General features: G+C 33.3%; 55 protein-coding genes and 2 tRNA genes (2 of these 57 cut by a window edge). 31 read left to right on the top strand and 26 right to left on the bottom strand.

Annotated elements, in window-relative coordinates; all coding sequences use genetic code 11:
• Positions 1-224, top strand: partial view of an NUDIX hydrolase gene (locus ACO05K_RS11505; RefSeq protein WP_421944574.1) — the 3' end only. Its footprint begins 466 nt before the window's first position; 224 of the gene's 690 nt are visible here — the last part of the coding sequence; the start codon falls outside the window, past its left edge; the stop codon is at positions 222-224.
• 160 nt (positions 225-384) lie between these two features.
• Here the strand turns inward: ACO05K_RS11505 and ACO05K_RS11500 are convergent, their stop codons facing one another.
• Positions 385-1245, bottom strand: coding sequence for a BadF/BadG/BcrA/BcrD ATPase family protein (locus ACO05K_RS11500; RefSeq protein WP_421944573.1), 861 nt, complete (start codon positions 1243-1245; stop codon positions 385-387).
• Between the two features lie 220 nt (positions 1246-1465).
• Between ACO05K_RS11500 and ACO05K_RS11495 the strand changes: the two genes are divergently transcribed.
• From ACO05K_RS11495 to ACO05K_RS11480, 4 genes are read left to right on the top strand one after another with little or no spacing between them, the layout of a single operon-like run.
• The gene (locus ACO05K_RS11495) at positions 1466-2491 is read left to right on the top strand and encodes a threonine aldolase family protein (RefSeq protein ID WP_421944572.1); all 1026 of its coding nucleotides are present in this window, start codon (positions 1466-1468) and stop codon (positions 2489-2491) included.
• Between the two features lie 28 nt (positions 2492-2519).
• Positions 2520-4034 (top strand): acetyl-CoA carboxylase biotin carboxylase subunit, encoded by a 1515-nt coding sequence (gene accC / locus ACO05K_RS11490; protein WP_421944571.1) that lies wholly within the window; start codon positions 2520-2522, stop codon positions 4032-4034.
• Positions 4035-4043: 9 nt separating this feature from the next.
• Entirely contained in the window at positions 4044-4631 is a 588-nt protein-coding gene (locus tag ACO05K_RS11485; RefSeq protein WP_421944570.1) for a riboflavin synthase, read from the top strand.
• 9 nt (positions 4632-4640) lie between these two features.
• Complete coding sequence (locus ACO05K_RS11480) at positions 4641-5102, top strand: DUF4268 domain-containing protein (protein ID WP_421944569.1); 462 nt, start codon at positions 4641-4643, stop codon at positions 5100-5102.
• On the opposite strand, the gene ACO05K_RS11475 is transcribed toward ACO05K_RS11480, so the two are convergent.
• The gene (locus ACO05K_RS11475; RefSeq protein WP_421944568.1) at positions 5103-6257 is read right to left on the bottom strand and encodes a tetratricopeptide repeat protein; all 1155 of its coding nucleotides are present in this window, start codon (positions 6255-6257) and stop codon (positions 5103-5105) included. It lies immediately after the preceding gene.
• 123 nt (positions 6258-6380) lie between these two features.
• Between ACO05K_RS11475 and ACO05K_RS11470 the strand changes: the two genes are divergently transcribed.
• From ACO05K_RS11470 to ACO05K_RS11460, 3 genes are all read left to right on the top strand, one after another.
• A complete protein-coding gene (locus tag ACO05K_RS11470) occupies positions 6381-6677 on the top strand; it encodes a hypothetical protein (RefSeq protein WP_421944567.1) in 297 nt (98 codons plus the stop codon).
• A 26-nt stretch (positions 6678-6703) separates the two neighbouring features.
• Positions 6704-7294: a porin family protein gene (locus tag ACO05K_RS11465; RefSeq protein WP_421944566.1), complete on the top strand. Its 591-nt coding sequence runs from the start codon at positions 6704-6706 to the stop codon at positions 7292-7294.
• Positions 7295-7370: 76 nt separating this feature from the next.
• Positions 7371-7646 (top strand): hypothetical protein, encoded by a 276-nt coding sequence (locus ACO05K_RS11460; RefSeq protein ID WP_421944565.1) that lies wholly within the window; start codon positions 7371-7373, stop codon positions 7644-7646.
• A 29-nt stretch (positions 7647-7675) separates the two neighbouring features.
• On the opposite strand, the gene ACO05K_RS11455 is transcribed toward ACO05K_RS11460, so the two are convergent.
• The 6 genes from ACO05K_RS11455 to ACO05K_RS11430 all read right to left on the bottom strand — a co-directional run bounded on the left by ACO05K_RS11455 (position 7676) and on the right by ACO05K_RS11430 (position 12748).
• Complete coding sequence (locus ACO05K_RS11455) at positions 7676-8623, bottom strand: YihY/virulence factor BrkB family protein (RefSeq protein ID WP_421944564.1); 948 nt, start codon at positions 8621-8623, stop codon at positions 7676-7678.
• Between the two features lie 70 nt (positions 8624-8693).
• Complete coding sequence (locus tag ACO05K_RS11450; protein WP_421944563.1) at positions 8694-9092, bottom strand: META domain-containing protein; 399 nt, start codon at positions 9090-9092, stop codon at positions 8694-8696.
• Positions 9093-9142: 50 nt separating this feature from the next.
• Positions 9143-9673, bottom strand: a complete 531-nt coding sequence (locus tag ACO05K_RS11445) for a GNAT family N-acetyltransferase (RefSeq protein ID WP_421944562.1) — start codon at positions 9671-9673, stop codon at positions 9143-9145.
• A gap of 47 nt (positions 9674-9720) precedes the next feature.
• Positions 9721-11550 (bottom strand): peroxiredoxin family protein, encoded by a 1830-nt coding sequence (locus tag ACO05K_RS11440; protein ID WP_421944561.1) that lies wholly within the window; start codon positions 11548-11550, stop codon positions 9721-9723.
• Positions 11551-11643: 93 nt separating this feature from the next.
• Positions 11644-12162, bottom strand: a complete 519-nt coding sequence (locus tag ACO05K_RS11435) for a DUF4199 domain-containing protein (RefSeq protein ID WP_421944560.1) — start codon at positions 12160-12162, stop codon at positions 11644-11646.
• A gap of 109 nt (positions 12163-12271) precedes the next feature.
• Positions 12272-12748 (bottom strand): response regulator transcription factor, encoded by a 477-nt coding sequence (locus ACO05K_RS11430; protein ID WP_421944559.1) that lies wholly within the window; start codon positions 12746-12748, stop codon positions 12272-12274.
• A gap of 155 nt (positions 12749-12903) precedes the next feature.
• On the opposite strand from ACO05K_RS11430, the gene ACO05K_RS11425 reads away from it, so the two are divergent.
• Positions 12904-13680, top strand: coding sequence for a hypothetical protein (locus tag ACO05K_RS11425; RefSeq protein WP_421944558.1), 777 nt, complete (start codon positions 12904-12906; stop codon positions 13678-13680).
• A gap of 36 nt (positions 13681-13716) precedes the next feature.
• Here ACO05K_RS11425 and ACO05K_RS11420 read toward each other — a convergent pair whose 3' ends face one another.
• Both ACO05K_RS11420 and ACO05K_RS11415 read right to left on the bottom strand, forming a co-directional pair.
• Positions 13717-14127: a DUF1801 domain-containing protein gene (locus ACO05K_RS11420; RefSeq protein WP_421944557.1), complete on the bottom strand. Its 411-nt coding sequence runs from the start codon at positions 14125-14127 to the stop codon at positions 13717-13719.
• Between the two features lie 178 nt (positions 14128-14305).
• A complete protein-coding gene (locus ACO05K_RS11415) occupies positions 14306-14656 on the bottom strand; it encodes a hypothetical protein (protein WP_421944556.1) in 351 nt (116 codons plus the stop codon).
• 227 nt (positions 14657-14883) lie between these two features.
• On the opposite strand from ACO05K_RS11415, the gene ACO05K_RS11410 reads away from it, so the two are divergent.
• Complete coding sequence (locus tag ACO05K_RS11410) at positions 14884-15237, top strand: single-stranded DNA-binding protein (protein ID WP_421944555.1); 354 nt, start codon at positions 14884-14886, stop codon at positions 15235-15237.
• A gap of 93 nt (positions 15238-15330) precedes the next feature.
• Here ACO05K_RS11410 and ACO05K_RS11405 read toward each other — a convergent pair whose 3' ends face one another.
• Both ACO05K_RS11405 and ACO05K_RS11400 read right to left on the bottom strand, forming a co-directional pair.
• Positions 15331-17382 (bottom strand): TonB-dependent receptor, encoded by a 2052-nt coding sequence (locus tag ACO05K_RS11405; RefSeq protein WP_421944554.1) that lies wholly within the window; start codon positions 17380-17382, stop codon positions 15331-15333.
• A gap of 86 nt (positions 17383-17468) precedes the next feature.
• Positions 17469-18800 (bottom strand): PQQ-dependent sugar dehydrogenase, encoded by a 1332-nt coding sequence (locus tag ACO05K_RS11400; RefSeq protein ID WP_421944553.1) that lies wholly within the window; start codon positions 18798-18800, stop codon positions 17469-17471.
• A gap of 240 nt (positions 18801-19040) precedes the next feature.
• On the opposite strand from ACO05K_RS11400, the gene ACO05K_RS11395 reads away from it, so the two are divergent.
• Positions 19041-21260, top strand: a complete 2220-nt coding sequence (locus ACO05K_RS11395) for an NADP-dependent isocitrate dehydrogenase (protein WP_421944552.1) — start codon at positions 19041-19043, stop codon at positions 21258-21260.
• A gap of 437 nt (positions 21261-21697) precedes the next feature.
• Positions 21698-22105: a hypothetical protein gene (locus ACO05K_RS11390; protein ID WP_421944551.1), complete on the top strand. Its 408-nt coding sequence runs from the start codon at positions 21698-21700 to the stop codon at positions 22103-22105.
• A gap of 54 nt (positions 22106-22159) precedes the next feature.
• Here ACO05K_RS11390 and ACO05K_RS11385 read toward each other — a convergent pair whose 3' ends face one another.
• On the bottom strand, positions 22160-23998 hold the full coding sequence (locus ACO05K_RS11385) for a DNA polymerase III subunit gamma/tau (protein WP_421944550.1): 1839 nt from the start codon (positions 23996-23998) through the stop codon (positions 22160-22162).
• A 125-nt stretch (positions 23999-24123) separates the two neighbouring features.
• Positions 24124-24996, bottom strand: coding sequence for an AraC family transcriptional regulator (locus tag ACO05K_RS11380; RefSeq protein WP_421944549.1), 873 nt, complete (start codon positions 24994-24996; stop codon positions 24124-24126).
• A gap of 173 nt (positions 24997-25169) precedes the next feature.
• Here ACO05K_RS11380 and ACO05K_RS11375 point away from each other — a divergent pair, with 173 nt between their 5' ends.
• The 5 genes from ACO05K_RS11375 (at position 25170) to ACO05K_RS11355 (ending at position 28597) form a co-directional block, all read left to right on the top strand.
• Positions 25170-25766, top strand: a complete 597-nt coding sequence (locus ACO05K_RS11375; RefSeq protein WP_421944548.1) for a hypothetical protein — start codon at positions 25170-25172, stop codon at positions 25764-25766.
• A gap of 470 nt (positions 25767-26236) precedes the next feature.
• Positions 26237-26593 carry a 30S ribosomal protein S6 gene (gene rpsF, locus ACO05K_RS11370; protein ID WP_421944547.1) on the top strand — a complete coding sequence of 119 codons (357 nt, stop codon included), beginning with the start codon at positions 26237-26239 and terminating at the stop codon, positions 26591-26593.
• Positions 26593-26856: a 30S ribosomal protein S18 gene (rpsR, locus tag ACO05K_RS11365; RefSeq protein WP_056093004.1), complete on the top strand. Its 264-nt coding sequence runs from the start codon at positions 26593-26595 to the stop codon at positions 26854-26856. The genes rpsF and rpsR overlap by 1 nt, the downstream gene beginning before the upstream one ends.
• An 11-nt stretch (positions 26857-26867) precedes the next feature.
• Complete coding sequence (gene rplI / locus ACO05K_RS11360) at positions 26868-27311, top strand: 50S ribosomal protein L9 (RefSeq protein WP_421944546.1); 444 nt, start codon at positions 26868-26870, stop codon at positions 27309-27311.
• A 215-nt stretch (positions 27312-27526) separates the two neighbouring features.
• Positions 27527-28597 (top strand): hypothetical protein, encoded by a 1071-nt coding sequence (locus ACO05K_RS11355; RefSeq protein ID WP_421944545.1) that lies wholly within the window; start codon positions 27527-27529, stop codon positions 28595-28597.
• A 29-nt stretch (positions 28598-28626) separates the two neighbouring features.
• Here ACO05K_RS11355 and ACO05K_RS11350 read toward each other — a convergent pair whose 3' ends face one another.
• Positions 28627-29331, bottom strand: coding sequence for an SDR family oxidoreductase (locus ACO05K_RS11350; protein WP_421944544.1), 705 nt, complete (start codon positions 29329-29331; stop codon positions 28627-28629).
• A 127-nt stretch (positions 29332-29458) separates the two neighbouring features.
• On the opposite strand from ACO05K_RS11350, the gene mtgA reads away from it, so the two are divergent.
• From mtgA to ACO05K_RS11335, 3 genes are all read left to right on the top strand, one after another.
• Positions 29459-30187 carry a monofunctional biosynthetic peptidoglycan transglycosylase gene (gene mtgA, locus ACO05K_RS11345; protein WP_421944543.1) on the top strand — a complete coding sequence of 243 codons (729 nt, stop codon included), beginning with the start codon at positions 29459-29461 and terminating at the stop codon, positions 30185-30187.
• Positions 30188-30282: 95 nt separating this feature from the next.
• Entirely contained in the window at positions 30283-31347 is a 1065-nt protein-coding gene (locus tag ACO05K_RS11340; protein ID WP_421944542.1) for an acyltransferase family protein, read from the top strand.
• 166 nt (positions 31348-31513) lie between these two features.
• The gene (locus ACO05K_RS11335; RefSeq protein WP_421944541.1) at positions 31514-32674 is read left to right on the top strand and encodes an acyltransferase family protein; all 1161 of its coding nucleotides are present in this window, start codon (positions 31514-31516) and stop codon (positions 32672-32674) included.
• A gap of 28 nt (positions 32675-32702) precedes the next feature.
• Here ACO05K_RS11335 and ACO05K_RS11330 read toward each other — a convergent pair whose 3' ends face one another.
• The 4 genes from ACO05K_RS11330 to ACO05K_RS11315 all read right to left on the bottom strand — a co-directional run bounded on the left by ACO05K_RS11330 (position 32703) and on the right by ACO05K_RS11315 (position 40933).
• Positions 32703-36473 carry a glycosyltransferase family 2 protein gene (locus tag ACO05K_RS11330; protein WP_421944540.1) on the bottom strand — a complete coding sequence of 1257 codons (3771 nt, stop codon included), beginning with the start codon at positions 36471-36473 and terminating at the stop codon, positions 32703-32705.
• The gene (locus ACO05K_RS11325) at positions 36463-37776 is read right to left on the bottom strand and encodes a glycoside hydrolase family 2 TIM barrel-domain containing protein (RefSeq protein ID WP_421944539.1); all 1314 of its coding nucleotides are present in this window, start codon (positions 37774-37776) and stop codon (positions 36463-36465) included. Before ACO05K_RS11325 ends, ACO05K_RS11330 begins: the two co-directional genes overlap by 11 nt.
• A 130-nt stretch (positions 37777-37906) precedes the next feature.
• Positions 37907-40324, bottom strand: coding sequence for an AsmA-like C-terminal region-containing protein (locus ACO05K_RS11320; RefSeq protein WP_421944538.1), 2418 nt, complete (start codon positions 40322-40324; stop codon positions 37907-37909).
• A gap of 129 nt (positions 40325-40453) precedes the next feature.
• Entirely contained in the window at positions 40454-40933 is a 480-nt protein-coding gene (locus ACO05K_RS11315) for an ABC transporter ATPase (protein WP_421944537.1), read from the bottom strand.
• Positions 40934-40984: 51 nt separating this feature from the next.
• Here ACO05K_RS11315 and ACO05K_RS11310 point away from each other — a divergent pair, with 51 nt between their 5' ends.
• Positions 40985-41479, top strand: coding sequence for a hypothetical protein (locus tag ACO05K_RS11310; RefSeq protein WP_421944536.1), 495 nt, complete (start codon positions 40985-40987; stop codon positions 41477-41479).
• Here ACO05K_RS11310 and ACO05K_RS11305 read toward each other — a convergent pair.
• Positions 41474-42262, bottom strand: a complete 789-nt coding sequence (locus ACO05K_RS11305; RefSeq protein ID WP_421944535.1) for a (Fe-S)-binding protein — start codon at positions 42260-42262, stop codon at positions 41474-41476. The genes ACO05K_RS11310 and ACO05K_RS11305 overlap by 6 nt on opposite strands.
• A gap of 86 nt (positions 42263-42348) precedes the next feature.
• Entirely contained in the window at positions 42349-43644 is a 1296-nt protein-coding gene (locus ACO05K_RS11300; RefSeq protein WP_421944534.1) for a 4Fe-4S dicluster domain-containing protein, read from the bottom strand.
• 219 nt (positions 43645-43863) lie between these two features.
• Between ACO05K_RS11300 and ACO05K_RS11295 the strand changes: the two genes are divergently transcribed.
• The 3 genes from ACO05K_RS11295 (at position 43864) to ACO05K_RS11285 (ending at position 45510) form a co-directional block, all read left to right on the top strand.
• A tRNA-Phe gene (locus tag ACO05K_RS11295) sits at positions 43864-43936 on the top strand.
• Between the two features lie 120 nt (positions 43937-44056).
• A tRNA-Phe gene (locus tag ACO05K_RS11290) sits at positions 44057-44129 on the top strand.
• A 133-nt stretch (positions 44130-44262) separates the two neighbouring features.
• Positions 44263-45510 (top strand): hypothetical protein, encoded by a 1248-nt coding sequence (locus tag ACO05K_RS11285; RefSeq protein ID WP_421944533.1) that lies wholly within the window; start codon positions 44263-44265, stop codon positions 45508-45510.
• A gap of 44 nt (positions 45511-45554) precedes the next feature.
• On the opposite strand, the gene ACO05K_RS11280 is transcribed toward ACO05K_RS11285, so the two are convergent.
• Positions 45555-45980, bottom strand: a complete 426-nt coding sequence (locus ACO05K_RS11280) for an SRPBCC family protein (RefSeq protein WP_421944532.1) — start codon at positions 45978-45980, stop codon at positions 45555-45557.
• 725 nt (positions 45981-46705) lie between these two features.
• Between ACO05K_RS11280 and ACO05K_RS11275 the strand changes: the two genes are divergently transcribed.
• Positions 46706-48304 (top strand): S41 family peptidase, encoded by a 1599-nt coding sequence (locus tag ACO05K_RS11275; RefSeq protein ID WP_421944531.1) that lies wholly within the window; start codon positions 46706-46708, stop codon positions 48302-48304.
• Positions 48305-48339: 35 nt separating this feature from the next.
• On the opposite strand, the gene ACO05K_RS11270 is transcribed toward ACO05K_RS11275, so the two are convergent.
• The 3 genes from ACO05K_RS11270 to ACO05K_RS11260 all read right to left on the bottom strand — a co-directional run bounded on the left by ACO05K_RS11270 (position 48340) and on the right by ACO05K_RS11260 (position 50118).
• Positions 48340-48939: a hypothetical protein gene (locus ACO05K_RS11270; protein WP_421944530.1), complete on the bottom strand. Its 600-nt coding sequence runs from the start codon at positions 48937-48939 to the stop codon at positions 48340-48342.
• A 62-nt stretch (positions 48940-49001) separates the two neighbouring features.
• Complete coding sequence (locus ACO05K_RS11265; RefSeq protein WP_421944529.1) at positions 49002-49382, bottom strand: hypothetical protein; 381 nt, start codon at positions 49380-49382, stop codon at positions 49002-49004.
• A gap of 94 nt (positions 49383-49476) precedes the next feature.
• The gene (locus tag ACO05K_RS11260) at positions 49477-50118 is read right to left on the bottom strand and encodes a DUF47 domain-containing protein (RefSeq protein ID WP_421944528.1); all 642 of its coding nucleotides are present in this window, start codon (positions 50116-50118) and stop codon (positions 49477-49479) included.
• Positions 50119-50205: 87 nt separating this feature from the next.
• Here ACO05K_RS11260 and ACO05K_RS11255 point away from each other — a divergent pair, with 87 nt between their 5' ends.
• A complete protein-coding gene (locus tag ACO05K_RS11255) occupies positions 50206-50688 on the top strand; it encodes a GNAT family N-acetyltransferase (protein ID WP_421944527.1) in 483 nt (160 codons plus the stop codon).
• 27 nt (positions 50689-50715) lie between these two features.
• On the opposite strand, the gene ACO05K_RS11250 is transcribed toward ACO05K_RS11255, so the two are convergent.
• Positions 50716-51567 (bottom strand): DUF5694 domain-containing protein, encoded by an 852-nt coding sequence (locus ACO05K_RS11250; protein ID WP_421944526.1) that lies wholly within the window; start codon positions 51565-51567, stop codon positions 50716-50718.
• 204 nt (positions 51568-51771) lie between these two features.
• Between ACO05K_RS11250 and ACO05K_RS11245 the strand changes: the two genes are divergently transcribed.
• The 5 genes from ACO05K_RS11245 to ACO05K_RS11225 form a co-directional block, all read left to right on the top strand.
• A complete protein-coding gene (locus ACO05K_RS11245) occupies positions 51772-52779 on the top strand; it encodes a sensor histidine kinase (protein WP_421944525.1) in 1008 nt (335 codons plus the stop codon).
• 2 nt (positions 52780-52781) lie between these two features.
• The gene (locus ACO05K_RS11240; protein WP_421944524.1) at positions 52782-53495 is read left to right on the top strand and encodes a LytR/AlgR family response regulator transcription factor; all 714 of its coding nucleotides are present in this window, start codon (positions 52782-52784) and stop codon (positions 53493-53495) included.
• A 51-nt stretch (positions 53496-53546) separates the two neighbouring features.
• Positions 53547-54014 (top strand): hypothetical protein, encoded by a 468-nt coding sequence (locus ACO05K_RS11235; protein WP_421944523.1) that lies wholly within the window; start codon positions 53547-53549, stop codon positions 54012-54014.
• A 73-nt stretch (positions 54015-54087) separates the two neighbouring features.
• A complete protein-coding gene (locus tag ACO05K_RS11230) occupies positions 54088-55020 on the top strand; it encodes a glycerophosphodiester phosphodiesterase family protein (RefSeq protein ID WP_421944522.1) in 933 nt (310 codons plus the stop codon).
• Between the two features lie 48 nt (positions 55021-55068).
• Positions 55069-57671: the 5' portion of a DEAD/DEAH box helicase gene (locus ACO05K_RS11225; protein WP_421944521.1), read on the top strand. 784 nt of this gene lie beyond the right edge of the window; only the first 2603 of its 3387 coding nucleotides appear in the window; it begins with the start codon at positions 55069-55071; the stop codon falls past the right edge of the window.

The raw sequence follows: 57671 nt of genomic DNA, 5'->3' as shown, positions 1-57671 counted from the left end.
AATTATTGCCGGAGAAATTTACACTAACTCAATTACAACATGTTTACGAATTGGTTTTGGGTAAAAAACTCGATAAGCGAAACTTCAGAAAGAAAATTGTAAGCTTTGGCGTTTTAAAAGAATTAGACGAAAAACAAAAAGGCGTTTCTTACAGAGCTGCAACTTTATACCGATTTGATAAACGTAAATACGCTAAACTTTTTGGTAAGGAAATTTCTTTTTAAGCTGATAGCTAGAAGTAGAAAGTAGAAAGGCATTGAGCCGATAGACTACTAATAAAAAAGGTTCAGTTTGAAATTTCAAACTGAACCTTTTTTGTTTTGATAGAACTTAAGCTTTGTAATCTAAACCTTAAACTCTAAACTTTATACTTTTCACTTTGAATTATCCTTTTGGAGCTAACTCTAAATGATAGTGAACTAAATCATCTATAGGTGAGCGGATAATTTTACCAACGCCCATTTCGTAACGGTCGGCAACAATACTTAAAATATCGCGGAAACTGTAACCTACAGAACCTACACAGTTTAATTTGTGGTCTTTGTAATTAGGGTAGTGAATAACCAAAGCTTCGAAAAATGCTGTAAATGCGTAATCAATAGTTTTATAAGTGTAATCTTCGTAACTATCTTTAAAATCATATAAAAATTTACTAAAACTTGCGCAAAAACGATTTGGCAAAGGTTTGTTGTAAATATTATCAAAAATATCTTCGTTAGTTAAAGCATAATTATCATAAAAAGCTTCTCTCAAACCTTTCGGCATGTAACCTTTCATGTAATCGCTCAAAATTCTTTTACCAATGTAAGAACCACTTCCTTCATCGCCTAAGAAATAACCTAAAGAATCGATGTTTAAAGTAATGTCGTTACCATCATAAAGACAAGAGTTTGTACCTGTGCCTAAAATTGCTGCAAAACCTGGCTCGTTTCCTAGTAATGCTCTGCATGAGGCAAGTAAATCATGTCCAACAAATATTTCGGCATTTGTAAAAACCTGGCTCATTGCATCTGCAACAATTTTTTTGTTGCCAGGTGTTGAACAACCGGCTCCGTAATAATATACCGCAGTTAACTTTTCTCTTTCTAAGTGGTCCGGAAGAGTTTCGTTTAATGATTTTACAATATATTCTCCTTTTGAAAAATACGGGTTGTAACCTTCGGTATTAAAGTAAATTTTTCTGCCGGCCTCGTTAATCAAGCACCAATTTGTTTTGGTTGACCCACCGTCTGCAATTACTATCATTTTATTTATTTTTGGTTTTAGCACGATAAAAGTATAAAAACTCTTATATTTTGTATCTTTTTTTTTAATAATTTTTTAACAATTTGTTGTTGTCGAAAATTAAGTGTGTAAAAAATACACTATAGAAGTCGTTTAATCGCATTAAAACCTTAAAATTATACCCGAAAAGGCATTGGTCTTTTTTAAAAGCGTCAGAAATATTTTACAAATTTTTAGCAGGATGATTAGCAAAATTATTGATTTTAGAAGTGATACCGTAACCAAACCTACGGCCGGAATGTTAGATGCCATGATGCAGGCAAAAGTTGGTGATGACGTTTTTGGAGAAGACGAAACGGTACATCATCTGGAAACCAAACTCGTCGCAATGTTTAACATGGAGGCCGGATTGTTCTGTCCATCGGGGACAATGACCAACCAAATCGCAATTAAATGTTTTACCCAACCAATGGATGAAGTAATTTGCGACCAAACGGCGCATGTTTACCGTTACGAAATTGGCGGCATTGCATTTCATTCGGCTGCGTCTGTAAGGTTATTACATGGCGAAAGGGGAATTTTAACACCAGAACTAATCGAAAGTGAAATAAACGAGGATAATATTCATTACCCCAATTCTTCCTTAGTTGTTTTAGAAAACACTGTAAATAAAGGGGGTGGAAAATGCTATAAACTTTCTCAAATTGCACCAATACATCATTTGTGCAATATAAAAGGCCTAAAACTGCATCTTGATGGAGCGAGAATATTTAATGCTTTAGCCGCTACTGGCGATAAAGCACACGACTACGGAAAATATTTCGATGGCATATCTGTATGCTTATCCAAAGGTTTAGGCGCTCCCGTTGGTTCTGTTTTACTGGCTAGTAAAGAAACCATAAAAAAAGCAAGAAAAATACGCAAAGCATTTGGAGGCGGAATGCGACAAGCAGGATTTTTGGCTGCAGCCGGAATTTACGCTTTGGACAATCACGTTGAGCGTTTGAAAGATGATCATCAGCATGCTAAAGATTTAGCAACAGCTTTATTAAGCACATCTTACGTGAAATCGGTAATGCCAGTTGAAACCAATATTGTAATTTTTGAGGTAGAAAACGGCACTGCCAACAAAGTTGTAGAACAATTTAAAAACAAAGGTTTGCTGTGCGCTACAACCAGTTCAAGTACAATCAGGTTCGTTACGCATTTAGATGTAACCTCTGAAATGATGGATAGAGCAATCGAAATTATATTACATTTGTCTTAAAGCGAAATGTATTTTAATTACTAACCAAATGTCAGATAAAAAATTAAATATTAAGCCAATTTCAAAGCTGTTGGTCGCTAATAGGGGAGAAATTGCGCTCAGAATTATGCGTTCAGCCCGAGAAATGGGCATTAAAACTGTTGCTGTGTTTTCTGAAGCGGATAGGAATGCATTACATGTTCGTTATGCTGATGAAGCAATTTGTATCGGCCCGGCACCATCAAACCAAAGTTATTTATTAAGCGAAAATATAATCGATGCTTGTAAAAAAACTGGTGCAGAAGCAATTCATCCTGGTTATGGTTTTTTATCTGAAAATGCAGGTTTTGCTCAATTGGTTGCCAATGCTGGATTAATTTTAGTCGGCCCTTCACCGCAGGCAATGGAAACGATGGGTAATAAGCTTTCGGCTAAAGCGGCTGCCTTAAAATACAATATCCCAATGGTTCCCGGAACCGAAGAAGCCATAAAAAATGTCAGCGAAGCTAAGGAAAGAGCCGTTGAAGTTGGCTTTCCAATCCTAATAAAAGCAGCAGCAGGCGGAGGTGGAAAAGGAATGCGCATTGTTGAAAAGGTAGAAGATTTTGAAGAGCAGATGAAGCTTGCAGTAAGCGAGGCAACTTCTGCCTTCGGCGATGGTTCTGTTTTTATTGAACGTTATGTTACCTCTCCACGGCATATCGAAATTCAGGTTTTAGGTGATAATTATGGCAACATTGTTCACCTTTTTGAACGCGAATGTTCTGTGCAACGCCGCCATCAAAAAGTAGTAGAAGAAGCTCCATCATCAGTTCTTACTCCAGAAATTAGAGATAAAATGGGCAAATGTGCTGTTGATGTCGCCCGTTCTGTTAATTACACGGGAGCAGGTACTGTTGAGTTTATTTTAGATGAAAATCTCGATTTTTTCTTCCTCGAAATGAATACACGTTTGCAGGTAGAGCATCCGGTTACAGAGTTAATAACCGGGATAGATTTAGTTAAAGAACAAATTAAAATTGCGCAAGGCGAAGAATTATCCTTTGCTCAGCAAGATTTAAAAATTAACGGTCATGCCGTTGAATTAAGGGTTTACGCAGAAGATCCAAATAATAATTTCCTGCCGGATATTGGTACGCTACAAACTTATAAAACACCAAAAGGTAACGGCGTTAGGGTTGATGATGGCTTTGAGCAAGGCATGGAAATTCCAATTTATTACGACCCAATGATTGCAAAACTCATCACCTTTGGTAAAGATAGGGAAGAGGCAATTAATAGAATGGTTAGGGCAATCGAAGAATATGAGATTACCGGGATAGAAACCACACTTGGTTTTGGTAAATTTGTAATGCAGCACGAAGCTTTTAAATCGGGCAATTTTGATACACACTTTGTTGGCAAATATTTTATTGCTGGCAGTGCAGAAAATCAAGATGAAACCGAAGCATTAATTGCAGCACTTGTTGCTACAAAACTTTTCAATCAGAAAGGTGAAAATTTAGCGAATTCATCAGTAGTTAAAAAATCATCAGACTGGAGAAAAAACAGATTAAAATATTAATCCTTTACCATGTTTACCGGAATTATAGAAACCCTTGGCGAAGTGAAAGCCATCAAAACTGAAAATACTAACATCCATTTTACCATTTCTTCTGCGATAAGCAATGAGTTGAAGATAGACCAAAGTATTGCGCACAATGGCGTTTGCCTAACAGTTGTGGCTTTAAGCGATGATTCGCATACGGTTACGGCTATTGATGAAACTTTAAGCAAAACAAGTTTAGGAAACCTGAAAGTTGGCAGCAAAGTTAATCTGGAGCGTTGTATGCAAATGAATGGGAGACTTGATGGGCATATTGTTCAAGGTCATGTAGACCAAACTGCAAAATGTGTTAAGCGTGAAGAACTTGATGGAAGCTGGGAATATCGTTTCAAATATGATGCTAATTTAGGTAATGTTACCGTAGAAAAAGGTTCCGTATGCGTAAACGGTATCAGCTTAACTGTGGTAAATTCGCAAAGCGATGAATTTTCGGTATTTATAATTCCTTACACTTTTGAGCATACAAATTTACATGAGGTGGAAGTTGGCGATACTGTAAATATCGAATTTGATATTATCGGCAAATATGTTGCCCGTTTAGTTGGAAATAAATAAAACTCGTAAATGTATAGTAAGGAAGAAGCCGTACGTTTACGTCAACAATTTTGGATTAGTTTCGGGCAATATATGAAACCTGTTCCATCTGCCAGTGGTTCTACAGTACATTGGACAAACTACAAAACCGGTGTCAAGAATATTTACTTTAAAATGGATACCGATAATAAAAAAGCAATTATTGCCATCCAACTTACACATTCAGACAGTGGAATTAGGCATTTGATATTCAATCAATTTGAAGAATTTAAATTAATGTTTACCGATACCATGCAAGAAGAATGGGACTGGACGCAGGATTACACAGACGAATACGGAAAAACAATAAGCCAAATTTCATTAACGCTTTATGGCGTAAGCATTTTCAATAAATCTCAATGGGCAGATTTAATTTCTTTTTTCAAACCGAGAATAATTGCCCTCGACGAATTTTGGGATAATGTTAAGCCAGTTTTCGAAGATTTGAGTTAATTATTTCTTCAATATTTCCATACGTTTATTAATGAAATCAAAAACTGGTTTATTTCCTTCGGTATTTGGTAATGTTTTTAAAACCTGGCTATAGGTATTTATCGCATTCGTTTTTTGATTTAACTTCATATCATATATCTGCGCAAGTATATAAAGTATATTTCCTTCATTATCAAAAAAAGCACCTTTCCTGTAAGCCGCTGCTGCACTTTCAAATTTTTCGCCTTGCTCAAAACTTTCGCCAAGTTTGGTGTAATACAATAATGTTTTCTTCGAAATGCCGGCATTAATGGCTTTGGTAAAGTATTGCGCTGCACTATTGTAATCTTTTAAGCCTCTGTAGCAAAGTGCCATATTATAAAAAAGCCCTTCATTGGTATCTTCAGCAGCTTGAGCACTTACTTTCTTAAAGTTATCCAATCCTTTTTGAAACTCTTTTTTCATGTAATAAACCTTACCCAAATTATTTAATACGAACGATGAACTATCGCCTTGCGCAAATAATTTTTCTCCTGTGATGATGGCTTCATCCAATTTAGCCTGAACTAAGCATAGTGGTAACTTTATTTTTAATAATTGAATATTTGTTGAATCAGCTTTTAGTGCAGGTTCTAAAATATTGCTTGCCACGCCATGCAAATTAGATTTCATGTAGAGTTCGGCTAAATCGAAAACCACATCTGCATCCAACGGATTTAACTTATTCGCTTTTTTCAGGTATTTGATTTTCTTTACACTGATTAAATCTGTTTGCAGGTTTGCCAGTTGTTTATAAGCTGAGAAACTATTGCTATCAACTTTAATTATCTCTTCATAAATACTTTCGGCTTTATTATTATTTCCGCGTTTAGCGGCAATACTAGCCAGACTAAATAAAATTGATAAGTTTTGAGGTTGTAACTGATTGGCACTGGTATAAAATTTTTCTGCATCGGCTGTTTTACCTGCCATCATGTAACAATAACCAATTTGAGTTAAAGCCTTTAAATCTTTACTGTTTTCTCCATAGGTTGTGCGCAAATAATCGGCAGCTTCTCCGTATTTTTGGGTTTGGTATAAATCGAAAAGTTTTTCTTTATCAATTGAAGGTTGATTCTGCGCAAACAGCGATAGTGAAATCGCAGCAGATAGTAAAATTAAGAACAGCTTTTTCATAGGTTAAGAATTTAAACTAATTTATTAGTTGTTTTTTAAAATTCCAAACTTTTATCAATTAAAAACAAAAATGATGTGTGTTGGTTTATTAAAAATATAGTTAAAAACTAAAAATAAGAACCTATGAATACTTTAAAAAAGTTTGAATTAATGGAAAAGATAGTGCGTGAATTGGAAGATTTACAAAATTCTCAGCAGGCACTTATTCAAAAAATTGGTAAAATTGAAGTAGATAATATCGAACTTAGCGATAGCAGACTTGAAAAAGATTTGCCAGATATTCACCAGAATTTAGCAGATAACTTAGATACGATTTCGGGTATTTTAGATTATTTTGCAGATAAAACACAAAATTTTGGTGATAAAAACAATGTAGATGCTTTGAAAGAGCAAGAAGCCATTAATAATGCAACTAGTTAATTTATAATTTAATCATCCCTTAATTTATGAAGACCGTTTATTTAACCCTTGCCTGTGTTTTAACAGGTTTTTTTGCCAGTGCTCAAGTTCTACCAACATTTCAACTCGGGCTTAAGGCAGGTGCAAATTTTTCTAAATTTGATACCGAAAATACGTTTAGCAGTAAAAACAGAACCGGATTTTACGGTGGTTTGTGGGCAAGAGTAGGAGCGGGCGGTCTTCATTTTCAACCTGAAGTATACATTTCTGGAAAGAAAACCAATTTAGTAAGCGATGCCACAGGCGAAGTTAACCAGGTTAGTTTTACCAGTTTAGATGTGCCTTTACTTATCGGAACCAAATTTGGTGCTGCAGGTGTTGGGTTAAGGTTAAATACAGGACCTGCATTTTCATTAATTCTTGATGAAAACCAAAGTTTTGGGCAAGCAGCAGGAAATGTTTTTAAAGCAAATTTTAAAGATCAGGCAATTGCTTGGCAATTTGGAGCTGGTTTAGATATTAAAAAACTAACTTTTGATGCACGTTATGAACTTGGCTTATCAAAAATTAACAAGGCAGGTTATCCGGATACAAAATTGAATTTGTTTACAATTGGCATAGGTTATAGAATTTTGTAAATTATTTTACAAAAATTTAAAACCAATTTAATATATGCGGGGTTTTAGTAATAACCTAACCTATAAATATTTGCCCATGAATTTAAAGGAATTATTACTAAAAGGCCAAAATTTCATCTCATTGTTAAACGAATTCAGAATTGATGTTAACGATTTGATTATTAAAGATGAAAATAACATTTTTAAAAATCAGGTAAATAAAAATACTGAGGTAGTTAAAGAAACTGTATGGATGGAAGGCAGAAGTAACGACGGATTGGTAAATCTGTTCGGAACATTACATTACAACTTACTTAATAAACTTGCAGTTTTTGAAATGGAAGGATACGAAAAAGTTCCAGCTATACATTAAAAATCAAGTTTTAAAATAAAAGGATAGATTTAAACATCTATCCTTTTTTTATGCTCAATTATTTCGTTTTCAACCTCTGTCAATTCGTATGCAAATGCACCATTTTTCGGAATAATTGGTGTTTCTCTACCAACACTTAATGCTTTAATAAATGAAGCACCGAAATAAAAGATTAGCGAAGAATAAAATACAAACAGCATAATTACAATAATAGAACCAGCCGAGCCATAAATATTGCTAATGTTGCTTAATGGAAGCAATATTCGTAGGATATACTTTCCGGCAGTAAATAAGCATCCTGTTAGCAATCCACCAGAAATTGCAGCACGCCAAGTTGGGCGACCGTTAGTTAAAAACCTAAATAAAATGGTAAACCACGCCGTTACAATAATCACAAAAACGATTTGGTTTATTATGGATGTTGCCACAAGTTCAAAAGAAGGAGAGGTGCTTTTTAAATAAGATCCAATTACTGCTTGGATACTATCAGCCAATAATCCCAGCAAAAATAATATCCCGGCTAATAAGATAATGGTTACAGAAATTGCTCGTGATTTTAAAGTATTTACAATTCCCTTTTTGCCATTCATGCCAATATTCCAGATTTGCTCTAGTGAGTTTTTAATTACATTAAAAAGCGTTGTGGCAACAAATAGAAAAAATACAAAACTTAATAAGGTAATATACCATTCCTGGTCAATACCGCGAATATTTCTTAAAGTTAGTCTGATTTGTTTAATGCTATCCTCATCTAAAATATTCGCTAACCTATCAAAGATATTAGTAACAAGCGTTCTTCTATCTGTAAATAATCCAAAAAGTCTTATCAGAATGATTAAAATTGGAGGTAAAGCAAAATTTGTGAAGAATGCAGTAGCTCCGGCCAGTCGCAGAGGGTCGTTTTTTTGAAATAAGTTAAATGCCTTTCTCAAGGTAGAGAAAAAGAACTTTAAATCTTCTTTAATTAGTATAGACATTTACGGATATTAAGCAAAAAGCCCGAAATTACTAAAAATTTTTATTCGGGCTTTTTTTGAAACTGTTAAATTAATTTACCTTGTTAAAAACCAACAATATTTTTTCATCTTTTAATAATTGTAGTTTACCATCAGTAATTTTTACAGTATTAGTTTCATTTAAAGCATTTAAGTAAGCACGTTCAGATGAATCAGTATCCTGACAGAACATTTTAGTGCTAAATAAATTTTTCAGTGCAACTTTATCTTCAATAATTTCTGCTTGTCCGCCATAATTATTGCAGAAAGATTTTCCACTAACATTTAAGCTGTCTCCAAATTTTAATGTTGCTTTAGAATTGGCAGGTAATGTTATTCCGGTAATGCTGCTAAGTTCCCAACTTGTGTTTTTCAAAGTATCAGGATTAATTTTTTCTAAACATGAACTAAAAAGGCAAATTACTAGACTTAGGATGATTAAATTTTTCATAGGAGTTGATTTCGATATCGTGCACAAAAACCAAACCAAATAACAAACAATTAACTAGTTTTTGTTGTTTCTATCTTCATCCAATAATGCAACCGTCCATTATAGTCAAACTTTCCAAGTTTTTTTAGGCCACATTTTTCTAATACGTTAATAGAACCTTCATTTTCTATATCTGCAATTCCGATAATCTCTTTAAGGCTCATTTGTTCAAAACCGTATTTAATTACAGTCATTGCAGATTCAGTTGCATAACCCTTTCCCCAGAATTTTTTTATAAATCGATAACCAACATCATGGTAATTGATATGGTTATTTACCTCGCTGGTAATTAGCTTAAGTCCAGCCCAGCCAATAAAATTGTTTGTACTTTTTTCAATAACTGCCCATCTACCAATACCGTTTTCTACATATTGCTTTCTGATAAATTCAATATCAGCAATACTTTGATTTACAGAATTTACAGGGTTTCCACCAAGATAGCGATGAACTTCTTCATCAGAATCAAGTTCAAACATCCCATTTGCATCTTCGGGTATTAGTTCTCTTAAAATTAATCTATCTGTTTCGGCAAAAATTTTCATTTAGGAGGTTTTGAAATTTTTCTTATTTAAGTTGCCCTGAATTTAGCTTATTTACTTTCAAAAATCTTCTTCAATTGCTTTTCCAAATCTTCACCCCTTAAATTTTTAGCAATAATAACCCCTTTTGGGTCAATTAAAAAGTTCATTGGTATTGCTTCAACATTGTAGGTTTTTTGTGCAATATTATCAAAATCACTCAGCTGAGGCCATAAATTTACCTTATCATTTTTAACTGCCTCAAGCCATTCAAGTTTAGCAGATGGTTTATCTCTTGTAACAGCAAATATTTGGAATCCAGCTGTATCATATTTGTTGAAAGCCTTTATTAGTGAAGGGTTTTCTGCCCTGCAAGGTGTACACCAACTTGCCCAAAAATCAACAAGAACGTACTTCCCTCTTAAGTCACTTATTTTAAAAATTTTTCCATTTGCATCTGGCAATGCTACATCTGTTATCATTTTTCCAACCGATAAATTTTTGTCACTAGTTACTCGGTCAATTAATTTTTGGGTTACGGGAAGTTGCCTAACTTCGGGGCTAAGTAAATTTAATAAAGAATCTATTAGGTTCGGTTGCGATTGTAGCCTTGGTTTCGAATACGGTTTGTCTGCGTACCTCCATAGTGCAAAAATTGCCGCAGGAGAATTTCTATAGTTTAAAACAGAAGCCAGATAAACCTGTTCATCAAGTTGTAGGCTCACCGAATCTGTCACCTTGGAAATCCTTTCTTCAACAATGCCAATTGGCTGTCCTACGTAATTCAGGTCCTCTAACAATTCATTTCCACCTTTATATGCGTTAAATTCTGCAACTTGAATTTCATTAATGAGTTTTACATAGTTAGGGTCTTCGCCTTTTACTGTTGGCTTTAGAGCGCTATCAAAAGTGATTTTATATTCTTCAGCCGCCGCTGTAAATCGAGTCGAAGTAATTTTTTTATTCTTCCAATAAAAACTTAGCTGAAAAACTTGTGGTTCATTGAGGTCTATTTTAAAATCTAAGTCTTTATCTTTAACGAAGAGGGTATCTTTGGCCAGTTTGTAACCTGCTAAATCAGTTTTAACTACCAAAACTTTAATTGGTAAATCTTTTAACTCCTTTGTATCTGCATACAACCTTACATAGCTATTGCCACTATTATTTAATATTGATTCAGTTTTTACTTTATCATTAACTGCTAATTTTTTAAGATTTGACTTACTTTTGGTATCAATTTTTTTCTTTAGGACTAAGCCCTCCTTACTCATTTTAAGTGCAGGAGAAAGCTGGCTAAATAACTCTAGGGGTAAACCTTTATCACTTTCAATGACATCTAGATTGTCAGTCTGCAAATCCGCCGCTATGCCCTGAACTATACTAAAACTTATAGGAGAATTTGGATATTTCTTGATTGCAGAAATCAATTTTCGATTACCTTTTCTTGATGCTTCTTCCAGACTATCTAAATGATTTGTTAAAATACCTTTTTCGACAATAACAGCATTTTTTACAGATTGAATATCTTTTATATTTATTTTTAAAGACTCTAATATTATGTTCCTCATATTAGGTTTATAAGAAGTCCATATCAGATTTGCAAACCTCGAAGCAGCTTCCTCCTTACTTACATCTCCCCGTTTATGAATAAATATTGTAGCATGTTGAAATTTTTTGTCGCCCAAATCAAACGCTCCTTTAAAGCTAAATTTACCATCTACAATAGGGGTTGCCATAAAAATTTTGTCACTCGCTATAGGGCGTCGCTGAGTCTTAGTTGTTAGATACGCAAAATTTGCACCTTCGGTATTTTCAACATTTCCTTCAATGTTAAAATTTATAGATTGCGCAAACGCTGCTAAAGAGCAAAGAAAAAATAGAAAAGTCAGATAAGTTCTCATAATAAACAGATTGGTTAAGTAAATATAAAAAAAAAATAAACTAATCTTTTAGTTATTTTTTAATTCAATAATAATCAAACTGTTTACTCTATATTATTCTGTTTTTCTTTTCAAAATTAAAGCACTAATTAAAGAGATTAATAAGCCTAATGGAAGAATTTCTGAATAGGTTAGAAGTATTACATAGAATGGATTTTTGTACATTTCCTTGTAACCTGCCATTTCACTGTTTGTTGCGGCTAATTCTGCTGCGGTTGCTCCATTCCTTTTGGCTTCAACAATCATATGGGCGGTGTATTTATCCATAAAATCTGGAATGAACAGGTAGTAATAAAACATCCAAACAATTACATATAATGATGAGGCTATTAAACTGATAAAAAGACCAATTTTAAAAGCCTTTCCAAAAGAGATAATCCCATTATTGTGTTTATCACGAAAACTTTTTACTCCAACAAATATAAATGAGAAGGCCAGCAACATGGATGCATAGCCCAAAACCATGCTGCTTTCAAAATCTTCATTATGGTAACACTTCACAACATTAATAATCATCAAGCTGGTTACAATCAGTCCTGAAATTAATCCGAATACGATTACAATTTTTTTCATCTTCTTATTTCTTTTGGATACAAATTTGACCTAATTGCAGTTTATGGCCGTCATACTTTCGGGTGATTTTAAAATTAAATAAGATTTTAGTACTTAAGTACCAGTTGAATTACTTTATTATTTGAATCCTTTTTGCAATATCTACCGCTTGGGTACGGCGCTTCACTTCCATTTTTTCGAATAATTTCGAGTTATGCGTTTTAATTGTATTTAATGATACAAAAAGTTTTTCGGCAATTTCCTGATTGCTCAAACCTTCTGCCATTAAGTTTAGAACCTCCAGTTCTCGTTTGCTTAAATTAAATTTTTCAATCGCTTTCTCGTTGATAATGAAATTTTCATTTTGCTGAATAATTTCTTTCTCAATGATAACGGTTTGAACTTTTGGCTTGGTTAATTTTAAAGCCAGCCAAATTCCTAATCCGGTAAATAACACAGCGATTAAACCAACGTAAATTTCAAAAGAGTGATTTATAATGATGAATCTAATTTCAATCCATTTTAATAGAAGCAAAAGTGCTGCAAGTATCAACCCATATAAAATGATGTTTCTATTGCTTATTAAAAATTTTGATGCTTTTAACATTTGGTTATTTGCAATAAAAATAAAAAAATCTGACTGAAAATTTTAATCCTGAATTTTAGTTTATTGCTTTGTTAAATATTTATTAAAATTTTTCAATCGAATATTAAATTGAAAATAAAGATTATAAATTAGCGAAAAAAAGATACCTATTTTATATGAAAGCAACTTATCTACTCTTATTATCTGTATTCCTTTTCTCTTGTAGCCAATCAAAATTAGAAAAAACAATTACTGCAAAAGCTTTTACCGGAGAAGAAAACTTTAATACAACGCGAAAAGGCAAAAAGGATATTTTAACTTTTTCTAAAGTTGATTCATCGAATGCTCAAGCGATAACTTACAATGTAAAATATAAGGATACTGTAATTGCGGTTAAAAACGATCCAAAACCAGTAGCAAGTATTTTTAAGCAGCCGAGATTTTTGAATACGCAAAAAACTGCAGCAATTGCTCAGGTTGCAGATAGTTCTGGTTTGGTATCGCCATATTATATTATTTCCTTAAGAAACGGACAAACCGAAGTAACTAAGTTAGAAAGGCCATCAACAGGAGCTAATGATAGTAAAATAACGAAAGGTTTGGAAGAACTTAGTTTAAGTATATTTCTTTTAAATAACGATTACGTTGTAACCATTATAAACGGGAGAGTTTATCCTGTAAAAAGACAAAACGAAGCAGAGCGTATTCAAGGGAGGTTAATTTTATATTCAAGCGATAAAACAACATTGGTTTTTGCGACTAAAACTTCACTTTACCAAACCAATTATAAAACCGGAGAATTTGTAGATTTAAAAGTTTCTGAAAAATTACTTTTGCCAGAAAACATGGCAAACTTTAACAACAATTTTACCTGGTATAAAAATGCAAAAGGAACGCCATTTTTAAAAGAGAGCGACCCAGATAGAGTTGTAGAATTAAGTGAATTCAAATAGAAACTTGGTAAAAGTCAGGTTTAAAGCCTGACTTTTTTATTTTTCGATAGTATTAAGCCAGTTTTTTAATATTGTTTTAAGTTTAGGTGCCTTCGCTAAAACATCGTCTAAATCTTTAAAGTTGATTACTTTTCTGGTGTCTTTAAAATTACCTTCTAATAAATCCAAGCCCTCTGTAATTCTTGCACCAGTTGGTAAAACTAACATTATTCGGTTGTGAAGATTCAAAACTGCAATATCTCTCTTATATTCTTTGGCATCAAAATCTTTCATTGTTCCTGAATAATAAAAGCTTAGGCTATTCCATTTAATGTGTTCAGCAATTTCATTATCTAATGAAAGAATTATGTTCCTGATTGTTTCTGCAATTTCAGCCAGCCTTGGTTCCAGTTTTTCAATATATGATGAAACTTCTTCGGAATGTGGTGATTTTTTAGATTCTTTCATGTATCTAAAATATTAAAAATTATGAGCACATTATTAAGGCAATAGTTGTGTATTGTTTTTAAATTTTAATAGAATGATAGAAAAACGATTCCAATACTATTTGGTGATGGCTATTGGTTATCGTTAATGTGTTTTATATTGTAATCAATTGTAAATAAAACCCAAAATATGGTGTTATCTAATTTTCTTTTTTAACAATTGAAAAATCAATGTCATTTATTGCTAAATAACCATATTCATAGCAAAAAATATAAGTATTTCCACTTTGGGTTTGATGAATTCCAGTGTGATAATCTAAATTGAAACCTGCACTTAACAGCTTACTTCGGCTCACTTTAGCCTTTCCTTCAGGATTAAAGGTTGAAAGAATTGAACGATTTCTTTTTAAAATCAAATTTACAGCTTTAACAATTGCGTTGTCTTCGGCTTTAATATGGTTATTGTAGTTATTACGACATAGGTCGTCACAAAATTTCTTATCGGCACGCCCTTTAACAGGGTTGCCGCAGTCAAGGCATAAACGGTCCATAATTTTTTTAAAACTTTAAACTATGGGATGATGCATAAAATTAGCAAAATATATAAAACAATTAAAATAAATACTTTGCAATTAGCCCTGTAATCGTTTATAAACGTTTATAAACGACTATAAATGTTTATAAACCGAATAAGATGTACTCGTAATTGCAATTTTGTACTGTCGATAGTCGAGTTTGGCTATTGGTCGTTAAATATTCAGATACTAAATTTTTTATTATGGAAGCGATTACAAACAAAGTAGAATTAAGTGGATTTGCTGGCGCAGATGCAGAAATCAAAAACCTCTCAGGTAAACAAAAGTTAGCCAAAGTACAATTAGCCGTTAACGATTTTTACAAAACCTCCTCTGGTCAAGAAGTTAAAAAGACCCAATGGTTTACCCTAACTTTTTGGGGTGCAGAAGCTGAATTGGCAGAGAAAATAATTAAAAAGGGAACTCATATAAGTATTGAAGGACGCTTGCTTAATAATTTTTACGAAGCTAAAGATGGCAGTAAACGTTACTCAATAGAAATTGTAGTAAATGAAATTCATTTAAAAGAACAAAAAGCAATAGACCAAACAAATTAAATAAATCGTCTAACCTGTTGACTCCACATCCCAATGACAATCGTCAACAATTTTTCAATGTTAGTGCCTTATTTGATATTTTCAGATAAGGCACTATAATTTTATTGATGTTCCTACGTAATAATTTCTTGTTGCAGCTGGGTTAAAATATCTGTTATTTGCTGCGTTTAAATCATTTCCTAAACTGTATTTTTCGTTGAGTAAATTGTTTACGCCCATAAAAATATTAAGATTTACCTTGCCAATTTTTAAAGCATTTACGCCAGCTTTAACTTCTATTAAATTATACTTTTCTGCTGAAACTGTATTTGCATCGTTTAATGGCATTGATGATGTATAATTATGCTGTCCGAAAATGTAAAAGCCTCCTTGCAATTGAAAATTCAAGCTGCTTACAAGCACGTTTGACGGAACTCCGGTTAATTTATTTCCCGAGAAATTAGTGGCTGCATTACTAAAATTATCAAAATAATAATGGCTGTATGTATAATTACTACGAATTTCCAAATCCTTTAAAAAGCCGGTTTCGTCTTTTAATATCCAAAGTGCGGTTTCCAATTCAATTCCTTTTTGGTTGGTTGCACCAGCATTAATAAAAAATTCAGAATCATTAGCATTTAATCTTCTAACGATAGCATCTTTCAATTTAAATTGGTAAACATTGGCGTTGGCATAAAATCTATTGTTTAGTGATTTATATCTCAGTCCAACTTCATAATTCCACCCATTTTCTGCCTGTAGATTATTATTTATGTTATTATCTGATGCTCGTACTTCTGCAATTGTTGGCGGCGAATAACCTCTGCTGATTGAACCTCTTGCAGATAGATTTTGATTAATTAAATAAGAGATTGCCAATTTGGGCATCAATTGCTCTGAAAACTTTCTTTCCTTCGTATTTACTGCAACAGGGAAAAAACTCTGGTATTTATATTTATAAAAATTTAAGCTGGTTGCCAGTTCTATCAGTAACTTTTTATCAATGTCAAGTGTAGTTCTGAAAAAACCAAAATTCTGGTAAGCTTTCAAATCATCATAAGCTTGCATTGCACCCGCAACTCCCGCATTATTATTAAAGTTTTTAATTTGTGTTCTCGTAGAAGAACTTTCCAATCCGAGTTGGGTATTCCAAACTAAATTGTTGAACGATTTTCTATATTCTAAAAAAGTTCTTAAACCGAGCGTGCTTTCATATCGGTTCTCAAAATTGGTAATAAATGGATTTTTAAAATCGGTGTATGAAGTAAATATTGAAACGACATGTTTAAAATTATCATTAAACTGATATACGTTTGATAAACCGCCAAAAATGGTTTTGTTATATATGGCAGCTTGCTGAGTTACGGCTCCGGGAATGGTAGGAGTTGCTGGTCTGGCTTGCTTCGGATCTAAATCCATTTGAGCTTGTGTTAATCCTCCCGGCGTTTTATATTCCAAATCACTATAAAAAATAAAAGCCTTTAAAATGCCAGATTGATTATAATTCCATTGATGATTGGTTTGAAAGTACTTCCGTTCCATACCACTGTTTTCACGATAACCATCACTTTTTTGATATCCCTGCGTAAAATTAAAACCATAGTTTTTAAACTGATGCGAAAAACTTGCCGTTTGCTGAAATAACCCAAAAGAACCTGCGGTAACTGATGCCTTAATATTATTTACAATTTCGGGATTATTAATTAAAACTGCACCACCAGTATTTGCGCCAAAAATGCTTGCTTCGGGGCCTTTGTATATTTCGATGTTTTGTATCGCATTGGCATCAATAAGATTTAAATAAGTATTTCCTCCTGCATCGGTTAAAGGAAAATCATCAATATAAATTTTAATATTTCTGATACCAAAAGGCGAGCGTAGCAAACTTCCACGAAGTGATAGTCGATAACTGCCTGGCGAACGCTCTTCCATTCTAACTCCGGCTACAGTATTTAATGCACTAACCATTGAGGTTGAAGGTTGGTATTTAAGCAAGTTACTGTCTATTAAACTTACAGCAGAAACCGAACGGATAATTTGTTCGTTATTGTAGTATCCTTTTACAACAACTTCATTTAGTTTTTTAGCTGTGGTATCAGTTTTAGAAATCTGTGCTGCAGCTGATAAAGAGATGAAAAGAATAGCTAGTGTAAAAAATGATTTCAAAAGGATAGATTTTAGATGTAATTGAAACAAAAAAGCAGACTAAAATTACAATTTTAATCTGCTTTGAAAATTTTTGATAATTATTATTACTTAGCTGCGACTCTCCAAACTATACCACTCACATCATCTGCAACTAATAAAGCGCCATCAGGAGTTAATGTTACACCAACCGGTCTGCCATAAACTTCTGCTTTTTCCTGGTTAGCAATAAAACCTGTTAAAAAATCTTCGGGTTTGCCAACTGGTTTTCCGTTTTTAAATGGAACAAAAGCAACTTTGTAACCCGCAATTTTCGAACGGTTCCATGAACCATGCTGACCAATAAATGCACCGCCTTGATATTTCTCTGGGAATTTTGTGGCTTTGTAAAAAGCTAAACCCAAAGATGCAGTATGAGAACCAACTGGTACATCAGGAACTATTGTCTTTTTAACCAGCTCAGGGTTTTGGCCTTTTAAACGTGGGTCTTCATTCTGACCGAAATAAGCATAAGGCCAACCATAAAACGCACCTTGTTTAACACTTGTAATGTAATCAGGAACTAAATCGTCGCCCAAACCATCTCTTTCGTTAACGGCAGTCCATAACATATTTGTGCCAGGAGCCCAATCTACACCAACAGGGTTTCTTAATCCACTTGCATAAATTTTTTCGCCTGTTCCATCCGGATTTACTTCCAGAATATTTGCTCTTCTCTTCTCATTTTCTATACCATTTTCTGCAACATTACTTCCAGAGCCAACGGTAATGTATATTTTACTTTTATCTGCGTTGGTAATTAAGTTTCTGGTCCAATGGTTATTGTAGCCGCCTGCTGGTAAACTCACAATTTTTTTACCCTGACCAGTTATTTTTGTATCGCCTGTTTTGTATGGATATTGCCACAAACCATCCGTATTTGCAACATAGAAGCTGTTGCCAATAATTGCCATCCCGTAAGGTTGATTTAAACCCGCTAAAAAAGTAGTTGTTGTTTCGGGTTTGCCATCCTTGTTTTCATCTCTATATAAAACAATTGTATTCGAACTTTTTCCAGGTACTTCCGATTTTGCTTTTCCGGTAACTGTATTAGCAATTGCTTCGGCTGTACTTCTTTCCGAATTTGTTAAAACTACAAGAACATCGCCATTTGGCGTAATTATCATGTTTCTAGGACTTTTAATGCCCGATGCAAATTTTGTAACCACAAAACCTTCTGGCGCTACAGGCGTTTTGCCTTCCGGCCAGCCAATTACTTTGCTGAATTTATTTTTTGATGCAGTTGTATCTGGAGCAGGTAGATTTAAATCTGTTACAGCCGTTTGAGCAGTTGTATCGCTTTCCAAACTATCGCTTTGCGAATTTGACTTTGAACCTGATTGACAGCTTGCAAAAATTGCTGATGATAATAATGAAGCGTAGAGAAATTGTTTTTTCATGATGTTTTATTAGAAGTGGGGATTCATATCTTAAAACAAAACAACACAGAAATTGGATAGATGTTTTTACATATTTATTTAAACAATTTTGTAATCTTCGATTTAACTTATGGCAGAGAATTAACTTTACAATGTTCCTTAATTCATCTGTTTATTTTATCTTTAGGCGATTTTAAAATTCTGGATTTTCTTCAAAATCCGATTTCTTGTTAAATAATTAGTAAAAAATCAAATTAAAACATGTCAAATACATCAAAAATTATCTACACCAAAACCGATGAGGCGCCAATGTTGGCAACCTACTCACTTTTACCTATTGTACAAGCTTTTACCGCATCAGCAGGTATTGATGTAGAAACCAGAGATATTTCTTTAGCAGGAAGAATTTTGGCAAACTTTCCTGAGTATTTAAAAGACGACCAAAAAATTGGTGATGCTTTAGCTGAACTTGGCGGATTAGCAACTACACCAGAAGCTAACATCATTAAATTACCAAATATTTCTGCATCTATTCCTCAATTGGTTGATGCAATTAAAGAATTACAATCGCAAGGTTTTGCTATTCCGAATTATCCGGATAACGCACAAAGTGAAGAAGAAAAAGCTATAAAAGCGAAATATGCAAAGGTTTTAGGTTCGGCTGTGAATCCTGTTTTACGTGAAGGTAACTCTGATAGAAGAGCACCAAAAGCAGTTAAAAACTACGCAAAACAAAACCCGCACTCAATGGGTAAATGGTCTGCAGATTCTAAAACAAAAGTTGCCAGCATGACTGAAGGTGATTTTTACGGTTCTGAAAAATCTACTACTATTGAAAGCGCATCTCAATTTAAAATTGAATTTGTTGCTGCAGATGGAGCAATTACAGAATTAAAAGGTTTAGCGCCATTAAAAGCAGGAGAAGTTATTGATAGTTCTGCATTAAGTTTATCAGCATTAAAAACTTTTGTTGCTAAAGAAATAGAAGAAGTAAAAGCAGCAGGTGTTTTATTATCTGCACACTTAAAAGCAACGATGATGAAGGTTTCTGACCCGATTATTTTCGGCGCAATTGTAGAAGTTTATTTTGCTGATGTTTTTACAAGATATGCTGATTTATTTAAGGAATTAAATATCGATACCCGTAATGGTTTAGGAGATGTTTATTCGAAAATTGCAGGAAATGCTAAACAAGCAGAAGTTGAAGCTGCTTTAGCGCAAGCAATTGAAAACGGACCAGCTTTAGCAATGGTAAATTCTGATAAAGGAATTACTAATTTACATGTTCCAAGTGATGTAATTGTTGATGCTTCGATGCCTGCAATGATTCGTACTTCGGGCCAGATGTGGAATAAGGAAGGAAAACCTCAGGATACAATCGCTTTAATCCCAGACCGTTCTTACGCTGGTGTTTACACTGCAACTATCGATGATTGTAAAGCTCACGGTGCTTTCGATGTTACAACAATTGGTTCTGTACCAAACGTAGGTTTAATGGCGCAAAAAGCTGAAGAATATGGTTCTCACGATAAAACTTTCCAGGCAACAGGAACGGGTGTAATCCGCGTTACAGATGCAGACGGAAAGGTTTTCTTCGACCAAAAAGTAGAGCAAGGCGATATTTTCCGCATGTGCCAAACAAAAGATGCTCCAATCCAAGATTGGGTTAAATTGGCTGTAAACAGATCTCGTTTATCAGAAACGCCTGCAGTTTTCTGGTTAGATGAAAACAGAGCACACGATAGTCAAATCATTGCTAAGGTGAAAAAATATTTAGCAGATCATGATACAACAGGTTTGGATATTCGTATCCTGGCGCCTGTTGAAGCAACTAAATTTACCCTAGAGCGTATTCGTAAAGGCGAAGATACAATTTCGGTTACTGGTAACGTATTACGTGATTACTTAACAGATTTATTCCCGATTTTAGAATTAGGAACTTCTGCAAAAATGTTATCTATTGTTCCGTTGATGAATGGTGGTGGTTTATTCGAAACTGGAGCTGGTGGTTCTGCACCTAAACACATCGAACAATTTATTGAAGAAGGTTACTTACGTTGGGATTCACTTGGTGAGTTTTTAGCGCTTCAAGCCTCTTTAGAGCATTTATCACAAACACAAAATAATGCTAAAGCGCAGGTTTTGGCCGATGCTTTAGATGAAGCGAATGCTAAATTCTTAGCTACAGATAAATCTCCGGGACGTAAATTAGGAACTATTGATAACCGTGGTTCTCACTTCTATTTAGCTTTATATTGGGCTGAAGCATTAGCTGCACAATCAAAAGATGCTGAATTGCAATCAAGATTTGCACCTTTAGCAAAAGCTTTAACAGAAAAAGAAGCTCAAATTAATGAGGAATTAATTGGTGCTCAAGGTAAACCACAAGAAATTGGTGGTTACTATAATCCTAATGCTGAATTAGCAAGTAAGGCAATGCGCCCGAGTGCAACTTTAAACGATGCTTTAGCAAGTTTGTAAGTAAAGATTAATTTTATATAACAGGCTGTATCACTGATTTGATGTCATCCTGAGCTTGTCGAAAGGCTCAATATTGTAAACGTTTCGACAGGCTCAACGTGACAGCATCTAACATGATACAGCCTTTTTATTTTGATAAAAACTGTAAGTAATTACATCGAAGATTAGCTTCGCTGAGGACTTCGCTGTTTCTTCGCTACTGTCGAAATGGCAATGATTAAAATCTGCGAAGATCTGTGTAATCAGCGGGAGATACTCACCACTTGTCACGTTGAGCTTGTCGAAACGCTTAGGTTTCTGAAATTCAAATGCTTTTGTCTTGTTTGAACATCTAAACACGAATATATTTTTTTTATCTCATATTATATTCCTAAATTAAAACAAAAACCATCCATCAAACCAGTTGTTATGCTTAAAATAAAATAGGAGATACCATCATGGCAGATAACGAAAATAAAGGCTCGCAGGATAAAATCCACAGCACCACCACAAACAGCGAAATCAACAAAGAAAATTTATCATACGATAAGCATAAGCAAAGTTATGAGCTTGATGTAAAGGGAGAAGATAAAGATTACGATCACCCAATGGGATACGAAACTGTTGCTGCGGGTGCGGTTGATGATGATTCTACCTATGATGAAGCAAACCCTTACGTTGGCGATGAATACGCAAGAAACGAAGATATTGCTGATGATAATTTAGAAGAATTAGGCATGCACGTAGATAATGGCGAAAGTGTTAAGCTAAGTCCGGAAGATGAAATTTTAGCACGCACACCCGAAGATAATCGTGATGATTTAGATGAAGAAGGTTATCCTATAAACGATACGCCAGAAAAATAAGAGCTAATCGCTTTAAAAAAGAAAAGCAGAATTAATAATCTTAATTCTGCTTTTTTATGGATTTACATCTAAATTAAATCGCCTTCTTAATTCATCCAGTTTCGGATTTTTATTCAGCAGATAATCGTATTTCTCACGGTTTCCGTAAAGTCTGTTTTCCAGTTTACGTTCCATTTGTTTAAAGGTAATATCAACGGCAAAGTTTTGCAATTCGTTTCGCAAGAAATTCATTAACTCAACCGATTCCTGAACCACAAACTGTTCCTGTGTTTTACTTTCAACAGAAATTTCTATTAAAACTGGGCTTACAAGAGTAGGAGCGAAGTTATTTAAGATCGTAAACAAGTTAATTTTATCAGCAGCTTTTAAAATTTGTATATAAGCGTTCCAAACTTCTAAAAGCCTCTCATAAGTAAAAGGTTTTCTTGATTCTCCTGTTGCTGCTTTCGGTCCGCCTTGCTCATCGCCATTTGCAACACGCTCCAAATCATTTAAAGATGGAATTAATGTGCTAACAGAATTTGTTTTTGGAATTTTTATACTGATTGATGTTGCCGAAGGTGCGGGATTAGCTTTCGGTGATTCTTTTGGCTTATCTTCCTCAATTGCAGACACAGGTACTTGACTAGTTGGATTCGGATTTTCACTTTCAGCTTTAGGCTTTAAGCTTTCCGGTTGATTGGAACTTTCAACTTTCAGTTTTTCACTTTCAACCGAACTTACATTAGTTTTTTTTTTATCCTGATCTCCGTCAGTTGCTGTATTATTGTTGTTTAAAGGCTGTTGGGCGAGTTGAACCACCGACCGGACATGACACATTTTTATCAGCGCAAGTTCTACCTGTAAACGTTGGTTTTTCGAGTTCTTATAATTTAAATCACAAGCATTGGCTAAATTCAGGGCAGTTAACAGAAATGAAAGTTCAGTTTGTTTACACTGTTCCAGGTATTTTTGTCTGATGTTTTCGCTAACCTCTAATAATTTAATTGTTGCCGCATCTTTCCCAACTAATAAATTACGGAAGTGTGTTGCAAGCCCATTGATGAAATTATTTCCATCAAAACCGTTATTCAATATCTCATCAAATAAAAGTAGGGTTTGGCTTACCTGAGCATTGGTTAAGTAAGAAGTTAACTTAAAAAAGTAATCGTAATCTAAAATATTTAGGTTATCAATTACCGCTTTATAAGTGATGTTTTTGTTTGCATAACTGGCAATCTGGTCAAACATCGAAAGCGCATCACGCAAACCACCATCCGCTTTTTGAGCAATAATGTGTAAACCGTCAACTTCAAAAGCAATATTTTCTCGTTGCGCTATTTTAGAAAGGTGTTCAGAAATATCATCAACCTGAATACGGTTGAAATCAAAAATCTGGCAACGCGACAAAATAGTTGGTAATATTTTATGCTTTTCAGTTGTTGCTAAAATAAATATTGCATAAGAAGGCGGTTCTTCTAAAGTTTTCAAAAAGGCATTGAATGCACTTTGAGATAACATATGAACCTCATCAATAATATAAATTTTATATTTTCCGGCTTGTGGCGGTATTCTAACCTGCTCAATTAAACTACGAATATCATCAACAGAGTTGTTCGATGCCGCATCTAATTCGTGAACATTAAATGAATGCCCGTTTTGGAAAGATTGACAATTATCGCACACGCCGCAAGCTTCCATTTCTGCTGTAGGATTAGTACAGTTAATGGTTTTTGCTAAAATACGTGCACACGTAGTTTTACCCACACCACGCGGACCGCAAAAAAGAAATGCCTGCGCAAGTTGATTGTTTTTAATGGCATTTTTTAAAGTCCCCGTAATATGCAATTGTCCAACTACGGTTTCGAACGTAGCCGGGCGATATTTACGGGCAGAAACAATAAAATTTTCCATCGGCACGAAAATAGGAATTTTTTGTTGAGTTGGAATGTTGTAAAGTTGGAATGTTGAAAAGTTGAAGTGAACAATTTTCAAATCACAATTAAACAATTAACCATTTCAACAATTAACCAATAAGCCTACTTTATCACCGCCTTCAATTCCTGCCTATACTGCGATGCACTTTTCCCGGTAAAATCTTTAAACAATTTATTAAAATGACTGAAGTTATTAAAACCACTTTCAAAGCAAATATTTGTAATGCTGGTTGGTTTTTCTGCTAACAATTTCGAAGCATGTACAATCCTGTATTCGTTTACAAAACGTGTAAACGTTTTCTTAGTTATTTTTTTAAAATACCGACAAAAGGATGGAACAGTCATGCTAGCCATTTCTGCAATATGTTCTAAACTAATTTCCTCCAGAAAATGATCCTTAACATAATTAAAAATCATGTTTATGCGGTCATTGTCTTGCACCTGCATTTCTAGAGAGAAATTTTGTGCATTCAAAAGTTTATAATCAGAAGCCTGTTCCAGTTCTCGCAGTACGCCAAGCAAAGCCAATAATTTCTCTAGTGGCCAAGCATTATGCATTTTTTCTAATGTTGGGCCAACAAGTTTCATGGTGTCTTTGCCGAAAGCAATACCATACTTTGCCTTTTCAAATAAATTTGCAATTCCTCTGGTTTCTTTAAGAGTTAAAAAATCTGCACCTAAAAAATCAGGTTTCATTTGTAAAACAACTTCTGTTTTATTTCCTGTATTGGTATCAGTAAATCCGCAATGCGGCAAATTGCTGCCAATTAAAATCAGGTCGCCATCTGTGTAATAAGATACATGACTACCAATTTGTCGCTTACCAGAGCCACCATTAACAAAAACCATCTCAATTTCAGGGTGGTAATGCCACAAGTGTGCCTTATTATTCTCGTTTTCTACATACTTTGAATAATAAAACGAACTACCAAAAGATGGTTCAACAATCTCAAAACTTGGCTTTAATTTTTTCATTTATCTACACAAAAATAAATATTAATTTATAGTAAATTGATTCATTTGTATATAAATTTGTTATTTAATGGTAAAATAGCATAGTTATTTGAAAATATAGAATCAACTATGAGTTTAAATCTGTGGTAATTTAGTGGTGTTAAAAAAATGTTCACCATTAATAGTACACAGATATGAAAAACTTTATAAAAATCAGCTTAGTTGTAGCAGCATTATTTGCAGCTCCTGGCGTAAAAGCAAACGATGAAGTTTCTACTTTAAAAGTGAAAGCAGAAAACAATAAATCAATTCGTTTTTTTATTGATGAGGCAAAAGATATCGAATTAACAATAAACGATGTTGCAGATAATAAATTAATTTACGAAGAAAGCATCCACGCATCTGGCGCATCTACAAAAACTTACGATTTAAATGCATTGCCAAATGGCGAATATGTGTTAAACGTAACTTCAGGTTCTCAGTTGGCTCAATATCAAATCGTTATTGCAGATAATAAAGCACAAGTTTCTTCACCAAAAATTACCGAACTTTTTAAACCAGTTTTAAAGAAAGATAGTTCTATGGTAACGCTAAGTTTAGATAACGCCGACAAAGGTCCAATCGAAGTTGAAATTGTAAATGAATATAACGACCAGCTTTACAAAGCAACTTTTACCGATAAATCTAAGTTGACTAAAAAATTCAATATTAGCAGTACGCCTTCTAAAGAATTAACTTTTATCGTTAAAACTAGCAAACAACAGTTTTCAAAAACAATAGAATCTCGCTAATTAGATTATAACAATTGTTATAAAAGGGTTGTCTTTTCAGATAACCCTTTTTTATTGGTTAAAGCTGAGAACGCATTTTACTTGAAGCGCAAGTTTCTGTACTTTTAGGTAATTGCAGTCCCGCTTTTCGTTACAATCTTTTTTTCAACTCCTGTCAATTGTCGCCATTTCCGTCATTGCGAGGAGGCACGACGTGGCAATCTTTTTTAGATGTACTTTAAAAAAAAGTATTTTCACTTCAATCGGGGCTAACTAACAATATTGCTTCGCCGTGGCAGAAAACCGTTCATTAGCTAAAATCTGAAACATTAAAAGAATTGATGCTTTTGATTCACAGGCAATTGCTTCATTTAAAAAGCATTAAAAATTGAGTGTATTTTTGGCTAAACGTTTGAATATTAAAAATATATTGTTACTTTTGCAACCCCGTAATATACCTCGGGATTAAAAAATTAAAAAATTTTATAACAATGAATCAGTACGAAACTGTTATCGTTCTAACCCCGTTGTTATCAGAAGAAGTTGCGAAAGAAGCTATGGCTAAATTCAAAGCTATTCTTACTGATGGCGGAGCCGAAATTATCCACGAAGATAATTGGGGTTTAAGAAAATTAGCGTATCCGATCGCTAAAAAATCAAACGGATTTTTCAACTTAACTGAGTATAATGCTCCAGGTGATTTGATTTCTAAATTAGAGTTACAATTAAAACGTGATGAGCGTGTGCTTCGTTTCTTAACCATCAGGTTAGATAAACATGCAGTTGCTTACAACGCTAAAAAACGCAGCGGTGCGTTTAACAAAAAAACTAAGGAGGTTGCAGCGTAATGGCAAGAGAACAAATACAATACGTTACTGCCCCTAAAGTAGAGGATAACCGTAAAAAATATTGCCGTTTCAGAAAAAACGGTATTAAATACATTGATTACAAAGACGCAAACTTTTTGTTAAAATTCATTAACGATCAAGGTAAATTATTACCACGCCGTTTAACTGGTACTTCGTTAAAATTTCAACGTAAAGTGGCTCAAGCTGTTAAGCGTGCACGTCACATCGGTTTGTTACCTTTCGTTGCTGACCAATTAAAATAGGAGGATTTGATATGGAAATTATTTTAAAACAAGATATTAAATCATTAGGCGAGAAAGACGATATCGTTACAGTAAAGCCAGGTTATGGCCGTAACTATTTAATTCCGCAAGGATTTGCATCTTTAGCTACTGTTTCTGCAAAGAAAGTATTAGCTGAGAACTTAAAGCAAGCTGCTTTTAAACAAGATAAAATTAAGAAAGATGCTGAAGGTATTGCAGAGCGTTTAACTGAAGTTAAACTTTCTATCGGTGCTAAAGCTGGCGAAAGCGGTAAAATATTTGGTGCTGTTAACACTATCCAAATCGCTGAAGCATTAAAAGCTCAAGGTTTTGATGTTGACCGTCGTCGTATCACTTTCGAAACTGAACCTAAATTTGTTGGCGAATATGTTGCTAACTTAAACTTACACAAAGAAGTGAAAGTTCAGGTTCCTTTCGAAGTAATCGCTGAATAAGCATTTCTTTAAAAGTTATAAAAATCCTTTCAGTTTTTCTGAAAGGATTTTTTTTTGATTTCTTTTTCGTAGAATGGTATGCTCAATTCCTTAATTCTTGGGGATTTTTTTGTGCTAAAAATTTTCAATATTAAAATATTAGTGCCTTATTGCTTGCATAAGAGCTAGTTATGTGTTTGGTAATCTTTTTGCATTTAAAAAAAGAAAAACCAAACATGAAATTAAAACTAACAATTCTAATTAGTCTTTTTATCTATTCTTTCTCAAATGCTCAGAAGATAGATTTAGATAGAGTGTACGCTAGTTACGCCTATACTACATTACCGACTACTCCGCTTCCTGCAGAATACAAATCTTACAATGTATCAGCAATACTAAATGCTTCAAGTTCTAACATTTCAGTATCAGAAATTGAAGACAGAGGTAATATTTCCGGCTTTCAGAAAGTTGACAAAAAAACAAAAGCAGATTTATCTGTTCAATTTAAATTTGGCGATTTTATGATAGATAACGCCGAAATTAAAGAAAGAGTAGATATTACTAAAGACAAAACCGGGAAGGAAACTGGCAGAAAATATTATTACTGGGCAGTAATTACATATTCATTTTCAGGAAGTGTTCGCTTAGTAAATAATGTATTAGGCCAAGACTTAATGAACTATGTATTGCAAAATCAATCTTCAAAGCTTACGCATAACTCTGCAGAATACGGTTCAAGAACTGAAGCATCTAGTTATTGGAACAATAACAAAGAAACAATTAAAGGAAATCTTCTTACTGAAGCTGTAAAAGGCAGGATTGATCAAGCAAATGGTAACATAACAAGTAAGTACGGATATCGTCAATCAAAATATAACTATTTAATTTGGTTTCAAGGAGAGAAGAAACATGCCGAATATGAACTTAATAACAAAATGATAGAGCAACTTAAAGCTGCATCGTTACTTATTAAAGGAAATCAGCCCATCACACCTGAAATTAAGGAAAGTTTCAAACCAGTAATTGATTATTTTAATGATGTTAAAACCAGATTTAATAAAGATGATAAGTCAGATAAAAAAATGCGTTATTCAGCATTCTTTAATTTAGGTTTTATATATGTTATGCTTGAAGATTTTCCTAATGCAAGAAAGGAAGCTGAAGGACTATATAATAACGATTATGATAAAAAAGATAGTAAAGATATCATCAAAGAAGTAGACTACGCTGAAGAGCAATTAAAAACAAACAATGCCACAACCAGGCATTTTGTAAGCAAAAGAGTTTCTGCTGGTCACTTTAAATAAAAAAACCTCCCGATTTCGGGAGGTTTTTTTTATCCTTTTGCTATAGTTGGCCTTATCTCTATTTTGCTAGGTAGAGTTCTGGCTGGCATTGCCAATAAATCAACAATTAATTTGCCCATATCTTCTGGTTGTATTTTCCATGCATCATCCTCTTGGTTAGGATTATGATCATTAAAATGACTCGCTACCGAACCTGGCATTATCGTGCTTACTTTTACTCCATACTTTCTTAAATCGAGCATAACAGATTGTGTAAATCCTGTTAAGCCGAATTTACTAGCATTGTAAGCAGAACCACCAGCAAAAAAGTTTGTACCTGCCAAACTTGATATGGTAAATATATGTCCTTGATTTTTCTTGATTTCTTCTACAGTAGCTTTTATGCTGTAAAATACACCTGTTAAATTAGTATCAATAATTTCATTCCAATCTTTAATGTCGATTTCATCAATTGGTGCAAAATGTCCTACACCTGCATTTGCAATCAGTACATCTAAACGGCCCCACTTTTCTATTATTAAATTTACAGCATCTTGTTGCGAGTTGTAATCTTTCACATCAGCTTCTATTGCTAATACATCACCATAGGCAACTAATTTTGAAGCTGCATCATTTGCGCTATCAATCTTTCGGCTGGTAATTGCAACTTTATATCCAGCTTTTAAAAGAGATTCTGCAATTCCGTAACCTATTCCTTTGCTACCGCCTGTAATTAAAACTATTTTTTCACTCATAATTTCTTTTCTGATTTAACCAATGAAATACAAATATGTTTAAGCATTTTTAAAATTAGGTATTCCAAATGTCATTAACGGAATCATGGAAATTATATCACGATTAAGATTTTATTAACTTTGCAACATGGCAAGAAAACGAAGCTCCAAATCTAGAACAACAGCAAAAAGACCTTGGTTAAAGAAAACAATTAACATAGCAACAAAGGTATTTATCTATTTTCTATTGGTTTCGGTAATTTGGGTTATTGCACTTCGTTTTATTAATCCACCAATAACATTACTTATGGTACTGCGCAACATTGAGCGCAAGGCTGACGGAAAGGCTTTTAAACTCGAGAAAAAGTGGGTTAAATTTGAAGATATTTCTGATAACATGAAACGTGCCGCGGTATCTGCAGAAGATCAGCTTTTCCTTAAGCATATTGGTTTTGATTTTAAATCTATCGAAAAGGCTTTTGCGAGTAACGCAAAAGGTAAAAAAATTAAAGGTGGCAGTACAATTTCTCAGCAAACTGCCAAAAACGTTTTTCTGTGGCCCGGCCGTTCTTGGATTAGAAAAGGTTTTGAAGCCTATTTTACACTTCTTATTGAAATTTTTTGGAGCAAAGAACGAATTCTAGAAGTGTACTTAAATGTAATTGAGATGGGCGATGGTATTTATGGTGCTGAAGCTGCTGCTCAAGAATATTACAACAAATCTTGCCATAAACTTAGTCGAAATCAAGCGGCACTAATTGCATCGTGTTTTCCAAACCCACGTAGGTGGACACCCAAAAATGCTACGCCATATATTAGGCATCGCCAATATCTAATATTAAGAAATATGAAGAGATTGGGGCCTTTGGATTTTTAATTTTCAAGTAAAATCAAATTACAAAGCTTATTTGCTTCCCTTAAAAATGATTAGATTTATTGATTAATTAAGAGGTTTAAATGCTAAAAGGATAAATGATAGAAAAAAAACACTATGTTTTTTTAGATGGATTAAGAGGTATCGCCGCAATTGTTGTAGTTATATTTCATCTTTTTGAATCTGTTTATCAAAAACACAATGTTAATCTTTTTCCACATGGTTTTTTGGCAGTTGATTTTTTTTTCTGTCTTTCTGGTTTTGTTATAGCCCACGCTTATGATGATAGAGCTGAAAATTTAAGCTGTCTATCTTTTTTTAAGAGAAGGTTTGTTAGGCTTCATCCATTGGTTATTTTTGGTTCTTTTTTGGGTATTGCAATATACTTTTTTGACCCGTGGGGTAATTATTCGACATCTTGGAATCCTATTCTGATTGGAATTGCTTATTTGCAATCAAATATCTTAATTCCAACCTTAATTTCTGTTCCTAATAGATATGGAAATTTATTTCCCTTTAATCCACCTTCATGGTCACTAAGTTTAGAATACTTAGCTAATATCTTTTATATATTAATACTATGGAAATTACCTCGCAAATGGTTAATTCTGATGCTTACATTTTCATTATCATCTCTGATTTACCTTGCTCACAAATTTGGAACTTTATCTGGAGGATGGCACCCTGAAACTTTTACTGTAGGTGTAGCTAGGATGAGTTTTTCATTTTTTGCAGGCTTAGCAATTAAAAGATATTTTTTTCTATTCAAAGTTCAACCAAATTTTATAGTTGTAGTAGTATTGCTCTTAATTGCTTTGGGAATGCCTTTTCTAAAATATAATTGGCTTATAGAAGTTATTATTGTAGCACTAATATTCCCATTAATAGTTGCATCGGCCGCCCGCGTAAATATTTCAAATAAACTGCAATATACTGCAGATATACTTGGTAGGCTATCTTACCCTCTGTATATTACTCATTATTGGTTTATTATAACTCTTAGTAATTATTGTAAAATCTATCAACTTAATAAGGTAAGTGCATTGGCAGTCATAATGGGTGCTACCTGCAGTTTAGTTTTATTAGCTTATTTAGTCTTACGTATCTATGATGAGCCTGTACAGAAATGGCTGAATAAAAAATTAAGTAGACATATTAACTAAGTTATCTCTTCCTTAAACGAGCATTTAATTTCAAATAGTTGTTTTTTAAAAATTTTCTAAACAGATAATAATTTGTATAAAAAGCATATTTATCCGACTAAACATCACTATTATTTCTATTTTTACAAACGATCTTAATCGTAAAATAATTCTCCCCACACCCTACATGTCTACTTATCAGCAAAATGCTCTTAGAGTAATTCCATATAATCCGCAGTTGGATGGTTTAAGATTTTGTGCTGTTCTTTTTGTATTATGCTATCACTGGTTAGCAAAAGTATTTACCGGAGAAGCAAGTTACTTTTTCTTGGGATTTATAAATTTCTTTTTTGTATTAAGCAGCTATTTAATCACTAAAATATTAATTATATCGAAAAGTAAAGCAAATGAACTTGGTATTTCAGGATTCAAGACGATCCTTTTTTTTCTGTTTAGAAGAAGTATAAGAATTTTTCCTGCTTACTATTCGTATTTAATAATTTTATTATTAATACCCACACTTGGTGATGAAATTAATAGAAATTCAGAAATGTATTTCGCATACCTTTCAAATTATCAGATATATTACGAACAGGTATGGCCCATTTCAACAGCTCATCTTTGGACACTTGCTGTTGAGGAACAATACTACATTATTTGGCCACTAATAATAATTTTTCTACCAGAAAAATATATTTTTAAAGCTTTAATTGGAATCGTTATTTTAGGGGTTTTACTTAGAATATTCTTTTACATACCGCCAATAAAAATTCCCCAAGATATTTTAACGCAGTTCTGTATTGATTCTTTCGCAATTGGCGGTTTATTGGCATATAAATATTCTAAGTCTGAATATGAGATGCACTGGTTTTCAAAATACTTTAATTATTTGCTTTACCCATCAATTATAATTGCAATTATTTCGGCTTTTGTAAGATCTTACTATTTTTCTTTTGTAATAAATAGCTTTGTGTTTTCAATAATTTCCTACAAGCTTATTGATATTGCAATTTTTGGATATAAGGGATATTTAGGAAAGTTTTTGCAAAGCAAAATTGTGCTTTATTTGGGCAAGATTAGCTACGGGATTTATTTATATCATTTAATTATCCCAATTATTTTTTGGCAAGTGTTTAACAAAATCTATAACCGTTTATATGTTTTGTATCCAACGTACTTTATAGAAAATAAAAACGGAATAAGTCTTTTTATAAAAATAATATCATCAGAGGTTAGCTGTTTTATAATCTATTCAGTTATTACAATAGTTGTAGCAACACTTTCTTGGCATTTGGTAGAAAAGCAATTTAATAAATTGAAATTTTTAGTGAATCCGAAGAAACAATAAAGAATCAACGGGTTAATTTGGCATCTTTTTAAAAGGTAGATTTTAATGGAATATTTAACTTTGATTGAGCTATATTAACTACTGTATCATTTGACATGTATAATCTTATTTTGTATCGAGACACATTTTCTGGAACTATTAAGTCTACTTGATTTCCTGTGCCAATATCTTTAACCTGAATAGGATTTTCGAACTGGTCGTATTTAATCAATTCCCATCTAAATTTAAAGCTTGTTAAATTATTAGTCAGTTTCCATTGTTTATTGCTAAAATACATTGCATGAAAAGTAACTTCTGCATTGGGCCACATTGTATTTGCTGGCAGCAAGATCTTAATTTTCGGAATTTTTATTTGCTGATTTAAACCACGCCATTTATTAGATATTTGATACGATTCTAACTTGTATTTTCCTGTATTATCTTTTAATCCATTTAAAGAAACAAAATTGGTGGTTTTTTCGTCTTGCCATTGAGATAGAAATATCCCAGCTGTTAAACTTTTATTAGCCAAATATGATTTTGGAGTAATCGTGCTCATAAATGTCCCTCTTAGGATATTGGTTGGACGAATTTCTGGATTGCGATTCTCAACCAAACCAATACAATCAATATTAGGAACCGCCGTATTTAGTAGCTTATAATCTGCATCGAAATTTTCGTCTATATAAATGTCAACGCTAATAGGTCTAACCCCATCAACTTCATTAATTTCCTTTATTAATTTATTTAGCCAAATTAAATAAGCATTCTGTTCGCTTAATAAATCAGGCTTAAAATTTCTATATCTTAAGGATTTTAGTGGATTGTTCGCAATGTTCCACATTTTAATATTTGTTCTATTTATGTTCTTTTTTATGTTAGATAGAATTTTTTCTGAGTACTTATTCATTTCACTACTATCAGTAAGAAAACTTATATTGTCAGGTAACCAAAACCCGTAAACTACATTAAGGTTTTTATCATTTGCAACTTCAAGAATGTTATCGTCATAAATACTAAGGCCATATATTTTAACTGTATTGAAACCAACTTTTTCGATTTCTGTCATATCTTTAACGATAATTTTCTTTTTTAGCACTAACCCATTGCTAGACCAATTTTGGCTTTTTCTGTAATTTGTTCCTCTAATTTCATTAAGAAATGAAAGGTTTTTTTGCGATAATTTTTTTGAAATTTTTGAATTTAGTATAAGGTTTTGATTACTTTCTAACCAAATATTACGCTTATTCTCAGAATTGATAAGTCCTTTTAAACTTGAATAACTATGAACTCTCCAGTCCAAAGCTTGTCCAGCAAATCCAATTGGTAAATTTTTGTCTATACCACTGTTAAATAATATAAAAGCCTTGATTTCAGGAAATTTATTATTGATTGTTTTAGAAGCTTCTTTAAACCATTCGTTTTGCTTTTTTAGTGAGCCCATTTCGGCAAGCATTATAGGTAAACCCATTCTAAATATTGGATTTTGATGAAAGGGTTTATAGAGTTGCTCCATACTTTGCCAAGCCTTATTTTCAACACCGTAGTTTAGGTTTGTTACACCAATCCAATCTACAAATGCCCTACCTGGAAAGTAGTTGCTTACTGCATTTGGTTTCCAAGGATTCCAAACCCAAATTACATTATTTAGATTTCTTTGTGAAAAGAAGTTATGTATATATTGCCAGGCTTGCTTAAATTCTTCTGGGCTATTCTGTCCTTTAGAACTCCAAGGATATTGCGGATTATCTGTTTCGTGTGCAAAACGAATGTATATTGGCTTATTAATTCGTTTTAATTGTTTTGAGAAATCCTCTAAATACTTATCATATCGATGCTCTATAATTCTTTTAAATATTTGTTTCTCTACATCTTCTGGCTTAAAATCTTTTGAATTAGTAAATAAACTCTGCCAAGGCTCCCAGGTTATCATTGGTATGGCTTCTTTTTTATATATAGAATCTACGAGATTTGTTGGGAATTTACATTTTTCGGCATCGCCCCAAGAGAGATATAATGAGACGATTCCGAAATTAATATCATTCTGTTTTTCGATATTAATTACATTACTTACTGATGATAACCCGTTGGAATTGTAAGGTTCGAAAATACCGGAAATTAATATGTTCTTATTATAGTTCTCAACCAATATTTTATCTGTTCCAATTTTATATTTTATAGACCACACAAACATAAATCCAGATATAATTATAGCTATAAGAAGTGCAAAACGCCTTACTTGCTTGTATAAAAATCTTCTTAGAAGCCAAAAGCGTTTTTTAAATACTACCAGTCCTAAAATTGTTGTATTAAGCAAAGAGTATTTCTTTTTTAGTGAACGGAAATATGCCTGCCTGCTGGCAACTATTGAAAAAGATAAAATTAAACAATTTACACTGGCAAAACCGCTCATAATCAAATTGTAAGGATTCCAATCTGTTACAAGACCATAAATTATTGATAGAATTGAGATGATTATTACAGCAATGTTAGGGATGTTAATTTTCCAGTTGCCATCTTCCTTGCCATCTTTTGGTGTAGGTATATAAGGTATTTTCTTCCTTAAGATTGTATAGTAAAGTCCAATCAGAAATATCCACCATGTACCAATCATCAGTAAACCGCCTACAACATGAAATCCTCTTTCTTCCTCTTCCATAACCCAACGTTGAACAAAGAGCCTGATTAAAAATGATAGCAAAACCAGCGGTCCTGCGTACATCATAAAATAAAGAAAGTCGATGTTAATTGGACTGGTATCAAAAGTTAAGGAAAGGATAGGTATTAGAAAGTTAATTAGAAATATAATTCCGGATAAATAATATAAAGGAATTAAAGCATAGTGAATTTTCTGCTGCCAAGTAAATTTTTTGAAAAGTTTAGGATAGGAAGTAACTAAAAGTTCGAAAACTCCTCGAGCCCATTTTAGTTGCTGAGCATAATATGCAGACATTGTTGATGGAACAAGTCCTCTAGCTAATATCTGAGGTACATATATAGACTTCCATCCTTTAGCATGAAGATGCATAGCGGTATTCATATCTTCGGCCAAACCCGCTGCATGGCCACCAATGGATTCGAGTGCAGCTCTTCTGAATGTACAGTTAGCACCAATTGCTAACACAGTTCCGTACTTATTCATGGTCATCATAATTGGACCATAAAATTGAAAAGTTTGCTGGGCAGCTCCTTTAGCAATTAAACTTTCGCCATAATTTTTATAAGCTTGTACAATTTGAACGTAACCAATTTTTTCATCGTTAAAATGAGCAACAATTGGATCAAGAAAATTTGGTTGAGGTACGTGGTCTGGATCTAACACCACGCACAATTCTCCAGAAGAAATTAGTAAAGCATTATTAATATTACCTGCTTTCGCATCTACTTTTTTAATTCTGGTAACATGGTTCACACCTAATTTTTCGCATAGCGCTTTCAGATACGGATCATCAGATTCATCGCATAAATAAGATTGGTGAGGATATGTAATGTTTACAATTGCTAACAGCGTTTCCTCTATCATTTCATAAGGCTCACCTTTACAAAAGGTTGTAAAAATATCTACAGAAAATATTCTATTAGTGGATATTGTTGGAGGAACAGTGATGTAAAAATAATGTATCCATTCGTGAATTAATCTTGAGCATGAATAAACTATTGTTACTGCAAGCATATAAAACAGTATCGGGTATTCTGCAGTTCCTTTAAATACTTCGTTCAAAAAGAGTAGCATTACAAGAACTCCGGCTAATATCATCACCCTAAGGCGAAAACGTTCCCATTTCGATGGTGCAATTATAATTTCAGGCTTATTCCTCATTATTAATCACATAAAATGGAATATTTGCAGTAGCTATATTTCCTTTGTTATCAAAAATTGTAGAGAATAATCTATATGGTCCTTCAGTATTTGGAGATATAAACTTAATGCTAAAACCAGATTGACTACGCATTAATCCTTTTAATGCATTTGGCCTGATTAAATTATTTACATTATTTTTTTTAAACCAGTCTTCAGGGTATATTTTCCATTCAACTTTTAAATCACTTGTATCTCCTAAAACTTTAATTTGAGCGGTTTGTAATTTTTTAGGATCCAAGAAAATATTATCCAAAGCAACTTTATTATTTAGCAGTATATCGCTAACTTTTGGCCCTTTAAAGTTTACAGCTTTTCCGCTCCATATTTCTTCTGCCGAACTCACTGATTCTGTTTTATTCCCAAACTCATCGAACAAACTATACCAAGTATGTGTAATTTCTTGTTTTTGCCCCCAGAAAAATATAAATGAGCCTAAAAATCTTGGGTCGTTAATAGGCATGTAGCGCTTATACCTGCTTAAGTAAGCTTTCGCTTTTGCGGTACTTGTTGGTTCTATTTTTGCATCCCATGCAGTACGAGAATGCCCTTTCCAAGGCCCATCAATTCCCCATTCAGTAATTAAATATGGTCCATCCCAAAACCAGCTGAAATTTTTTAAATCTTCCTCAAACTCTGTTATCCTGCTAAAAATATTAAATGATATGATATCAACATTGGTTCTTATTTTAATATTTACAATATCGTTTTTTTGAAAATTTACCATTGTTGTTGTAACAGGATGATCCGGATCATCAGAATGGATCATATCGACAATTGTATTGAAAGATTTATAAAAGTTATGATAGGATGGTTTGTTTGGAAATACTAATTCATTTCCAACACACCACATTAATAATGCGGGATTTGACTTAAGTCGATTAACTAAACTTTTTAATTTTTTTAAATCTGCAGCTACTTCAGCATTATCGTTATAGTATGATAAGTATTGACTTTCAGGTATCGGAAGCCCTACAATTACAGATATGTCATTTTCATTTGCTTCCTTCAAAATTTGATCAACATGAGTTGTATCCCAAATTCTAACCGCATTACCACCACTTTTTTTAAGCTCAGCAAAATTACTATAGCCAGATGCACCTTTGATATTGAAAATTTTTCCGTTTTTTAAGATCGAATATTTTCCTTTAACCGCTTGTATAACAATTTTTTGATTACCCTTAGTACTCTTATTATTAGAACAACTAAGAAGCGTAAAACATAATGATAGAAAAAGAAACTTCAAAAGGTGATTCGAGTGCATATTAGGGTCTTCGAATATAGTAATTTATGGAGAATTTATTTCTGCGATAATTTTAACCATTTGCATTGTTACTTGTAGAAGTAAAGAACTAATAATCCTTAATTGGTTTCTTTAGTTTATGTTATTCTACTCAATCATGATCCTTATTCCACCTGATTTTTATTCCGCCTTTTTCATCATCAATAGCTTTTAAATGTAGTACAATTCCACGCATTCTGGCTTCTCTCTTTTCTTTTGATGTAAGATTTTCATCACCTTTTGGATTTCTTAAAGGAATATCCATTTGTACATTTGTTCCGGTATTTAAAGCATATATACCTTTTACATTGAAGTTTAATGCGCTTGAATTTACTAGCATTGGTTTTATTTCAACCTTATCGCCTTTAACTATTAGTGTTCCATCTAAATTGTTGATTTTCACATCCGATAGGTTTCTGTTTGCAAAGGCAAATTTACCAACCTTAACCATCGGGTCGAAGTTTACCAATGCGGCGTTTTTAAGATTGAAAACGACCTTTCCGTTGATAGAACGCGGTAGTATTTTTCCTGAGTGAGAAATTCTTCCCGAAATATTTACCAATGAAGATAAGTAACCTTGTATGTTTTTGTTAGTGATGGTGTTTTGACCAAAGTTATCGAATGAGTAGAAAAAGTCTTTTACACTTACATGGCTAATTTTTGAATCAATTTTAAAAAGATTTGAACCCGATTCTTGAATAATATTGCCATTTAAAGCAAGCAGACCGCCTGCATGCGCCACACTAATTTTGTTAAAGTAAATTCCCGAACCTCTGAGCGAAATATCGGCGTTTAGTTTTTTAGCGGTAAACTTATCGTAAATGGCTTTATCTACTTTCAATTGTATATTCATTTTAGAAACTTCAAGCACATTACTAAGTTCCTTTGAAGCGGTTTTCATTCCGCTTGATGATTTACTTTTTTTCTTTACAGTTCTTGGTCCTAAAAATGGTAGAAACTCATTCAGGTATAACTGCGGACTATACATGCTCAGGTTTACAATAATCTTATCTGGGTCGGTATAATATAAGTTTGCAAAGTTTGCAATGCTGCAATTCACATTAAGTTCACTTTTCCCTAATTGAAAATGACCATCTTTTATCGATAAATCATTCTGGTTAAAATTAATATTTAGTGCGCTTTTTACCAGATGCAGTTTGCGTGGAATGTAAAGGATATCTGCATTAGCAATTTTTATTGCACCAGAAACAACAGGTTTTGTAAAACGAAAATTATCAATATCTGCCTTGCAATAGAGTTTTAAGTCTGCCGTACCGTTTTTAAATTCAAAATCGTTGGTGCCTAAAGAATTGTTTAGGTTTGATAGTGGGAACTGCGAAGTTACCAAACCGGTTGCAATTGGTCTTGATAAATTGTTTACCGTGAATGTGTCAATCTTCAATGGTGCATTAAAGTATTTTGCAGTTAAGTTATGAAACTTGATAGACGAATTTTCATCACCAATTATTCCGCCAACTGTATCCTGATTTGTGAAGGAGCCATCAAAATTTGCAGCTGTAAGTTTTCCTGCCGGGATGCTTACCACATTATCACGTACTTTAATTCCAACTTTAATTAACGGATCGCCGTATTTTCCAGAACCATCATCTACAATATTGCCTCTGATATCTATCGGTTTTTCAATCCCAAATTTTAAAAGCTTTGATGAAATGTTCGGTGAAAGAAGAAGTGCTACATCTTTAAATAAAATCTTATCTACAGCAATACTAATGTTAAAGCCAGAGTTTGCTAAATCTATTTTAGCACCAATTTTAAAAGGATGTTCGCCTATTTTTAGTACTTCAGGATCTAAAATTACAGCTTGTTCTTTTTTACTGTAATGAGCAGAAAGTGTTCCATCTAAAACTTTATCCTTTAAAAAACTTCCTTTCCTGGTATTAAAAGCAAAGCTGTTTACTGTTGTTTTTAAGCGGATTTTTCCTGTCCAGCCACTATCCGGATATTTCAGCCTCCCTTGAATCTGGTCTATATTGAAATTAAAAAGTTTAAATCTTTTTTTATTATCAACCACAAGGTTAACCCTATTTAAATCAATTTTCTTAATAGCAAGAGCTGTAGATTTTGACTCAGATTTTTCCTCTTTTGCGGCTTTACTTTTAAATATGCTAGTATTGCTATAACCTGTGGTATCGGTATAGAGGTATATTGAAGCATCATTTATGGCAATTTGATTAATGTTAACGTTGCCAAAAATTAACGAAAGCACGTTTAACGAAACATTAATATCTTTCGCTTTTAGTAAATCATGTTTGTGTTGATTCCATAAACTATCTCTGAGTAAAACGCCATTTAAAGATACAGAAACACCAGGGAAACTTTTCAATAAAGTTGGCTCCATCCCTGTTGCAGTTATTTCTCCGTTTAAATTTTTATTTAATTGCGATAGAATCGAACTTAAAACTTCTTTTTTGTTTCTGCTGATGTAAAATGCACCAGCTAACCAGGTAAGAATTATCAGAATGAATAATGCTGCAACTATTCTTAAGGAGATTTTTAACCAGCGTGCCATAGAGATTGTTTGATTTAACCAATATAATGATTTAACCAGCCAAATTGTTTTGGTATCGACAGAAATAATCTATTTATTCTACTGTAGAGTAGTTTGTTAGAACGATTTGTGCATTATGACTTTTATAGGTTATATAAGATGGGCAAAAACCTGGGCATGCCAACTATCTTTAAATGGAACTTCCCATTTGGTTTCAAGTTCTTGTAAAGTTTGTACCATGTTGTTGTAAACTATGGTCTCTGGTGTTATATTTTTGATGTTCACCAAAGTTTCAAAATCTTCCTTTCCTTGCACATGCACTTCGTCATCGAGTTTATAAGCAATGTTAAAGCGATTGAATAAATCGACACCATAAGTTTGCTCAATATCCTTAATAATTCTAACAGAACTATCTATAGAACAACCCGTAACCCCAGCCTGCGATTCATCTACAGTAAGAATAATGAAGTAGCCATATCGTATCTCAGCTTTTGCCATTAATTCATTGCCATGAGCTTTCCATTGGCTGGTAAAAGCTTCAAGTTTTTGAAGTATTTCTTGTTCTTCAGTTGCAGTAAATTTACGGTTGCTTTGGTATATCCAAACTCTTGATTGTGGAGAAAAAATCATATTACAAATTTATCATTTTAATTAACTTGCTGTTATCAAAACGCTAACCCTATGAAAAAGTTTACATTCTGCTTGAGATTGTTGAGTATTCCGGTTTTATGTATGTTTTTATGCGCTTTTTCTTCTCGTGATTCTGTTGAAGAGTATGTAAATTACTTGCAAAAAAGCTTTACAGATCATTATGATTTCGCTCAAGAAAGTAGCACCATCAAGAAATTCGAACTGAATGTTACTAACAATGGATTTTGTAGGTATAAGCGTTACTTTACGAATGGGAAAGTAGAATATTTTGCTTTTAAACTCGCAAAATTTAAAGATTTAGATTATTACGGCACAACAACTTCCGGCAAATTATTCCTGCGTACAAAAAACGATGATGTAATTGTTCAAACCTATAACGATAGGGCAGGAGATGTAGATTCTATGGGAACTTGTATTGTTATTCCGCTTAAAAATATTGAAGCTGAGGATTTAAATCAAATAAGAGAAAGTTTAACTCGTATAGGTCCGAATAATACGATACAACTTAAAGAAAGTAAATTATAAGCCGTTAGCTCTTGCTGTAATTTCAGCAATATCTAAAACTTTCACTTCCTGTTCCTTATCTTTTAGTTTTACTCCGTCGCTTAACATTGTCATACAGAAAGGGCAGCCAGCGGCAATAACCTGCGGATTCGTTTCTAAAGCTTCATCAACACGCTCTACATTAATGTCTTTTTTCCCTTTTTCTGGTTCTTTAAACATTTGCGCTCCACCTGCACCACAGCATAAACCATTGCTTTTGCAACGTTTCATTTCTACTAATTGCGCATCCAAAACTTCGAGTGCTTTTCTTGGCGCTTCGTAAATGCCATTTCCTCGGCCAAGATAACATGGGTCGTGGTAGGTAATTTTCTTTCCTTTGAAACTTTCTCCGCCTTCGGCTTTTAATTTCCCTTCGTTTATTAAATCCTGAATTAGTTGTGTGTGGTGAATTACATCGTACGTTCCACCCAAACCTGGATATTCATTTTTGATGGTGTTAAAACAATGCGGACAACCAGTTACGATTTTTTTAATGTTGTAAGCATTTAAAACTTCGATATTGGTCATAGCCTGCATTTGAAAAAGAAACTCGTTACCGGCTCTTTTTGCCGGGTCTCCAGTACAACTTTCTTCAGTACCTAAAACAGCATATTTTATACCAACATGGTGAAGGATTTTGCAGATATCACGAGTGATCTTTTGTGCACGTTCATCATAACTCCCGGCGCAACCCACCCAAAATAATATTTCTGGTTCTTCTCCTGCGGCCATTAATTCGGCCATTGTTGGTACTTTAAATTCCATTTCTTTAGTATCAAATATTTTTGTCAAGTTCGAAACTTGCTGTAAAAATTAATTTCTCGTTGCTGGTTATCTCCTAAAATTAATTTCTAGTTTTCTTCAGCCCAATTAAAACGATCGGCAGGAGAGTATTTCCATGGCGCCTGATTGTTTTCGATATTTCCCATCATTGCATTAATGCTTCCCGGAGCCTGAGATTCTTCCATTACGGCAAAACGTCTCAGCTCAGTAATAATTTGTAGTGGATCAATATTCACCGGACAAGCCTGGACGCATGCATTACAACTTGTGCAAGCCCAAATTTCCTCTCTGGAAATGTAATCATCCAATAAAGATTTTCCATCCTGATGCTCAACTCCATGTTTATCGATGTTTTTCCCGATTTCGGTAATTCTATCTCGGGTATCCATCATAATTTTGCGAGGCGATAAAAGTTTGCCGGTAATGTTAGCCGGACATACTGAAGTACATCTACCGCATTCTGTGCAGGTGTACGCATTCATCAAGTTTACCCAGTTTAAGTCTGTTGCATCCTTAGCTCCAAATTTGCCTGCTTCGGTTTCTACAGGGACAAAAGAAGGATCGAGCATAGCTTTAACTTCATTCGTAACCGAAGCCATGTTCGTAAATTCTCCCTTAGGATTTAAATTTGAATAATATGTGTTTGGAAATGCAAATAAAATGTGGAAGTGCTTAGAATACGGCAAGTAATTTAAAAATGCAAGTATTCCGATAATGTGAAACCACCACGCACTTCTTTCCAGAATTACTAATGCTTGTGCAGAATTTGGTAATAAGTCTACTAAAAACTGACTAACAGGAAATGAACCTGCCGTTATGTAATGCTCAGCCCCCAATAATTGTAGTTTAGCATCAGCAGCATTCATTAAAAGAAATGCAGTCATTAGTAAAACTTCAGTTATGAGGATGTAATTAGCATCTGATTTTGGCCAGCTCGTCATTTCGACGCCTTTAAAACGCTTCAGATTTAAAATATTTCTTCTGATTAGAAAGATTATACAAGATAACCATACTGTAAAAGCAAGTATTTCGAAAGAACCAATTAAGAAATTGTACAAACCACCCAATCCGTGGAAAATTCTGTGGGTACCGAATAATCCATCAATCATAATTTCTAAAACTTCTATGTTGATGATAACGAAACCGATGTAAACAAAGAAATGGAGAAATGCAGGAATTGGTTTAACAACCATTTTCGATTGTCCGAAAGCCACACGCAACATAGTCATTAATCTTTTCTGCGGCTGATCGTTACGATCTACAGCTTTACCTAAACGTATGTTGCGGATAATTTTGCGCAGATTAACCGTAAAAAGGGCAATTGCAGCAATAGTAAGTACAAGAAAAAGGATTTGGCTCACCATGTAATTAGGATTGTTGCGCTAAATTAGGATATTTAATTTAAATAAATTACTATGCATGCATAAAAAAATGTTAGTTTGTATTTATTCTAAATTACACTAAGACTAATATTTTTTTAGGTTGAAAAAATTAATTTATTGATAATCAGTAGGAGAGGTTATTTTTTGAAAAAAAGTTTTGCTTTTGAAAAAAGAACACTACATTTGCAATCCCAAACGGGAGGTGCCATAGCTCAGTCGGTAGAGCAAAGGACTGAAAATCCTTGTGTCCCTGGTTCGAATCCAGGTGGCACCACTTCAAAAGCCTTTCAGAAATGAAAGGCTTTGTTGTTTGAAATTGAAAAGAATGTTTAATTTTTTAAAAGCATTCTTTGATTTGAAAAAAAGAATATTACATTTGCAATCCCAAACGGGAGGTGCCATAGCTCAGTCGGTAGAGCAAAGGACTGAAAATCCTTGTGTCCCTGGTTCGAATCCAGGTGGCACCACTTCCTAAAGCCTTTCAGAAATGAAAGGCTTTTTTATTTTCCAAATAACTTTCTATATTTTTTAAAATGGCAAGTCGAAATTTTATTTCTGTTATCAACTTTATTTTTAGTTTTGCGGCTCAAAACAAATTATATGCAATCTAAAATTTTAACTACTCTTCTTATTCTAGCTCCGGTTTTTGCCTTTTCTCAAAATTATAAACCTGCAACAATTACAACTCTATCTGGAAATAAACAGCAGGTAGAAGTACAAATAGAAAACTGGAAATTTAATCCAAAAACATTCAGTTATAAAACAACTGGTGAAGCATCTGTAAAACAGCTTTCTACTTCAAATGCATATGTTGTAGAAATTGAAGATGAAATTAAATTTGAAAATATTGAAGTTCAAAAGAGCACGAACAAAGTTAATTACCCGGATATTCCTAAATTCGAAGATTCATCAAGCGTAAAAGAAAAAGTGTTTTTAAAAGTCATTTATCAGGGTGAAAAGGTTTCTCTCTATTCTTACAATGATGAGATTAAAAACAGATTCTATATTAAAAAAGTCAACGGTAATATTGAAGAATTAAAATATCGTGTATTTTATTCTGCAAACATTGATTTCAGAATCGAAACTCAGAATATTTTCAGAGAACAGTTATTAAAAATTGCATCAAATCTTCAGGTTACGGAGTCATCAATTTCTCAAAAAATTCAATCTTCAAAATATAATACTAATGATATTCTTGCAGTAGTCAAATTGCTCGATGGAAATAAAGGAACAGTTAGGAGCAAATCAGATGCATCGCCATTTTCATTAATTGTTGGTGCTGGCATTAGCATTTCAAAATTTACGCTTAGCAGCAATGAAGTCCTAGGTCAATCTCCATCTTACAGTTCAACTTCACCTTTTCCCATAGTTGGGTTAAATTATATGTTAGATTATAATCAGAAATCTATGATTCAATTCTTGATTTCTGGTTCCAGAGATAAAGCCTTTTTCAGCGGTATAGACAGGCGTTCGGAAGAGACTAAAAAGTTTACACAGACTAACATAAGCTTTGCATCAATGTATTTATATAATTTTTATAATAGCAGGGCTTTAGGTGCATTTTTCTCAGCGGGGTTAGGTTTAAATATACCGACTTACAAAGATGATGTTGTAACGTGGAAATCAACAGAAATACCTAATGCATCAACCGTAATAAGTAATGATTTAGGAGGATTTCAGGGGATTGGATTTCTACTTCCAATAAAGACTGGAGTTTCGGTTAAAAGTTTTCAGTTTGGCGTAGGTTATACCTATTCGGTTGCTGGTATAACAGATTCTCCAAAATTTGAAATCAATAAAAACTCATTCAATTTTTCTGTTCAGTATATTTTCTCCAAGAAAAAATAAAAAGTATTTTATTAACACAGGTATAATTTATACCTGTGTTAATATTAGCTTTCTGCTAACTCAGCAACCTTATCTAATGCTTTTGGCCAGGTTTCGTTAAAATAATCCTTCCACTCTGCAGAAACGCCAATATCAATTTTTAACACGGTCTCTCCGTTTTTTTCTTCTAAAGTATAATTTTCGAGCGTTCCGCCCCAATCATTATCAAAATCTTCTTTGCCATCTTTAATCTCTCCGAGATGCTCGATTGACATAAATTGATTCGGCACGTTTTCTTTAATTCTTGCAATCATACCGTTGCCTGTTCCATCACCAAATATTGCTTTGCTACCTTTTTTCCAATCTGTTTCAACAGTAGAATTTTCAGCGAAAGCCGAAGTCCATTTTTCATATGTATTCTTTCCGAATAATGTGTCCCACACTTTTTCTGGAGATGCTTTAATCGTTTTAATAAACTCTAAATTTTCCATTGTGTTGATATTTTAATGTTTCAATATCAAATATCAGATAAAAACAGATAAAAACTAAGGGTTAAAGAAGACAAATTAGGGGGTTTTTATAACATAGAATTTATTGGTTATTAAAATTAAAACAAACGTTTGACTAGCACTTTAAATACATATTTTTTGCTATATTTGGTTTTTAATATTTTGTTCAAACTGCTAAAAAATAGTGCTCATCTACTAAATCATACGTTTCATCTACTTCATAGTTTTTGAGTCGATATAATTTGATAGGTTTATAACATTAAATTAAAGAAACGCTCTAAATAATCTTTCAATTCAAACCTATATCATGGGTGAGAATTGAATTGATTATTAACCTGATACTAATTCATCTGAGGTTAATAATCTATCACAATGAGTTTCTTTATTATCAAATTTAAATTATTGGCCAAGTTGTTTTTGATAGAACAGATTTGACCACTTAAAATATTTCAGTTGGTAGAAGGACTGAAATGATGTGTAACATCTCATCCTATTGTTACGGCAAAAGCCTTTCAGCGATTGAAAGGCTTTTTTGCTTTTCTCATCATTCTTAACGATAAATTATTGCCGTACATCGATACTTCTGCTTGTAGAGTTCTAATTTTACGTATATTTAAGTCGTAAGGTTATTGTAAAATAAATCTTCGACAAACTTTTATTCCTAAATTTACGTATATACATTATACGGATTTGACAATCAATTATATATGAAAAATAGTAACGGTAAATCGTTGTTGTTTATTTTGCTTTTTAGCCTGCTTATAATTGCGGCTTGCAAAAAAACTAGTACACCTCCTGAAGTTACACCAACTCCTCCAGTTGTTGCTACTGGTACCAGAGATGAATTAACTAAGGATTCTATTTTTCTTTACTCAAAAGAACTTTATTACTGGAATACATCGTTACCAACTTTTGATGTTTTCAAGCCACGAAGTTTTAGCAGCAATGAAGCAGAATTATATGCCATAACTCAATATTCAAAAAATCCGGATACTGGTTTGCCGTACGAATATGTTAGCAATAGCACTTCTCCAAAGTATTCTTTCTTTGATTATGGAGCAACTGGAAAAACAGCTGCGCTTAAAGCAGATTTAAATGGTACAGAAACTGATTTTGGCTTCTCTATTTTATACAATACGATTTCAGATTTGAGGGTGAAATATGTTTATCCCAATTCTCCTGCAAGTCAGCAAGGATTATCAAGAGGTAGCAGGCTAACCGCTATAAATGGACGAACCAGTTTATCATATAGTTCTAGTAATGTAGCTTTTTTAAATGATGCGCTTTTTGGTTCAAATAGTTCGGTAAGTTTAACATTTACAGATTTGGCAGGTACAACAAAAAGCGTAACCGTTACTAAGGCGACCTATACAGTTAACCCAATATTGTTTACTAATATTTACACGGCTGGTACAAAAAAGGTTGGTTACATCGTATTTAATAGCTTTACAAATAATGTTTCTGCAGCAATAAGCTCAACGTTTGCTAGTTTCGCCACACAAGGAGTTACAGAAGTTATTGTTGATTTACGATATAATGGTGGTGGTTATGTTAGTACAGCTGCACAAATTATCGACATTTTAGCACCATCAGCTCAGAATGGAAATGTGATGTATACTACATACTATAATGCTTATCTACAAGGATTGTACAGTTCGACAACAGAGAAAAAGTTAGCTTCTGTTTTATCTCATCAACCTTTGTTAGACGGGCAAGGAAAATTACAAAATTACACAAGTGGCGTAAATGGCAAATATGCAACTTATGCCGATTTAGATTATTCAGCAACATCTGCAGATAACATTGAGCGTTTTGCCAAAAGTGGTGCATTAAATGTAAGTAGGGTTTACTTTATAGTTACTGATGCAACAGCGTCGGCAAGTGAATTAACCATTAATAGCTTAAAACCGGTAATGGATGTTAAGTTAATCGGAACCAAAACTTATGGCAAACCTGTAGGATTTTTCCCTATTAAAATTGATAAGGTTGAAATGTATATACCCGAATTTGAAACTAAAAACCAACAAGGTGTAGGTGGTTATTATTCGGGTTTAACTGTTGATAAAGAAGCTTATGAAGATTTAACTAAAGCTTGGGGTGATGAAAGCGAAAGCTTATTAGCTTATGCTTTACTTTATGCCAGAACGGGTAGTTTTGTAACTTCGGCTGCAAGAACTGCTGCTTTAAGTTCTACTTCTACAACTATGCCTGCAAGATTATCATCTGCAGAAATAAAGCTCGTTTCAGAACAACTAGATCAAAATAGCTTTAAGGGGATGGTTAAAGAGCCATCTAAAAAGTTTTAAAAAACAAAAAAGCCCGATATTTTCGGGCTTTTTTGCTATAATAATATTTTGCTACTGATGTCTTTATTGATGGTGATGTAACCCGGATATTTAATCGGAGTGTTACCAATCATAATCGTTGGTTTAATTTTTATCGTTAGTAAACCAAGTTTTTCCTCACTCTTCGAACCTCTCTGCGCTGCTTTGATAATATCGTTCAAAACATTTCCGCTTGAGATTAATCCATAAATATTACTCCCCATTTGTACAGGTACGGTAACGGTTTGTCCTTGAGGTATGCTTACCGCTTGGTTAACAATACCTTCAGCTAAATCTGTATTGTTAACCAAAATTTTATATTCGAACTGATTAATGGCAGCCAGATTTGCTGATGGGTTGGTGATTTCCAGATTAAGATTTGCCCTTAACGGAATATCTTTTCTTAATAAACCTAATGCAACTCCTGGCAAACTAGCGATATTAAAATCTTGCTGATTAATTAATTTGTTTAGGTCTGTACCAGCCAAAGTAATAGAATTTACATTCTTAATTTTATAAGTACAGGCTTCTAAAGCTTTAATTTGTTGGGCTTGTTTATTTATGCCGCAACCAAACATAGAAATTGTTAGAAGGCAAAATAATAGTGTCTTTTTCATGCTTATCATAACGCCAAATTAGTAAAACTATTTCAGCTGGTTAGAAATATACTAATAAAAGGCTAAGGCGCTACTGTTTCAATTTTATCACCTTCGTCTTCACCATCTTTTTTGTCTTCAGCAGGTTCATCTGTTTCACTATTCCCAACTTCCTCTTCACTATCCTCATCATCTTTTGATTCATCGTTTTCAGATTCTACATCGTCGGTGTCATTTTCTGATTTAGCTTCCGTTTTCTTATCTTCTTCCTGATTTACTTTTTCCGAATCATTAGATTTATCTTCTTTTTTATCAACAGGAGTTTGAGGCATTTCTAATGTAATATCATGCTTAACTTCAGTAGTTTTACTTTCCTCTGTAGCCGTAGATGGTATAATTGTTTCTACTAATGATTGTGCGTCATCAGATGGTTTCGGGCTGAGCTTTTTATCTTGATTTTCCATAATATCTTTTTTATATCAAAGGGTTTTAACATGCCTTTTGTTTTGATATTATTCAATCTTTTTTAAAATATTAAGCTATGTGATTGCAATTATATCAAGCGTTTTTTAGAAAAATGGTTTCAATCATGGTTGCTAAATCACCACATTTATCTGTGGTTCTTTCTAATAAAGCTAATACTTCAGATTGCCTAATTAGGGTTATTGCATCAGGCTCGCTTTCAAATAAAATTGATATTGATTGCTCATAAAGTCTATCAGCTTTGCTTTCCATCTGATTAACATCTTGGCAAATGTCGATGATGGTTTGTTTGTTCTTAAAGTTTTTTATCTCTGCAACAGCAACTGCAAGAATGGAACACATTTTTGCGATGATTTCTGCGAATTTTATCACAGGTTCTTTAAAATCCTGTAATTTATAAAGTTCAATATTTGTTAAAACTGATAAGATCTCATCTGCAATATCATCAATGTTTGTTGCTAAAGCATGTACGTCTTGTCTATCAAACGGAACAATAAAGTTTTTATTTAATTCCTCATAAATAGTATCTGTAGCCTTATCGCCAAGCAGTTCCATTGCTTTTATTTCCTTCGAGAGTTTATCTTTAACCGATTGGTCTTTAGAGCGAAGATACATAACCAGTGCTTCTGAAATATGTGTTAGGTTTTTCGCACCTGTCTCAAAAAGTGGCTGAAATGTTCTGTCTTTCGGAATAAATAAACTAAAAATCTGATTCATAACTAAAAATAAAATATAAGTAAATGTACCTTTGTAATGTTAACTCAATGTTGTCAAAGCATTATATCCCGAAAAATATCCATTAAAATGTCGATTCAAATCAGAGCAATAGAACCCAAAGACAACCCTGTAATAGCAGAATTAATAAGAGTTATTTTTAGGGAATATAAAATTGATAAACCTGGTACGGTTTATACCGATCCCACTACTGATGCACTTTATGAATTATTTGAGAAAGATGGCTCTACTTACTGGTTAGCAGAAGAAGATGGTGTAATATTAGGTGGATGTGGTATTTATCCAACAGATGGATTGCCTGATGGTTGCGTAGAACTGGTTAAATTCTATGTTTCTGCTGTGGCAAGAGGTAAAGGTGTTGGCAAGTTGCTGATGCAAAAAAGTATAGAATCTGCACAGCATTTTGGTTATAACGAAGTTTATCTGGAATCTTTTCCTGAACTAAATACAGCAATCGGAATGTATGAAAAGGCTGGATTTAAAAACCTGACTGGTCCTTTAGGCAATTCTGGGCATTTTGCCTGTAATGTATGGATGTTGCTGGTGTTGTAAATGCTCACAACACCAGTTTTTCCAGCATCATTTAATTATATCTTTAAGCTCTACAATCTTAAATTTATCTTCCAGGGCAATAAATTCTTTTATCATGGAAATGTGGCCAGAACCTAATAGAATAACAATTTTCTTATCTTTAGATTCGGTAATTTTTTGTACCAGAGAATACATATATAAATTTCGGCGATACCATTCTGATACCGAATAAGCACCAGCAAAACTCTCTTTACTACCTGCCTTATTGAGCGCACGCAAATAAAAACCTGCATTTTTATTTCTTGCTTCGGGTGTATTTAAATCAAGTGTAAGCTGCGTTAAACTCATCGTTTTTCTTTTAATATTGGCTTCTTCTGCAGTTTTTTTGATAAAATCATTGATTTCAGTCATCAAATCGCTTTGTTTTGCAGATTGGATTGAGTTCATAACTGTATCGAATGGTAAATCGACAAAATGATCTATGCCATAGACGCTGGCTAATTTGCTTTTCTTTGCAGCTCTAAATGCCAACTGAAATATTTCATTTTCGTTGTAAAAAGCAAATTGTTCTGTGCTTTTATATTTTTTGTTAATAAAGTCTTGATAACTTCCATCTACATATAAGCGGTATAAAGAGTCTAGTTTTTCCTGCTTATTAAAGTTCCATTCTGTAAAAATTTTATCAGGATTAAATTTTTTGATTTTTTCTGCAATGAATTCTAATTCTTTCTGAGATTTTTCGCCCAAAACATTGAAAGCATCAGTTTTAATTACATCGAAGTTTGGATTGTTGTAATGGAAAGTGCCAATTAACAGTACTTCTTGCTTTTGCGCAAATAATTTGAATTGACTAATTGTAAATGCAGCTATTAGAGTTAAAACTTTGAATGTGTTTTTCATATTATGTTCGTTTATTTGATGATTCAAAGTTGTTGAAAGCTTGGCCTGCTAGAAATTAAATAATCCCAACGCTACATATTATTATCCCAATGGGAATTTTGATTTTAAAGGCGGTTATCTTTAAAAATAAGGTGTTGGTATAATTTTCCTTGGGTTTGGGATAAGAAGATTTAGCGTTTGGAAAGGTTTATCTAGTTTTATAGCATGAAAAAAACGAAAGTTATTTTAATACATATTATCTGTTGGATATTAATTCTGGCTTATCAATACAGCGGTTATTTAATTGAATCGGCTGGGTTTGTAAGCATTGCGCTTGGTGTATCTATGACAATTATTCAGATTGTTGAATTTTACATCTGTTATTTATGGGTTTATCCAAGCTATTTGAAAAAAGGCAAAATTCCTCAATTGATTTTAGGCCTTATTTTTACCTTGGGCATTTTCATCGCTTTGCGTTATCTTATCGAAGAAATTTTGTATTTAAAATTGTTTGGCTTTCATAACTATTCAAATCAAACAACTACACTTAACTATATTCTGGATAACATTTACTACGGAACTTCTTACATTGTTATTCCTGCTGCGGTTTATGCCGTACAACAAAACTTTAAAACCGAAATTGCCAATAGAAAGTTAAAAGATGAAGTGGTGAAATCTGAGCTGGCTTTTCTAAAATCGCAAATTAATCCGCATTTTTTGTATAATACGTTGAATTATGTCTATTCTTTAGCGATTCCGGTTTCTGATAAATTAGCCAATGCAGTTTTAAGGTTATCCGATTTAATGCGTTACACGCTAAATGAAAGTCCGGATGGAAAAGTTAGTTTAAGCAAGGAAGTTGATTATCTGGAAAGCTATGTTGAACTTTTTAGAATGCGTTTTGAGCCAAAATTTTATGTTGATTTTAAAGCTGAAGGTGTAGAAGAACAAAAGATTGCAGCTTTAATCTTGATTCCTTTTTTAGAAAATGCATTTAAACATGGTGTTATTAATGATGAAAAACATCCGGTTAGGGTTAAATTGAAAGTTCAGCAAAAAAGGCTTAGTTTCGAAGTGAGTAATAAAATCAGCCATGCGCAAAAAGACCATTCCAGCGGAATTGGTTTAGTAAATATACACCGCAGACTCGATTTAATTTATCCAGATAAGCACGAATTGTTAATTTCGAATAATAGTACCACTTATAAAACAACACTAATTATAAACCTTTAAATATGATTCGCTGCCTTGCTGTAGATGATGAAGCTTATGCTTCGGATATTATTGCTTCTTTTATTTCGAAAACACCTTTTTTAGAATTGGTTGGTACAACAACTAACGCATTTGAAGCGCTAAACATGGTTCAAAATGGTTTGGTAGATTTGGTTTTTCTTGATATTCAGATGCCCGAATTAACCGGAATTCAGTTTATGAAAATTTGCGGCGATAAATGTAGAGTTATTTTAACAACGGCTTACCCGGAATATGCTTTAGATGGTTTTGAGTTTGATGTGGTAGATTATCTTTTAAAGCCAATTTCTTACGAACGGTTTTACAAAGCCGCACAAAAAGCGCAGCAAATTATTTCGCCGGCTCAGGTTGAAATTGTAACTCCACCTGCACCAACTAGCGATTTTATTTTTATTAAAGGCGATACCAAGAATAAGTTTATCAAGGTTAATTATAATGAGATTCTTTACATTGAAGGGTTGAAGAATTATGTATCTGTTTATACTGCCAATCAACGAATTATTACCTATCAATCGCTTCGCGAATTGGAAACGCAATTGCCTCAACCACCATTTTATCGGGTGCATAAATCGTACATTATTTCACTCGATAGGATAAAAATGATAGATGGAAATGCACTTTATATTAACGACCAATCCATCCCGATAGGAGATACTTACCGCGAAGGTTTTTTTAAAGTTATACGCGAATCGAAGTGATTTAAGAAAGATTTTTTAAGTTTGTAGCATAAAATTAAACCAAACATTGCCATGCAAGAAACGAATTCATTAAATCAGGTTGCAGAATTTCATACTACCTTTAAACATCCTATTTTAGAAACACCAGTAATCCCTTCAAAACAACGTGCTAATTTAAGAATATCGCTTTTAGCGGAGGAATTAAAAGAGTTGCAAGAAGCTGTTGATAATGATGATTTAATTGAAGTTGCTGATGCCCTTTGCGATTTGCAATACGTTTTAGCAGGTGCAATACATGAGTTTGGCTTAGGTGGAAAATTTAAAACTTTGTTTGATGAAGTACACCGCTCTAACATGAGCAAGGCTTGTAAAACAGTTGAAGAAGCCGAGCAAACTATTCAGTTTTATTTGGATAAAGATGGTACAGAATCATATTACAAAGAAATTGATGGATTATTCCTTGTTTTTAGAAGGGCAGATGATAAAACTTTAAAATCTATAAATTATTCTCCAGCGGATTTAAAAGGCTTATTGGCTTAAAATCCAATTTTAATACCAGGTTAATATTCTGGTTACAATATTTTACTAGAATTGATTTTTACTACTTTTAAATATGAAAATCAATTCTAGTTTTTTTTGTGCTTTAATTTTCCTCTTTTCTTTCAATATTCTAAGTGCACAGGAAAAAATTAATGTGCTTAAAATCGATAATATCAAACAACTTCAAGAGTTTTTTAGGTACACCGGAAAAAATACGCCAATCATCAGCGGACACAGAGGTGGAACCATAAAAGGTTTTCCTGAAAATCGTATCGAATCATTTCAGAATACTTTAAAATATACTCCAGCCTTTTTTGAGATAGACCCAAGATTAACCAAAGATAGTGTTGTGGTTTTAATGCATGATGCAACTTTAAACAGAACCACCAACGGAACCGGAAAAGTTGCAGATTATACCTATGCCGAATTGCAAAAGTTAAGACTTAAAGATGTTGATGGAAATTTAACAGAATATAAAATCCCAACTTTGAAAGAGGCAATAGAATGGAGTAGAGGTAAAACCGTTTTAAACCTTGATAAAAAAGATGTACCGTTTGATTTGCAGCAAAAAATACTAGCCGAAAGTGCGAATAAAGTTATAATGGTTACGGTACATGATGCAAAACATGCTAAATTTTATTTTGATAGAAATCCTGAAACTATGTTTTCGGCTTTTGTAAAAACAAAGGCAGCCTTTTCGGAATATGAAGCTGCAGGCATTCCATGGAAAAATATGATTGCATACATAGGGTCCGTTAATAAACCTGAAAATGCAGAATTATTTAAGCTTTTGCACGATAAAGGTGTAATGTGTATGATTTCTGCAGCACCGAGCTACGATAAACTGGAAGATAAAACTGAACGTTCTAAGCAATACCGGGATACATTTTTGCAAGGAGCAGATATCCTAGAATCAGATTTGCCAATTGATGTGGCTGAAGCCATAAAAACGATTAATCCGAAAAATAATCTAAAGAAAAACTTCTTTAGTACATCAAAACTTTAAAACAGGCTTAAAAACGCTTACTTTTATTTTCTCAAATTTTAGGTTTAAATGAAGGAAAATTACAGCGGGAATAATGAACAGGAAACAAATCCATACGATTATATCTTGCCAGATTTTAACCTTAAAAACCTTAATGAAACTTTAATTCTAAAGCATTTAAATCAAATTATTGTTACGGATAGCAAAGGCTTTTACAGCTTACATCCGGAGCAGATTGAATTGAATTTTGCTGCTTTCAGCCACCAAAATACCGATGCTTTTTTCCCGATAGTGCTGGTTCAGCAAAATGAATCGTCAGTAAAATTAACCTGTCGTTGCGAAAATCCCAAAACAAAATTATGCAGCCATCAAGCACAGGTTTTATATAATATTTTAAAACGCGATGATTTAAGGGTATTTTTTGATGATAACTTGCGGAAGCAGAAAATTGCAAAGGTTGCGCTGGACTATGGTTTGGAAAAAGAAGAAAATCTGGATGACTTTTTCGAATTAAAAATTGAAAATCAAAGTTTACAGATACAGCCTAAAAACAAAGCGCTGCAAGGTTTTAATACAGAAATGCAGCAAAATCTGCAATCAGTTTTACTGCCGGCGAAAAGCAAAATAATAGAAAAAATTTTAAAGCCCGAAAGTAGTAATCTGATTTTAGTGCTTAGTCCGCATCGTTATTACGGCAATCTAACTTTAAACCTATTCGAAGCGCAGATTACCAGAAGCGGAAAAGTTAAAAATCCATTTAAAGCTATAAATCCAACCGACTTAATTTTTAAAACGGAGCAAAGCGATGTAATCAAATATTTAAGCGGAATCAGTCGATTTCATCAAAATTATGCTACAGAAGAAATTGAAGCAGAACTGGAAGCATTAACTGCAATCGCTAGAAATCCTTTAAAAATTCCTGCTTATTTACAAGATGAAAAACATTCTTCTAACATTCAGGCTTCGTCGGTAATTCCTGTAGATGTACAGTTGCTTGATATGGATTTACGTTTGAAGGTTAATCAAAAGGATGATTTTTTTGAAATTACTGGTCGTTTAATTATCAATGGCAACGCTTACGAACTCGATAATTTAGCCATACGGTATCAATATTTTGTACAGCTTAAAAATCAACTTTATTTAATTGCTAAGGCAGATTTAGTTCGGGTAATTAACTTTTTTATTAAGCAAAGCAATAGGTTAGTTATTCACAAAAGCAAATACGAAGCTTTTCAGCGCACAATTTTAATTCCGCTCGAAGGTAATATTCATGTTGATTATTCTTATCTGAAACCTGCAACTCCGAAACAAATTGAAGAGAAAGGCTTTGATTTGGAAAATGAAAAATTGGTTTACTTGTCAGAATCTGAAGATTACATTCTGATAACTCCGGTAATGAAATATGGGAACATTGAAATTCCGGTTTTATCGAAGAAGAAAATTCAGGCTCAAGATAAATTTGGAAATGTTTTCACGCTGCATCGTGATGAAGAAGCCGAATTACAATTTGCTGCAGAAATTATCAGGCAACATCCGTATTTCTACGATCAGGAAACGAACGATTCTTATTATCTCCATAGAAAAAGATTTTTAGAAGAGCTTTGGTTTTTAGATGCGTTCGAAGCTTGGAGAAGTAAAGACATTCATATTTTAGGTTTCAATCAGCTTAAAAATAATAAGCTAAACGAAAATAAAGCAGAGATTAACATAGAGGTTTTAAGCGGAACCGATTGGTTCGAAACCAAGGTGAAGGTTAAGTTTGGCAAGCAAAAAGTAGCGCTAAAGTACCTGCACAAATCTATCCGCAACAAAAGCAAATTTGTAACGCTCGATGATGGCACTTTGGGGATTCTTCCAGAAAAGTGGATTGAAAAGTTTATCAACTATTTTAACGCTGCAGAAGTTACTGAGGATGGACTAATTACGCCTAAAATAAAATTTGCTTCCGTAAACGATTTGTATGAAGATGCACTGCTTGATGGAGTGGTGAAAAATGAAATCCGCCAGTTAAAAGAAAAGTTTAGTGGACCTGAAAATATTCAGATTGTAAAAACGCCTAAAACATTAAAAACTAAACTCCGCCCATACCAACACGAAGGCTTAAACTGGTTAAATTTTCTCGATGATTTTAATTTCGGCTCTGTTTTGGCTGATGATATGGGATTAGGAAAAACCATACAAATTATTGCCTTTATCCTATCTCAAAGAGAAAAAACAGCCGTTAATTGTAATTTGGTAGTTGTTCCAGCCTCATTAATTTTTAACTGGAAAGCCGAAATCGAAAAGTTTGCGCCATCCATTAAAGTAAAAACCATTTATGGTAACGAGCGTACTAAAGTAACTGATGATTTTGAAAAGTTTGAAGTTGTTTTAACCTCTTACGGAACTCTACTTTCGGATATCCGTTTTTTAAAAGATTTTCGATTTAATTACATTTTTCTCGATGAATCTCAGAACATCAAAAATTCCGAATCTCAGCGTTATAAAACCGTCCGGATGTTGCAATCGAGAAATAAAGTGGCCATTACCGGTACGCCAATAGAAAATAATACCTTCGATTTGTACGGACAACTTTCATTCGCTTGTCCGGGTTTATTTGGTAGTAAACAACAATTTGCCGATTTATATTCTACGCCGATAGATCAGTTTAAGGATAGTAAAAGAGCAAAAGA

Origin of the sequence: Pedobacter sp. (assembly GCF_965227205.1) — a bacterium.
Taxonomy (GTDB): Bacteria; Bacteroidota; Bacteroidia; order Sphingobacteriales; family Sphingobacteriaceae; genus Pedobacter.
This window is presented reverse-complemented; position numbering and strand designations above follow the sequence as displayed.

Bases quoted from the DNA above. Each gene is read 5' to 3' on its own strand.
- mtgA (WP_421944543.1), top strand. From the start codon at position 29,459: ATGGCAAGAAAACGAAGCTCCAAATCTAGAACAACAGCAAAAAGACCT.
- ACO05K_RS11475 (WP_421944568.1), bottom strand. From the start codon at position 6,257: ATGAAAAAGCTGTTCTTAATTTTACTATCTGCTGCGATTTCACTATCG.
- ACO05K_RS11495 (WP_421944572.1), top strand. From the start codon at position 1,466: ATGATTAGCAAAATTATTGATTTTAGAAGTGATACCGTAACCAAACCT.
- ACO05K_RS11400 (WP_421944553.1), bottom strand. From the start codon at position 18,800: ATGAAAAAACAATTTCTCTACGCTTCATTATTATCATCAGCAATTTTT.
- ACO05K_RS11375 (WP_421944548.1), top strand. From the start codon at position 25,170: ATGAAAAACTTTATAAAAATCAGCTTAGTTGTAGCAGCATTATTTGCA.
- ACO05K_RS11240 (WP_421944524.1), top strand. From the start codon at position 52,782: ATGATTCGCTGCCTTGCTGTAGATGATGAAGCTTATGCTTCGGATATT.
- ACO05K_RS11385 (WP_421944550.1), bottom strand. From the start codon at position 23,998: ATGGAAAATTTTATTGTTTCTGCCCGTAAATATCGCCCGGCTACGTTC.
- ACO05K_RS11480 (WP_421944569.1), top strand. From the start codon at position 4,641: ATGTATAGTAAGGAAGAAGCCGTACGTTTACGTCAACAATTTTGGATT.
- ACO05K_RS11305 (WP_421944535.1), bottom strand. From the start codon at position 42,262: ATGGAATTTAAAGTACCAACAATGGCCGAATTAATGGCCGCAGGAGAA.
- ACO05K_RS11315 (WP_421944537.1), bottom strand. From the start codon at position 40,933: ATGATTTTTTCTCCACAATCAAGAGTTTGGATATACCAAAGCAACCGT.
- rplI (WP_421944546.1), top strand. From the start codon at position 26,868: ATGGAAATTATTTTAAAACAAGATATTAAATCATTAGGCGAGAAAGAC.
- ACO05K_RS11395 (WP_421944552.1), top strand. From the start codon at position 19,041: ATGTCAAATACATCAAAAATTATCTACACCAAAACCGATGAGGCGCCA.
- ACO05K_RS11325 (WP_421944539.1), bottom strand. From the start codon at position 37,776: ATGCACTCGAATCACCTTTTGAAGTTTCTTTTTCTATCATTATGTTTT.
- accC (WP_421944571.1), top strand. From the start codon at position 2,520: ATGTCAGATAAAAAATTAAATATTAAGCCAATTTCAAAGCTGTTGGTC.
- ACO05K_RS11410 (WP_421944555.1), top strand. From the start codon at position 14,884: ATGGAAGCGATTACAAACAAAGTAGAATTAAGTGGATTTGCTGGCGCA.
- ACO05K_RS11285 (WP_421944533.1), top strand. From the start codon at position 44,263: ATGCAATCTAAAATTTTAACTACTCTTCTTATTCTAGCTCCGGTTTTT.
- ACO05K_RS11280 (WP_421944532.1), bottom strand. From the start codon at position 45,980: ATGGAAAATTTAGAGTTTATTAAAACGATTAAAGCATCTCCAGAAAAA.
- ACO05K_RS11255 (WP_421944527.1), top strand. From the start codon at position 50,206: ATGTCGATTCAAATCAGAGCAATAGAACCCAAAGACAACCCTGTAATA.
- ACO05K_RS11355 (WP_421944545.1), top strand. From the start codon at position 27,527: ATGAAATTAAAACTAACAATTCTAATTAGTCTTTTTATCTATTCTTTC.
- ACO05K_RS11235 (WP_421944523.1), top strand. From the start codon at position 53,547: ATGCAAGAAACGAATTCATTAAATCAGGTTGCAGAATTTCATACTACC.
- ACO05K_RS11350 (WP_421944544.1), bottom strand. From the start codon at position 29,331: ATGAGTGAAAAAATAGTTTTAATTACAGGCGGTAGCAAAGGAATAGGT.
- ACO05K_RS11465 (WP_421944566.1), top strand. From the start codon at position 6,704: ATGAAGACCGTTTATTTAACCCTTGCCTGTGTTTTAACAGGTTTTTTT.
- rpsR (WP_056093004.1), top strand. From the start codon at position 26,593: ATGGCAAGAGAACAAATACAATACGTTACTGCCCCTAAAGTAGAGGAT.
- ACO05K_RS11330 (WP_421944540.1), bottom strand. From the start codon at position 36,473: ATGAGGAATAAGCCTGAAATTATAATTGCACCATCGAAATGGGAACGT.
- rpsF (WP_421944547.1), top strand. From the start codon at position 26,237: ATGAATCAGTACGAAACTGTTATCGTTCTAACCCCGTTGTTATCAGAA.
- ACO05K_RS11500 (WP_421944573.1), bottom strand. From the start codon at position 1,245: ATGATAGTAATTGCAGACGGTGGGTCAACCAAAACAAATTGGTGCTTG.
- ACO05K_RS11430 (WP_421944559.1), bottom strand. From the start codon at position 12,748: ATGTTAAAAGCATCAAAATTTTTAATAAGCAATAGAAACATCATTTTA.
- ACO05K_RS11250 (WP_421944526.1), bottom strand. From the start codon at position 51,567: ATGAAAAACACATTCAAAGTTTTAACTCTAATAGCTGCATTTACAATT.
- ACO05K_RS11390 (WP_421944551.1), top strand. From the start codon at position 21,698: ATGGCAGATAACGAAAATAAAGGCTCGCAGGATAAAATCCACAGCACC.
- ACO05K_RS11470 (WP_421944567.1), top strand. From the start codon at position 6,381: ATGAATACTTTAAAAAAGTTTGAATTAATGGAAAAGATAGTGCGTGAA.
- ACO05K_RS11485 (WP_421944570.1), top strand. From the start codon at position 4,044: ATGTTTACCGGAATTATAGAAACCCTTGGCGAAGTGAAAGCCATCAAA.
- ACO05K_RS11335 (WP_421944541.1), top strand. From the start codon at position 31,514: ATGTCTACTTATCAGCAAAATGCTCTTAGAGTAATTCCATATAATCCG.
- ACO05K_RS11380 (WP_421944549.1), bottom strand. From the start codon at position 24,996: ATGAAAAAATTAAAGCCAAGTTTTGAGATTGTTGAACCATCTTTTGGT.
- ACO05K_RS11230 (WP_421944522.1), top strand. From the start codon at position 54,088: ATGAAAATCAATTCTAGTTTTTTTTGTGCTTTAATTTTCCTCTTTTCT.
- ACO05K_RS11275 (WP_421944531.1), top strand. From the start codon at position 46,706: ATGAAAAATAGTAACGGTAAATCGTTGTTGTTTATTTTGCTTTTTAGC.
- ACO05K_RS11265 (WP_421944529.1), bottom strand. From the start codon at position 49,382: ATGGAAAATCAAGATAAAAAGCTCAGCCCGAAACCATCTGATGACGCA.
- ACO05K_RS11245 (WP_421944525.1), top strand. From the start codon at position 51,772: ATGAAAAAAACGAAAGTTATTTTAATACATATTATCTGTTGGATATTA.
- ACO05K_RS11270 (WP_421944530.1), bottom strand. From the start codon at position 48,939: ATGAAAAAGACACTATTATTTTGCCTTCTAACAATTTCTATGTTTGGT.
- ACO05K_RS11445 (WP_421944562.1), bottom strand. From the start codon at position 9,673: ATGAAAATTTTTGCCGAAACAGATAGATTAATTTTAAGAGAACTAATA.
- ACO05K_RS11425 (WP_421944558.1), top strand. From the start codon at position 12,904: ATGAAAGCAACTTATCTACTCTTATTATCTGTATTCCTTTTCTCTTGT.
- ACO05K_RS11460 (WP_421944565.1), top strand. From the start codon at position 7,371: ATGAATTTAAAGGAATTATTACTAAAAGGCCAAAATTTCATCTCATTG.
- ACO05K_RS11435 (WP_421944560.1), bottom strand. From the start codon at position 12,162: ATGAAAAAAATTGTAATCGTATTCGGATTAATTTCAGGACTGATTGTA.
- ACO05K_RS11260 (WP_421944528.1), bottom strand. From the start codon at position 50,118: ATGAATCAGATTTTTAGTTTATTTATTCCGAAAGACAGAACATTTCAG.
- ACO05K_RS11440 (WP_421944561.1), bottom strand. From the start codon at position 11,550: ATGAGAACTTATCTGACTTTTCTATTTTTTCTTTGCTCTTTAGCAGCG.
- ACO05K_RS11310 (WP_421944536.1), top strand. From the start codon at position 40,985: ATGAAAAAGTTTACATTCTGCTTGAGATTGTTGAGTATTCCGGTTTTA.
- ACO05K_RS11415 (WP_421944556.1), bottom strand. From the start codon at position 14,656: ATGGACCGTTTATGCCTTGACTGCGGCAACCCTGTTAAAGGGCGTGCC.
- ACO05K_RS11455 (WP_421944564.1), bottom strand. From the start codon at position 8,623: ATGTCTATACTAATTAAAGAAGATTTAAAGTTCTTTTTCTCTACCTTG.
- ACO05K_RS11300 (WP_421944534.1), bottom strand. From the start codon at position 43,644: ATGGTGAGCCAAATCCTTTTTCTTGTACTTACTATTGCTGCAATTGCC.
- ACO05K_RS11320 (WP_421944538.1), bottom strand. From the start codon at position 40,324: ATGGCACGCTGGTTAAAAATCTCCTTAAGAATAGTTGCAGCATTATTC.
- ACO05K_RS11340 (WP_421944542.1), top strand. From the start codon at position 30,283: ATGATAGAAAAAAAACACTATGTTTTTTTAGATGGATTAAGAGGTATC.
- ACO05K_RS11450 (WP_421944563.1), bottom strand. From the start codon at position 9,092: ATGAAAAATTTAATCATCCTAAGTCTAGTAATTTGCCTTTTTAGTTCA.
- ACO05K_RS11420 (WP_421944557.1), bottom strand. From the start codon at position 14,127: ATGAAAGAATCTAAAAAATCACCACATTCCGAAGAAGTTTCATCATAT.